The sequence below is a fragment of the Arthrobacter sp. Soil782 genome, from assembly GCF_001428435.1.
GTDB lineage: Bacteria > Actinomycetota > Actinomycetes > Actinomycetales > Micrococcaceae > Arthrobacter_D > Arthrobacter_D parietis.
On sequence record NZ_LMSO01000001.1, the window covers coordinates 1 to 57671 of the forward strand.

The following is a 57671-nucleotide window of genomic DNA, read 5'->3' on the forward strand; positions in this document are numbered from 1 at the left end:
TGGATACCCGGTGTACGGCGTTGCGGATGATGGTGGCGGCACGGCTGCTCACCGCTCCGGCACTGGCCGCTTCAGCCAGAACAGCCAGGGCCGGTACGACGGATGCTCCTGGCCCGGGAACCTCGGGCAGGACGTCGTGTCCGAGGCGTAACCGGCGGTTAGCTTCGGTACGGCTGATACCGATTTTCGCCCGCAAATAGTCGCCAGTGTTCTTGTACGGGTCCCGGGCGTCAGCGGTAGCGAGCTGGTGGTCCTCAGCGGCACGGGCAGCCACGGTCTGCAAGTGATCAACCAGGTTGGAGAGCCGCTCAACCTCGACCAGCGTTGCTGCTGCCTCCTGCGGGCTCAGCGTCAGGTATGTCGATTCCAGCTGCTGCGCAAAGACCTGTAGGTCCGAACGCATTCCACCCAGGACGGAAGCATCTTCCTGGTGGGGTTCGAGCAGTGCGACGGCCATACCAAAATTTTATCGAATACGTGTACTAGCCGCGACCGAAAACCACCAATGTGCAGGACAAGTCAAACAAACTTATCCACAGGCCTGCAAGAAGTGGCCTAGGTGAGATGGCGGGTGCGCTCGTAGCGGTGGATGGCCCGCTGCGTGGTGCGGTTGGTTAGCACGCGGATAGTGGTGCTGACCGAACCCGAGATCACGGCGAACGCCAGCGCCGACCGGAGGCTGTTCTCCAGACCCTCTTTGTCCTTCGGTGGCTCGTTCCCGGTGGCACGCTTCCAGATGAAGTCCACCAGTTGCGTGCCCACGAGGCCCGCTCCGATGCCCAGTCCAACGCCCATCAGTTTGAAAATCGTGTTCATGGTGCCTCTTTCAGTCGGCTTGGCTTTGGTCCCAGCCTAGCGTTATAGCGGTGATCCATGGAGGGCCCGTGGGTCACCCAGGGACAACCATAATTACGACGACGGCGTTGGCACGGCCCCCGGTGTAGAGTTGGTATCGCTCAAACAACGACAGGGGAGCGCAACCACGTATGTGGTGGGCGCTGAGAGTGCGGATCACCGCAGACCCTCGAACCTGATCCGGTTAGTACCGGCGAAGGGAGTCGAGTTCTCGAGGCTTCACGGCGTCCTGCCGGAAAGCCTTCCCCTCCTGTACCCAGGAGGATCAACAATCATGACTGCAACACAAAGCATTACCCCGTCCCAATCCCGGCGCCGCTACGAGTGGCGTGTCGTCGATATTGTGGTCGCCTCAGTCATCGCGGTGGCCGTGGGCGTCATCTTCTTCGCCTGGTCCGCCGGCTACAGCGGCATTGCCGCGGTAACAGCTGCCTTTCCGCCTCTCGCCGGGCTGTACTCAGGCGGCTGGCTCATTGCCGGGGTGCTGGGCGGACTCATCATTCGCAAGCCAGGCGCTGCCATCTACTGCGAGGTACTTGCGGCGGCCGTGTCTGCGCTGATCGGAACGCAGTTCGGCATGGCGGTCCTTCTCTCCGGGCTGGTCCAGGGCATTGGCGCGGAACTGATTTTCGCACTGTTCCTCTACAAACGCTGGAACCTCGGCGTAGCTCTGCTCGCAGGACTGGGCGCCGGACTTGCCCTCGCCATCAGCGAAAACATCATGTACAACGTCGAGTGGACCTTGGACTACAAGCTGATGTACGGAGTCTTCGCCGCCATTTCCGGTGTTGTGCTCGCCGGTCTGCTGCCGTGGCTTGCCACGCGCGGCCTTGCAAAGACCGGTGCCCTGTCCGCGTTTGCCGCAGGCCGCACGGCAGACGTCTAGCATGACCGCCACCGCGGAGCCCGTCCCGGCGTCGATCACAGCGAACGGCTGGGGCTGGCGCCACCCCGGACGAACACGCTGGGCCGTCCGAAACATCGACCTGACGATCGAGCCGGGTCAGCGTGTCCTCCTCCTCGGCGCTTCCGGCGCGGGAAAGTCCACACTGCTGCATGGACTCGCCGGCGTCCTGGGAGATCAGGACGAGGGCGAGCAGGCCGGCGAACTCACTATCGACGGCGTCAGCCCGGCTGACTCACGAGGCCGCTCCGGGCTGGTGCTCCAGGACCCGGACAGCCAACTGGTGCTCGCCCGGATCGGCGACGAAGTGGCGTTCGGTGCCGAAAACCTGGCCGTGCCGCGGAACGAAATCTGGCCACGCGTACGCCAATCGCTGGACGACGTCGGTCTCAACGTCCCGCTGAACCACTCCACCACCGCGCTGTCCGGCGGCCAGAAGCAGCGGCTGGCGCTTGCAGCAGTCCTCGCGATGCAACCCGGGTTGCTGCTCCTTGACGAGCCGACCGCCAACCTGGATCCTGCCGGAGTACTGGAAGTGCGTGATGCCGTTCTCCGCGTACTCAACCGAACCTCGGCGACGCTCGTTGTGGTGGAGCACCGAGTTGAGATCTGGGCTGACGTCGTCGATCGGGTGGTGGTGCTCGAGTCCGACGGCGGCATTCTCGCCGATGGTGCTCCGGCTACAGTGCTCCGGCACGAATCCACGCGGGCCAGGCTTATTGAGGCAGGCGTCTGGGTGCCGGGTTACCGGCCGGAGACACCAACAGTTCGTACCGGCTCCGGAACGGACCTGCTGCAGGCGTCCGGGCTGTCCGTTGCGCGCACCAAGCGTGGACCGGCAGTTCTCAGCGGCGTTGACCTCACTCTGCGACGGCAGGAAGCAGTCAGCGTGTTGGGGCCCAACGGTGCCGGGAAATCGACGCTCGCGCTCACTCTCGCCGGGCTGCTCCGCCCCCGGGGAGGCGGACTGACAGCTTTGGAGCCGCTCGCCCGCGGCGCCGGCGCGACACCATATGAGTGGAAGTCCGCCGACCTGGTCAACCGGATCGGCACGGTTTTCCAGGAGCCCGAACACCAGTTCCTCACCAACACAGTGCGTGAGGAACTGGAGTTCGGCCCGCGCAGGGTGGCCCGGCTCACCGAGGAGGAGGTACGACGGCGGATTGACCCCATCGCCGAGCGGCTCCGGCTCACGGGGCTGCTGAAAGCGAATCCGTTCACGCTGTCCGGTGGTGAAAAGCGACGGCTGTCCGCGGCCACGATGCTCGCAACCAGCCCGGACATCCTCATCCTTGACGAGCCGACCTTCGGTCAGGACGCCAACACCTGGGCCGAGCTGGTAACCCTGCTGGTTGAACTCATCCACGGGGGGACCTGCGTGGTTTCAGTGACGCATGACCGCGAGTACACGGCAGCGCTCGGAAGCCGTATTGCGGCCGTTGACGGTACGTCCGCAACGCTGGAGGCGGCGTGAGCATGAACGTGGTGAATCCCACCATCACCGGAACGGTGCTTCCGCGGGCCAATCCGCTCTCGAAGCTCTTCGCGGCTGTGGTGATCACCGTCGTCGTGATGCTGAGCGTGGACTGGGTGAGTGCCGGCGTTGTCCTTGGCAGTGAACTGCTGCTACTCCCGCTGCTGGGCATCAGCGTGCGGAAGCTGTTCCTGAGGACGTGGCCGTTTGTTATCGCGGCGGTGGTCGCCGCGTACGGCACCGCGCTACTGGCTGAAAAGACCGGACGCGTTCTTCTCGAGTTCGGGCCCGTTCTATTCACGCAAGATTCAGTTAACGCCGGGCTCGCGATTGGCCTACGTGGGCTCGCAATCGCGCTGCCCGGGCTGTTCCTCCTGACCACGACCGACCCGACGGACCTTGCCGATGCCCTGGCGCAGCGGCTGAAGGCGCCGCACCGGTTTGTGCTGGGAGCACTCGCCGGAATGCGGCTGGTCGGCTTGCTGTTCGACGAATGGCGCACATTGGGCCTCGCCAGGCACGCCCGCGGCGTAGGGCATGAGGGGAACCCGGCAGCGCGGTTCGGGCATTTTCTGGGGCAGGCGTTCGGGCTCATGGTCCAGGCCATCCGCAGGGCCACCCGGCTGGCTGTGGCCATGGAGGCTCGTGGTTTTGGAGCCGGTCCGCGCACCTGGGCCAGGGAAAGCACCTTCAGCCGAGTGGACGTCGTCGTTGTCCTGGTGGGTTTGCTGATCGCAGCGATCGCCGTGACCGCGTCGGTCCTCACCGGCACCTGGAACTTCATTTTCGGCTAACAGGCCCTGTTCCGGATGCGCTCCGGGGGTGCATCATGAAGGCAGCGTTTCGAAAAGCGCAGGCTTTTCCCAACGTTCCATCGTCTCAATGGGTAGGTACTGCGGTGTGATGTCGAACGTGGGGAACGAACATGGCCGATGGACAGGCTGACTGGCTGAGCGTGATCAGGGACAACCACCTGCGCCCGCTGAGGCGCTTCGTCCGTCGTCTGACAGCGGACGCCTTTCTGGCTGACGAGGTGGTCCAGCTCACCCTGTTACGGGCGTGGGAGCATCCGGTGATGCGCGGTCACAGCGAGCTTGAAATCCGTGCCTGGCTCTTTGTCGTTGCCCGGAACATCCTGGTGGACTCGTTCCGCAGCGGTTTCCGCCGCCACGAGTTCGATGTGGACGAGGTTCCGGATACTCCTTCCGATGACGAGGTCGAGCAGTTGCTGACCTCGTGGCTGCTGACGGATGCACTGAATGAGCTGTCGCCTGAACACCGCGACGTGGTACTTCACTTCTACTTCCGCGGCGAGACAGCGGCGGAGATTTCACGGTCCCTGTCCATACCGGAAGGGACCGTGAAATCCCGTCTGCACTACGCTTTGCGCTCCCTCAAGAGTGCCCTGCTTGCCAGGGATGTGGCCTCGAGCGGTTAGCCGCGGCCGTTACCTTACTGGATCATCTCGCCGTCAGGGGCTACGACGTACCACACCTCGTTGACGCCCTGGCCGTTGGTGTCGCCCGGAGCCTCATCTTCGGCGAAGTAGTAGATTGGCATGCCGTTGATCGTGACCTGCAGTTCACCCTCGGGTGTTTCAATGGTGCCCACTTCGCCCGTAACGCCTTCCACTTCGGGTGTCTCGCTGTCGCTGAGCACCGGCGGCCAAGCTTCAAGGCAGCCGCCCTCACAGGCGCTCACCCCGGAGTTCGCCTCGTCATTGGTGAAGTAATAGACCACCATGCCTTCGGAGTCGACGACGATCTCACCCAGGTCGGTCTCGGCGACACCAAGCGGCGTTCCGACGGTTCCGCCGGCCGCTGCTTCACCGGATGGTTCCTCGGAAGCCCCCTCCGTTGTCTCCGCCTCGGTGGGCTCAGCGCTTGTCGGTTCTTCTGCCGGCGTGGTTTCTGCGGCTGGGGGGCTGGTCTCGGTCTCGGTTGAGGTGGAGCCGCCACAGCCGGTCAACGCCAACAGGCAAACGGCGATGACGGCGAACAAGACACGCATTGCTTTACTCATGTTGATTCCTCCCGTAAACACCCCCTGGACACCCGGGGGATGGGAGTGGCCACTCGACCCCTCTGCTGGGAAGACGCACGAACTACCCCGGATGGTTCAATTTGCGGGAGAACTCACAGGTGAATCCCAGCTTCAGGTCGCCGCGCTACCCGACAGGGCTGTCGAAGACCGGGCGTGCGGCGGTGATGGGGTCGTTGGGATCCGGTTCACCCTGCAACAGGCCGACCCTGAACTGCAGCATCATGTCGTGGTCCTCATGGGGGAGGTTATGGCAGTGAACCATGTAGCGGCCTTTCTGGTGTTCGAACCGCATGATCGCCTGGACGGTCTCGTTCTCACCCACGTACATGACGTCCTTCGGGCCCTCCTCATAGCTGAAGGGGCGCTGTCCGTTCCGGCTGAGGATGTGGAAATCAACCAGGTGGATGTGCACGGGATGGAACCAGCCGCCCGACTTGTTTTCGATTTCCCAGATCTCGACGTCGTTGGCACCGGGATTGGCGATGACCTTCTGGAAGTTGCTCGCGATCACATCCGCCCAGCTCATACCGTTGATCTTCCACTCCCCGTTCTGGCGCTCAACCCGTAGCCGGCGGGTGGCCTTGGCCATCGCCCGGGTCAGCTGCATCGGACTGCTGTTAGCGAGGACTGTGGGAAGTGTCAGCGCAGTCGGATCATTGCGGTCGAAGGCGTCGTCAGTGACGTCAAAGGCCATGACCCGGCGGGTATTGCCGAACTCGATGTTGTTGGGGTTGGAAACGTTCTGCAACTCAATCCGCTGACCCGCCCTGTACTTTGAGAAATCGATCAGGACCTCATAGCGTTCCGAGTTGGCATGCCGGTACTGGGCCACCGGGATCGCGCGAGGCATGAGTCCACCGTCGGTCGCCACGACTGTCAGTGGCTCCCCGGTGCTGAGCTTGAACCGGAATGATCTCGAGATGCCGCAGACCAGCACCCGGAAGCGGTAGATCCGGCGCTTGACCTTCATGAGCGGCCAGGGCACTCCGTTGACCAGGTTGATGTCACCCCAGAGGCCACTGTGGTTGTGGTCGTCATAGTTTGCGTTTCCGTCGGCGCGCAGCTGGATGTCGCTCACCATGAGCGGCACGTCGAATTCGCCCTGCGGGAGTAAGGCGCGCTCAGCCGGATCGTGGATCTGATACATGGCGACAAGGCCCGAGTATGCGTTCTGCGCCGTGTAATGGACGCCGTGGTCGTGGTACCAGAGTGTGCGTGCGGGTTGGAAGTTGGGGTAGTGGTAGTCCTTCCGGAACCCGGGCAGCGTGGTGTCGGAGGCGTAGCCGTCGTATTGCGGCAGGGACGCTGAACCGTGCAGGTGGGTCGACGTTGCCATCGGAGTCCCGAAGTCGGGATGGACTTTCGGCAACTGGTTCCGCATCGTCACAACGGCATGCGTGCCCTGATCGATGGAAATGGTGGGACCGGGGAAGATCCCGTTGTAGCCGAGGATGCGTGTCTTCAGTCCCGGAACAAGGGAGGCCGTCGCAGCCTTCTGGGTCACGTTGTAGAAGTTCTGCGGTTTCCCGTCCAACGGATTGATTCCCGTCTTGTACGGCGCCAGGAACGGCGGACGGGTGAACGCAAGCTGATAGGGCTTGAGCTTTGAGCCGTCCAGGACCGGCGCGGACTTCGCGCTGATGGAGGCCAGGGGAGCGGTGAGGGTGGCGGCAGCGAGAGCGCCGAAACCGCCCATCGCAAGGAAATTTCGCCTGCTGACAGACATGGGGGTACATCCCTTCCAAAGGTGTTCATTTGGTGGGACGCGCATCGGGGTGCGTTGAAAACGCCCGCCCAGACTACGTACTCGATGTGTGCCTCAGCAGCAAGATTGCTCCTGCCTTCTTGGGGAAACCTTGGACGATCGTTTGGGTTACGGAGTGAGGCTACCCAGACATCAGGAAGTGAGTGCCTTGCCCAGATCAGTCTGCAGGTCGCGGACGTCTTCAAGGCCCACCGAGAGCCGGATGACGCCGTCGGACAAGCCGATTGCGGCACGCCCTCCAGGGCCCATGGCGCGGTGTGTGGTGGTGGCGGGGTGGGTGATCAGCGTCTTCGAATCGCCGAGGTTATTAGAGATATCGATAACGTTCAGGGCATCGAGCAGCGCAAAGGCGCGCTCCTTCGCTTTTCCCTCGGGTGCATCCAGCTCAAAGGTCACCACAGTGCCGCCCGCTGTCATCTGGGCAGCTGCGAGATCAAATTGCGGGTGCGATTCGAGCAGCGGGTAACGGACCCAGTTCACAGCCGGTTGGGCTTCAAGCCAGCGGGCGAGGGTCAGCGCCGAGGACGAGGAGTGGTTCACCCGCAGGGAAAGGGTTTCCAGGCCCTTGAGGAGGGTCCATGCATTGAATGACGACAGCGCGGGCCCGGTGTGCCGCATGAGTGTCTTCACCGGACCCTCGATGAACTCCCTGCGGCCGAGGATCGCGCCGCCCAGCACCCGCCCCTGCCCGTCGATGTGTTTGGTACCTGAATAGACGACGACGTCGGCACCCAGTTCCGTACACCGCTGCAGCAGCGGTGTGGCAAAGACATTGTCGACGACGACCTGCGCTCCGGCCGCGTGGCCGAGCTCAACGACCGCACGGATATCGACGATCTCCTGCATCGGATTGGACGGCGACTCAAAGAAGACCGCCGTGGTGGGAACGCTCAGTGCTTCCTGCCACTGGCCGAGGTCCCAGCCGTCCACGAAGACAGTCTCCACACCCCAGCGCGGCAGAATCTCGTTGAGGATGACGAAGCACGATCCGAAGAGGCTGCGTGAGGCAACAACGCGGTCGCCTGAGGCCAGAAGGGCACCGAGCGCGGTGAAGACGGCAGACATACCGCTGGCTGTAGCGAAGCACGCCTCTGCACCCTCGAGCAGGCGAAGCCGCTCCTGGAACATGGCGACAGTCGGGTTGCCGTACCGGGAGTACACAAAGCGGTCGACGTCTCCGGTGAAGGCCGCCTCCGCCGCCGCAGCAGAGGAATACACGAAGCCCGAGTTCAGGAAGAGCGCCTCGGACGTCTCCTCGAAGTTGGACCGTGCCAGCCCCCCGCGTACCGCGAGGGTATCGGGTGACCAGGCAGCGCCGTCGTCATCCGGGCGTTGGATCCGGGGGTAGCCGCCGTTCCCGGCGATGGGTTCACGGCTGGCCGCCGGAGAGAACGACGACGGCGCGGGCTCACTTACCGGCGCGGGCTCATTCACGGGTGTCGCCACGGTCCGTTGCCGGCAGGGCAGCGCCGGACCGTCCTGTCGTTGCCGCCGGCTCTTCGGTCGCCGTGTGATCGGAGGCTTCTGTATGCACTGTGGTGGCGAGGCCGCTGGAGCGCCAGCCGCCGTCGGCCTCAAATCCGTGTAGCACGTTGTACGCAGTGTGACCGGCGGCGGTGGCATTCTGCGCAGCTGCCACGGAACGGACACCGGAACGGCACAGGAAAAGCAGCTCGCGGCCCTTGAGCCCGTTCAGCTGGTTGAGGAAGGAGACGTTGCGGCTGCCGTCGGAGCGGGTCCACTCGAGGAAGAGGGGGACGGTCCCGGCGTCGGTGAGGTCGGGGACGCCGACGCTCCGCCACTCCTCGACAGTGCGGACATCCACAAGCACGGCGCCCTTGCTGACGCGTTCCACCGCATCACGTGCGGTGATGTTGCCGGCATAGCCGTTGCCGGGCCGGGAATTCGCCGGGGGATGGGGGTTGGAATGCATTGCCATTGTGTCTCCTCACGCTGTGCACGCTGGTGATCATGGGATGTGATCGTTGTGCCGAGTAGTCACCTGAGGCACCCCGCCGTGAAAGAGGGTTGCCGGCCAGCAAGTCAGGGCTTGGCGCTGGCACTCGTTACTCCGAAATGAACGTAGCACCGGCGGTGGCATGCCTGCCATGCCGGTCCGTAACGTGCGGTAACGCCGGCCGTACTCGGGCCAAAGGCGCCGATGCGTGGCAGGTCCGAGCCAAGAGCGCCGATGCGTGGCAGGCCTGAGCCAAAAGTGCCGGGGCGTGGCAGGTTCGTGGGGATGACCCCACGATCCTGCGAATTCCCGGCACTTCTGCGGTTGAGCCAAGCAACGGACGGCTGAGCAACGGACGGTTGGGCTAGGGGACAGACGCTCGGGTTAGGAGACGGACTCTACGAGACCGCTCAACTCCGCGGTCAATTCGGGTGAAACCGTCACCGGCTTCGTGTCGATGGACTCGACCTCGGCGAGCAGACGCACACTCGAGATCAGCCAGACGCCGTCGGACGCGAACAGGTCTTCCGGCACAAGCGGACCGTAACCCAGTTTCCAGCCCGCCTCGCGCGCCGCCGCAAACAGTGCGCCCTGCGAGGTGCCGGGGAGGATCCCGCTCTCAAGCTGCGGCGTGATGAGGTGCTTGACACCGTCGATGACCCGCGCGATCAGGACCGTTGAGGTCGGGCCTTCGAGGACCTTGCCGTCAGACGAGGTAAAGATGACATCGTCAGCGCCGTGCGAGCGCGCATAGCGGACCGCCGCCATGTTTACCGCGTAGGAGAGGGTCTTCGCTCCCATCAGCAGCCACGGAGCACGCTGGGCAACCGTGCTGTCATAGCCGCGGTCAAGCAGGAGGACCGACAACCGCCGGCCGCGCAACCCGACCGGTACGGCGGACACCTGGACCCACGCGGTGGCTCCCGCCTCCGGTTCGCCCCGGGTGGCGACTAGTTTGACCACGAGTTCGCCGTCGTCGTCGGCTGCCGCCAGCGCGGTGGTGATGGCGCGTTCCCACGCGTCCGACGACGGAATCTTCAGTTCCAGCGCATCGGCGGACGTCGCCAGCCGGGCCAGGTGGGCCTGCAGCTTCCGGGGAGCGCCATTGACCGCGAGCATGGTTTCGAAGATGCCGTCACCCCGGGTGATTCCGGTATCAGTGACCATCAGCTGCGGCTGTGCTGCGTCAGCGATGCGGCCGTCGGGACGGGCGGGGTCGAGGAACACCAGAACAGTCATGCGATCAGCATAATGACCGGGATGTCAGGAGCTCGTGTCGTTGTCCTCGTTCAGCCCGCGCTGGGCGAAATCTGCTTCATCAGAAGCTTCGGCAGGCAGGGGATCGGTGGCATCCGGGACCTGGTCCGGCGCGTAATCGATGAGCCCCGCGTCGACCCGTTCCTGCTCCGTTGCGGCCGCCAGGGCATCGTCATCGAGACGTTCAGGCTGCCCCGCATGGCCCTGATGGATGCGATTGGGGAGGAACTCGTTATCCGGTTCCTGAACGTCGTTCAGGTTGGGGGTGTTTCAGCTGGGGAACCCCGAGCCAAGCGCAGACAGCACCCCGAACGCCTTCGTCCGGACCTCGTCCCACTCCTCGGCGGGGTCGGAATCCGCAGTGATCGCGCCGCCCACTCCGAGCGTGAGGCGGGTGCCGCCGTCGTCGTCCTCCAGCACGAGAGTGCGGATGACGACGGCGAGATCCGCCGCCCCATCGAGGGAAAAGTAGCCGGCGGCGCCGGCGTAGACGCCGCGGGGTGCTTCCTCGAGCCGGTCCAGGATCGCCATGGTGCTGATCTTCGGCGCACCCGTCATTGAGCCCGCCGGAAAAGCGGCGGCAACGGCCTCGGCACGGGAGGAACCGGGCCGGAGCCGGGCGTCGATGGTGCTCACCATCTGGTGAACCGTTGCATAGGTCTCGATGTCGCACAACCGGGTCACCGTCACGGTGCCGGGGACTGCAAGGTGGGAGAGGTCATTGCGGAGCAGATCCACAATCATGATGTTCTCTGCCCGGTCCTTCGTGCTGGTGCGCAGATCCTCCTGGAGGGCGGCATCCTCGGCCGGGTCCGGGGAGCGGCGCCGGGTTCCTTTGATTGGTTCGGCCCGCATTCCGCCGGTGGAGTCCAGCCGCAGGAACCGTTCGGGCGAGGTGCTCGCGACGGCGAACCCCGGGAAGGTGAAGTAGTGCGCAAACGGTGCCGGATTGGCGCCGCGCAGGGCGAGGTAGATGGCGAACGGGTCGACGGGCGCTTCCTCGCGTGAGGTCAGGGCCGTCGTCAGGCACACCTCATACGAGTTGCCGTCCGTGATTTCCGCCTTGGCCGCACGGATTTTCTCCAGGTAGGGCTCGCGAGTGTCCCGCGCAGTGAAGCGGGGTGCACTCACAGGCCTTTCCTCCGCCGCAGTTGCACCCCCGGAAAGCACGACGGCGCGGGCCCGTTCCAGCCACGCATCGGCGTCGGCGTCGCGGGAGCCGTCGCTCAAGGTCAGCAGATAGGTGCGCAGTTCCCGGTGGTCAAGGACGACGGCACGCCCCGCGAAGAGCAGCGAAGCATCCGGAACCGAACTGGAACCGTGCGCAGGAGCGGAACCACCGGTTTCACGCTTCAGCTCGTAGCCAAGGTAGCCCAGCCAGCCGAGTGCGAACGGCCCCGGATAGTCCTCCGGCGACCGGACCGCGCGGCGGCCCCACACGCCGTCGAGCCAGCGGAAAAATGGACCGGCAATCCGGGCAGTAACCGGGCCGCTGCTGACCATAGTGACGCCGGAGGTGTGCTGCGCAACCTGCCCGAACCGGCCGCCGTCGTCAGCCAGGATGGAGAAGCGGCTGCGGCCCTGCGGGTCCTGGGCCGCGGAGCTGTCCAGCCAGGCAGCGGCCTCAGCTCCGCCATACAGGGTGGAGAAAACGCTTGCGGCGTCCGGACACCCTGCGACGCTCTCAACCTGCAGCGTAAGACCCCGCCGTGCGGCACGCTCCATGGACATGAGCGATTCACACTGCGGCAGTCCGGCCAAGGCACGGCGAAGCTGGTCCGGAACGGCGTTGCCGCGATGGCCCTGGACCAGCAGGTCAGCGTGGGGCGCGGGCCGGTCGGTTGCGAGCCACAGCTCTTCCTGCTCAGACCAGCGCTGCCAGAACGGCGCGTACGTGTCGCCGTCGCGGACGAGTGCACTGGTCCGGCGGAGATTCTCGTCGGCGTCGATCCACACCACCACGTCGAGCAGTTCCCGGGCAGCTGCGCAGGCCGCACCCACGCCCTCGACCACCACAATGTCAGCGGGTTGCGTGAGGCGGGTGGCGCCGTCGTCGTTGGTTGTCCAGTCCCACGCTGTCCACCGGGCGGGCAGTCCGGAGGCCAGCGGCGTGAGCACCGTGCGGACGTACCGCGCCATGCCGTCGGCCAGGCCGTCCCAGCCGGGGTAGATGTCCTCGAGGTGGAACAGGCTGACGGTGTGGTGTTCGCGCAGCAGTGCAACAAGTTCCACGGCGAGGGTGGTTTTACCCGCTCCGGACCGGCCGTCCACGGCAATGATGAGCGGAACGACGGCGTTCGCGGACTTGTGAGCCATGCGTCAGGCGAATGCCAGCAGCGCACCCACGGCCACGAACAGGGTGCCGAAGGTGCGGTTGAGGACGCGTTGCCCGCGCGGGCCGCTGGTGAACCGGCTGAAGGAACGTGCAGCGGCGGCGAAGAACAGCCACATCACCAGAACGTCAATAACGACGACGGTTCCCGCCAGCACCCCGTACTGGCCGAAAAGCTCCTGCTCGGGCCGGATGAATTGGGGGACGAACGCGAGGAAAAACACGATCGCCTTGGGATTGAGCAGGTTCACCCAGAGGCCGCGACGGAACATTGACGCAGCGCCCTCGGCGTGGAGCGTGGCCGCCTGCTCGGCTGGCACCAGGGGCTCAAGGAACTTCCTGATGCCCAGGTAAACCAGGTAAGCGGCACCGGCGTAGCGGATGATGCTGAATGCCAGTGGGGACCCGGCGACCAGGAGGCCAACCCCTGCCGCGACGACGCCGATGTGTACGAGCAGTGCCAGCTGCTGGCCGAGGATGCCCCACATGGAGCGGCGAAAGCCGACGGTGAGCGAGTTGCTCATAGTGTTGACGGCTCCGGCACCCGGGGTGAAACTGATGAGCGCCTGGGCGCCGACCAGCGCCAGCCATATCGAAAGGGTCACTGGTTAATCTTAGGGGCCGCACGGAGCCTTCAACGCCGCTGCGAAGCAACTCTGAAAGCCGGATTTCTTGCCTCTTGAACGTTGTACTGGCCCATGTTGACCATGTCTACTTGGTCAACATCGGCCGTATAGGGCTCCGCCGGGGGAGTAGGACTCCAGCCTCGTCAGCACTCAGCGGGCGGCGTGGCCCCGCGCCAGTTCCTCCAGCACGTACTGAACAATCCCGGGAACGGCGTCGTTAACCATTCGCCACGTGGCTTCGAAGTCTGCCTGATCTCCGTACCACGGGTCGTAAATTCCGAGCTCGGAAACCGGTGTCCCGGCAGCGGCTGGATCGAATTCGCGAAGCATGCGCACCCGGCTCCGGCTCTCGGCGTCGGGCGCTTCCAGGCGGAGGTCCTCGTAGTGGTCAACATCGAGCGCGAGAATGAGGTTGCGCTCGCCGTACCACTCCGGGTCGAACTTCCTCGCACGGTGCGTATCGCTGACAAGCCCGAGTTCGGTGAGCTTCGCGGCCGCCCGCTCATCGATTGGGTTACCTGCTTCCCAGCCGGTGGTGCCGGCGGAATCCACCAGGACGTCATCGGCCAGACCAGCCTCCTCAAAGGCGCGGTTCAGCATAATTTCGGCCATGGGGGAACGACAGATATTGCCGGTGCAGACAGTGACGATCCTGTACATGAATCAATCCTAGGTACTGAAGCGGGACGGTCGCAGGGGACGTGCCGAAATCCTCGGCTAATCCTCTTCCAGCAGCGCCATCGCGGCGCTGTAACCACCGAGTCCGCTCACGCCGCCGCCGCGCCGTGACCCCGCTCCGCACAGCAGGACGCGCGGGTGATCCGTTGCGACACCCCACCGGCGAGCGGGCGTGTCCAGGGGTTCGTCGTCGTCCGCAAAGGGCCACGACAGCGGTCCGTGAAAGATGTTCCCGCCCGTCAGGCCCAACGTTTCCTCGAGATCGAGGGTGGTCTTGGTTTCGATGCAGGGCTCACCCGACGGTCCGGCGAGGATGCACTCCTCGATCGGCTCGGCCAGCACAGTGTTCAGCGACGCCAGCACAGCCTGCTGCAGCGCAGTGCGGCGAGCATCGTGGTCCCCTGAAGCGAGCAGCCGGTGAGGGGTCTGCAGGGAAAAGACGGTGAGTGTGTGCGCCCCCGCCTCCCGCAACTCGGGCGACAGGATCGAAGGATCCGCCAGCGAGTGACAGTAGATCTCGATCGGCAACGGGTCGGGTACACGGCCGGCAGCCGCGTCGTCATAGGCCTTCGCCAGCTGCGGGTACGTCTCGTTGATATGGAACGTCCCGCCGAATGCCTGCTCGGGATTCACGTGCGGGTCCCGGAGCTGCGGAAGCCGGGACAGCAGCATGTTCACCTTCACCTGGGCGCCTTCAGCAACCGCGCCTTCAGCAACAGGATGCGACGCCGGTGCGAAGCCTGACGCCTCCGGCCCGCCCATCAGCCGCCCCAGAACGGCAGGCGTGACATTCGCGAGGACAAACTCGCCGCTCACCCGTTGAGGAGCACCGCCTTCGCTGTAATGCACGACGCCGTTCGCTGTGACAGCGGTCACTTCCGCTTCCGTGCGAATCACCACGCCGGCTTCGCGGGCCGCCCGCTCCAGCGCTCCGGAGACGGCACCCATTCCACCGACGGGAACATCCCAGTCCCCGGTGCCTCCGCCGATCACGTGATACAGCAGGCACTTGTTCTGCTGTAGATCCCCGTCGTGCGCCCGGGCGAAAGTGCTGATGAGCCCGTCCGTGAGCAGGAGCCCGCGCACCAGATCGCTGTCCACGCAGCGTTCAATCACCTCGCCGACTGGCCGCTCGATGAAGTCTTCCCACACCGAGTCGTCGCCGACCAACGCGCGCGCCTCAGCCCGGCGCAGCAGCGGCTGCGTCACCGTCGGCCACAACTTTTCGCCGAGTATCGAAGTGCTCCGGTGGAAGGACGCGAATCCGCCGGTGTCGTTTTCAGCACCCATGCGTTCAAAACTTGCGCGGGTCGCCTCGTCATCCGAGTTGTCGATGAGCAGCCCGACGTCAGTGCCTGGCAGCGGCGTGTAGGAGGAGTACCGCCGTCGTACCAGTTGCAGGTCAAGATCGAGGTCCTCGATGATCTGCTGCGGCAGGAGGCTCACCAGGTAGGAGTAGCGGGACAGCCGGGCACCGGTGCCTGGAAACGCTTCGGCCGAGACCGCTGCGCCGCCCACCCGGTCCAGCCGTTCAAGGACCACCACGGACCGGCCGGCACGGGCCAGGTACGCTGCCGCCACCAGGCCGTTGTGGCCGCCACCGACCACCACGACGTCGAAATGCTTAGGATCGGTTGGCAGGGTCCGGCGCATCATCGCCTCACCCTACAACTTCACACGCGAACCGAATCGACAACTGTTTCACACCCGGATGATGAGCTCCCCGCACGGGATGAGGAACCAGCCGTCGGGCGATTCACCCCAGCGCCGCCAACCAGCAGCCATGCGTTCCAGCGCGGCGCTGTCCGCCAGACCGCGCTCAAGCGTCTGCTCCGCGAAGCCGGAGCTCAGCACGCGCTCCGCCCAGGTCTCCGCGTGCCAGCGGCGGCGCTCCTGCGTGGCATACAACCAGTTCGACGACGATGCCTCCACCTCCGTCAGGCCCGCCTCGTGAGCCCAGGCAAGGAGGTGGCGGCCGGCGTCGGGCTCTGCCCTGTTGCTGCGGGCGAGCTGTTGGTAGGTTTCCATCCACTCGTCCAGCTCCGGAGCCGGCGGGTACCAGGCCATAGCGTGGAAGTCGGCATCACGGACGGCGATAATGCCTCCGGGGCGGGTGACGCGCTGCATCTCGCGTAGCGCCGCAACCGGGTCTGTGAGGTGCTGCAGCACCTGATGGGCGTGCACCACTTCAACGGATTCGTCCTCAAGATCGAGGTCATAAACATTGCCCGTGCGAAATGAGAGGTTCTCAATGCCGGCATAGGTGCGCGCCGCCAGAGCCACGACGTCCTCGGCCCGGTCCATGCCGATCACCGCCCCCGGGTCCAGTAGTGCAGCAAAATCGGCGGTGATGCTCCCCGGGCCGCAGCCGATATCGAGCAGGTGCATCCCGGAGGAAAGGTGTTCCAGCAAGTATCCGGCGGAATCCTGCGCCCGGCGCGTTGCATGGGCGCTCGTCACGCTGGCGTGGTGGCCATGGGAGTAGACCTCATCATTCATGACCGACAGGTTACTCCGGCGCGTCCTCCGACGCCTGACGGCGCGCGTTCACGGTGGCGTCCGTGACCTTGCGCATCATGGTGCTGAACAACTCGAGTTCTTCGGGGGCGAACCCGGAGAGGGCCTGTTCCACTTCACGCGCCAGGGGGATGAATAGCCGGGACCCGGTTTCGAGTGCCTTCTCCGTCATCTCGAGGTGTACCTGCCGCCGATCCACTGAACTCCGGGAGCGGCGGACGTGACCCGCTTCATCGAGCCGGTCTATCAGCGCCGTGGTTGCCGGTGAACTCAGGTTCAGGGCGTGGCGGAGCATCCCGGGTGTCACGGTGGCGCCGGCGCGCGCAGCACCCATCATGATCCCCAGTGCGTTCAGATCCGTGCGGTGCAGGGAATCGCGGACGCTGACCGTATCCACGTAGCGGTCAGTCTCAACGGTGAACTGCTGAAGCAAAGCCAATAGTTCTCGTGATGCGGCGGCCATCTTCCTCCTGTTCATCTCCAAGATTAGAATACTGCAAATTATCTCGATGATGGATATAGTAGGCAGCAGAGATACTCCAGAAAGGTTGCGCATGTTCAACAAGAAGTGGGTCCGGGTGTTCTTCCCGGCATTCATCGTGGTGCTGTGGTTCATCGGTGCCGGCTTCGGCGGTCCCACTTTCGGCAAGCTGGAGGAGGTTTCCAGTAACGATCAGGCGTCCTTCCTCCCGGCCAGCGCCGAATCGACGGAGGCGGGCGAGCTGCAGGCAGCGTTCACGGAATCCACCGCGGTGCCCGCGGTGATCGTGGTTGAGTCGGAGACCGAGATCCTTCCCCAGGAACTCCCGCTCTATGAGGAGCTGGCTGGTCAGCTGACTGAGGTGCCCGGCCTTGAGCCTGCCGCCGAGGGGCAGCCGGCTGTCATCGGTCCTATCCCCTCGGAGGATGGCCTTGCCATCCAGTACATCGCCTCAGTGTCCGACGGCGCCGAGCTGGGTGAGGTGGTCATCGAACTCCGCGAGGTGCTTGAGGCGGAGCTTCCCGCGGGTACCGAGGGCTATGTCACCGGGCCGGCGGGCTTTACCGCTGACCTCGTCAGTGCATTCGGCGGAATTGACGGGATCCTCCTGGCTGTTGCCCTGGCAGCGGTGTTCGTGATCCTCCTGGCCGTGTACCGTGCGCTCCTCCTGCCGTTCCTGGTGTTGTTCACCTCCGTCTTCGCGTTGGCAACCTCGATTCTGCTCGTCTACGCCTTCGCCCTGTGGGGCTGGATCGAGCTGAGCGGGCAGAGCCAGGGGATCCTGTCGATCCTGGTGATCGGCGCGGCAACGGACTACGCGCTGCTGCTGGTTGCCCGCTACCGTGAAGCACTCACCGAGTTCAGCTCGAAGTGGGATGCCATGAAAGTTGCTTACCGGGCCTCGGTCGAGCCGATCATCGCCTCCGGTGCCACGGTGATCCTCGCCCTGCTGTGCCTTCTCTTTTCCGATCTCAACTCGAACCGCAGCCTTGGTCCCATTGCCGCGATCGGCATTGTCTTCTCCCTGCTGGCTGCGCTGACCCTCCTGCCCGCCTTCCTCCTGCTTTTCGGGCGAAGCGCTTTCTGGCCGCTACGGCCGAAGGCCGGCACCCATCCGACCGGTGTCCACGGCCGCAACGTCACCGGTCTGGAAGGACTGCGCGGCGTCTGGAAGCGGGTCGGCGGACTCATCTCACGGTCTTCCCGGCCTGTCTGGATCGTTTCCCTGCTGGTCCTCGTGGCAGGATCCCTCGGGCTGCTTCAACTTCAGGCTTCGGGTGTCCCGCAGTCCTCGCTGATCCTGTCTCCGTCGAATGCGGTGGATGGTCAGGATGCACTGGCCCGCCACTTCAACGCCGGCGCCGGCAGCCCGGTGACCATCATCGCTCCCGAAGGGCAGGAAGACGGCGTGCTCGATGTCCTCGAAGCGCAGGAGGGCGTCGCTGAGGCGACCGTTGCCGCTGACCAGGCGGGCGACGTCGTCGTACGCGATGGAAATGTGCTGGTCAGGGCCACGCTTGACTACCAGGCTGACTCGGCTGAGGCCGAAGAGCTGGTCAAGCAGCTGCGCACCGACCTTGACGCCGTGAGTCCCGAGGTGCTGGTGGGCGGAGTGACCGCAGTGGCCCTGGATACCAACGAGACCGCCCAGGCAGACCTGACGAAGATCATCCCCATCGTCCTGGTGGTGATCCTCGTGGTCCTCATGCTGCTGCTGCGGTCCGTCCTGGCGCCGCTGCTGCTCATTGGCTCGGTGGTGTTGTCCTATGCCACAGCGCTCGGTGTCTCAGCGCTGGTCTTCAACAACCTGCTCGGGTTCGACGGCGCGGACGCCTCGGTTCCGCTCTTCGGCTTCGTTTTCCTGGTGGCGCTCGGCGTTGACTACAACATCTTCCTGATGACCCGCGTCCGGGAGGAGTCGCTGCGCATCGGAACGAGGCCCGGAATCCTTCGCGGACTCGGTGTCACCGGCGGGGTCATCACCTCCGCGGGCGTAGTGCTGGCTGCAACCTTTGCGGCCCTGGGCGTCATCCCGATCCTGTTCCTCGCGCAAATCGCCTTCATCGTGGCGTTTGGCGTGCTGCTCGACACGGTGATTGTGCGCTCGCTGCTGGTTCCGGCGCTGGCGTATGACATTGGGCCGAAAATCTGGTGGCCTTCCAAGCTGGCACAGCACGACGGCGGCGCCCACCCAGACCGGCAGTCCGAAACTGAGCAGGAAGGGCGGAAAGAGCCGGCTCACCGGGCGTAGCTGCGGCGGTTGGCGGGCGCACCCTGCACAAATTCTCATTGGTATTGCGGTTGCTACCGGCGAGTAGCTAGCGTCTGTGCGATGCCCGCTCCCGCCCGGGGAGCGTCGATGATACGAAGAGGTTTCACCATGCCGCACCGCCTGTCGACAATCTTTGCCACCGCCGCCCTGCTAGGCGGAAGCCTCGCCGGGGCAGCTCCCGCCGCTGCCGACACCGAGGACATTTCGCCGCCCGGTGCCAACAACTGGTCCTGCACGCCGAGCGAGGAGCACCCTCATCCCGTCATCCTGGTGCCGGGAACTTTCGAGAGCATGGTGAAGAACTGGTCCACGCTCTCCCCGGTGCTGGCCGGACAGGGGTACTGCGTATTCGCCCTTAACTACGGGACCACGAACGGTATTGACGCCACGGGCCCCGTGGCCGATTCCGCAGCGGAACTTGGCTCGTTCGTCGACGCCGTTCTCGCCGCCACCGGAGCCCGGAAAGTTGACCTGGTGGGACACAGCCAGGGCGGCATGATGCCGCGCTATTACATCGGCTTCCTGGGCGGGGCGAAGAAGGTCAACCACCTGGTGGGAATTGCGCCCTCGAACCATGGCACCGAGGGAGTCCTGGTGCCGGCAGGCGAGGACGCGCCCCTCACTACGTCGGATACCAGCTTTCTCTGCCAGGCCTGCGCAGATCAGGAGGCAGGTTCGCCGTTCCTCACCGAACTCAATTCGATTGGCGACACGGTCAGTGGGCCGTCCTATACGGTCATCAGCACCAGATATGACGAGGTCGTGACGCCCTACACGAGCCAATTCCTGGCGGGACCTGCACGGCAGGTCACGAACATCACCATTCAGGACAAGTGCGCCCTTGACCTGATCGAGCACGACCAGGCACCGAACGATCCGGTAGTGCACAGGCTCGTGACACATGCCCTCGCCCAGGACGGCCCGGCGGACGCCAAGTTCCAGCCACGCTGCCTCTGACCGTTTGCAGCTGGCTGTAGATGCCCGAGACTGCAGTGCAGGATGCTAGTTGAGTGTTCCTGACTCAACTTCAAATTGACATCCGTGGCGAGCGGAGTACAGTTGAGTGCAGAACGCTCAATCTGGGCGGAATCCCGAATTTCTGGTTGATGGCCACAAGGCCGCCGACTCGCTGAAAGGAAATACGCATGTCACGTGCAGTAGGTATTGACCTCGGAACCACCAACTCCGTCGTTTCCGTGCTCGAAGGTGGCGAGCCCACCGTCATCGCCAACGCAGAAGGCGCCCGCACCACTCCGTCCATCGTCGCTTTCTCCAAGAGTGGAGAGGTCCTGGTCGGCGAGATCGCCAAGCGCCAGGCAGTCAACAACATCGACCGCACCATCGCCTCCGTCAAGCGCCACATGGGAACGGACTGGACCAAGCAGGTTGATGACAAGACTTACACTCCGCAGGAAATCTCCGCGCGCATTCTGCAGAAGCTGAAGACTGACGCCGAGAGCTACCTGGGCGAGAAGGTGACCGACGCCGTCGTCACCGTTCCGGCCTACTTCAATGACGCTGAGCGTCAGGCCACCAAGGAGGCCGGGGAGATCGCGGGCCTGAACGTCCTGCGCATCGTGAACGAGCCCACGGCTGCCGCGCTCGCCTACGGCCTGGACAAGGGCAAGGAAGATGAGCTCATCCTGGTCTTCGACCTCGGTGGCGGAACGTTCGACGTGTCCCTCCTCGAAGTCGGCAAGGACGAGGATGAGTTCTCGACCATCCAGGTGCGCGCAACTTCCGGTGACAACCGCCTCGGCGGCGATGACTGGGATCAGCGCGTCGTCGACTTCCTGCTTGCGCAGGCAAAGGCAAAGGGTGCAGACCTGTCCAAGGACAAGATCGCGCTGCAGCGCCTCAAGGAAGCCGCTGAGCAGGCCAAGAAGGAACTGTCATCCGCCAGCTCGACCAACATCTCCCTCCAGTACCTGTCCGTCACCCCTGACGGCCCGGTTCACCTGGACGAACACCTGAGCCGTGCCAAGTTCCAGGACCTCACCAAGGACCTGCTCGATCGCACCAAGAAGCCGTTCAACGACGTCATCAAGGAAGCCGGCATCAAGGTAGCCGACATCGATCACATCGTGCTTGTCGGTGGCTCCACCCGTATGCCTGCCGTTTCTGAACTGGTCAAGGAGCTTGCCGGAGGCAAGGAGCCCAACAAGGGCGTCAACCCGGACGAGGTCGTCGCAGTCGGCGCAGCACTGCAGGCAGGTGTGCTGAAGGGCGAGCGCAAGGACGTACTCCTTATTGACGTCACCCCGTTGTCCCTCGGCATCGAGACCAAGGGCGGCGTGATGACCCACCTGATTGAGCGCAACACGGCCATCCCCACCAAGCGAAGCGAGACCTTCACCACCGCGGATGACAACCAGCCGTCCGTGGCCATCCAGGTCTTCCAGGGCGAGCGCGAGTTCACCCGCGACAACAAGCCGCTGGGTACCTTCGAGCTCACCGGCATTGCCCCTGCGCCGCGCGGCGTACCGCAGGTCGAGGTGACCTTCGACATCGATGCCAACGGCATTGTGCACGTATCCGCCAAGGACAAGGGCACCGGCACTGAGCAGTCGATGACCATCACCGGTGGTTCCTCGCTCTCCAAGGAAGACATCGACCGCATGGTCCGTGACGCCGAGGAGCACGCTGCCGAAGACAAGCAGCGCCGTGCGGCAGCTGATACCCGTAACGGTGCCGAGCAGCTGGCCTACTCGACCGACAAGCTCATTGCCGATAACTCGGACAAGCTGCCGGAAGAGGTCAAGACGGAGGTTCAGGCTGACGTCGACGCCCTCAAGAAGGCCCTGGAAACCCAGGACAATGATGATGAGGTGAAGGCCGCCTTCGAGAAGCTCCAGGCATCGCAGAGCAAGCTGGGCGAAGCCATCTACGCCCAGGCACAGCAGGAAGGCGCCACCGGTCCCGGTGCTGCCCCAAGCGGTGAGCCGGGCGAAGACGGCACCAAGGCTGACGATGAGGACATCGTAGACGCCGAGGTTGTTGACGAAGACGAGAAGAAGTAGCCATGCCTCACCACGGAAACGAAGAAGAGCATCAGGAGCCGGTCAGCTTCCGGGACAACCGGAAGATCGACCCGGAAACCGGCCAGGTCCGTGGGCAGCAGGATGCCGGCGGGACCGCCGGCTCGGATGACACTGGTTCGGCGCCCTCAGCGGGTGCCGGTCAGGAGTCCGAAGCCCCGACCGACGGCCCTGCAGACGGCCAGGACGCATTGGCCCAGGCGGAAGTCATCCTCAACGAGGCCGGTGGCGGCGAAGAGGTTCCGGCTGCTTCCACCGATGTTGAGGCCGAGCTCCGGAACGACTTCCTGCGGCTGCAGGCGGAGTACGTCAACTACCGCAAGCGCGTGGAGCGTGACCGGGATGTTGCACGGGACATGGCGGTGATCGGCGTGTTGAATTCGCTGATGCCGGTTCTCGATGACATCGACGCCGCCCGGCAGCACGGTGACCTCGCGGACGGGCCCTTCGCAGCAATCTCCACCAAACTGGAGAACGCGCTGAAAACCTATGGTCTGTCCCGCATCGATGAGACCGGTGTGGAGTTCGATCCGAACATTCACGAAGCCCTCATCCAGCAGCCCAGTGCGGAGGTCCAGTTCGACAGCGTCAGCCAGATCCTCCGCGTTGGCTACAAAAAGAATGACCGCGTTCTGCGCGCCGCCCAAGTGATCGTCGCAGTTCCGGAGTAAGGCAGATGGATAGAGGGAGTCCCCGAGGGAGGCGGCTTTAATATTCCGAAGCGAGCTCTGCGAGTCTCGGAATTTCGTTGCCGCCGTTCGGGGACTCCCTCCGTCCACCACCGAAGACGTGAAGAACTAAGAGAGGAGGGGTCAGATGGCCAGTCAGGATTGGGTCGACAAGGACTTCTACAAGATTCTTGGTGTGCCCAAGGACGCCTCCGACGCCGACATCAAGAAGGCCTACCGGAAGCTCGCGCGGAAACACCACCCGGACCAAAACCAGAGCACCGGCGGCTCGGACAAGATGTTCAAGGACATTTCCGAGGCCTACTCGGTGCTGTCCGATGCCGAGGAACGTCAGCAGTATGACGCGATCCGGGCGATGGGGAGCGGCGCCCGATTCACCGCAGGCGGCCCTGGCGGCCCCGCGGGCGGCGCAGGCTTCGATGACGTCTTCGGGAACCTCTTCGGCCAGTCGGCGGGACGTCAACGCACTGGCGGTTTCGGCGGCGGCAGTAACCTGCCACCGGAGTTCGCTGACCTGTTCGGGGGCGCAGGCGGCTACTCGTCCGGCGGCGGTTTCCCGGGCTACCAGGCACCGCCCCGCAAAGGCGCGGACCGCACGGCCAGCACCAGTATCTCCTTCGCAGGTTCAATCCGCGGGACCACCATCGGCCTGCGTGAACCCTCGGGCGAAGTCATCGACGTGCGCATTCCGGCAGGCATCCGCGACGGACAGAAAGTGCGTGTGCGCGGCAAGGGCCAGCCGGGAGCCGCAGGTAACGGTGACCTCATGGTCACCGTGAGGGTGAAACCGCACTCGTTCTTCCAGCGCGACGGCGACAATATCCGCGTGCACGTGCCGGTCACCTTCCCGGAAGCGACCCTCGGAGCGCAGGTGGAGGTTCCCACCCTGGACGGCGAGAAAGTTACCGTGAAAGTCCCGGCAGGCACTCCCTCGGGAAGGACCCTGCGCGTCAAGGGCCGCGGCGTGAAGACGTCGAAGGCAACCGGGGACCTCCTGGTGACAATCGACATCGTTGTTCCGCAGAATCTGAACAAGGACGCCGCAGCCGCCGTGGAGGCCTTCTCGAACGCCACGAAGGATGCGGATCCACGGGTCAACCTTGCCGAAAAAGCGCGGCTCTGAGGTGTGGGAGATCTAGCCAGCGAAAGGGGAGCGACACATGTCTGTTGACGTCAATATGCCCATCTATGTCATCTCCGTTGCGGCGGAGCTGGCGGACATGCATCCCCAGACGCTGCGTCAATACGACAGGTTGGGCCTCGTGATTCCCAGCAGGGCGCCGGGGCGTGCCCGGCGCTACTCACAGCGTGACGTCAATGTCCTGCGTGAGGTGCAGCGGCTCTCCCAGGAAGGCGTTTCGCTCGAGGGCATCAGGCGCATCCTGGAGTTGGAGAACCAGGTCCTGGCACTTCAGCACCGGGTGAGTGAACTCACGGACGAACTCGCCCAGCGCCGGAAGTCCGAGGCCACCCGTGTTTTCGCTGCCGGTCTCGCGGGCGACGTCGTTACCCTCGCCCGCGGGCAGCGTCCCCGCCCGCGCAGCCAGGCACTGATGATCTGGCGCGGCGAGCCAACTCGCTGACCCCTTCGGTGCTTCCCACGTGGCGCAACCTGCAATTCCACGGCACACTTATATACATGCCTGAATCAGAGTTCGCTGACGCCGCGGAATTCCTGCTGGAGGGTGTTCTCCAGCTTCTCCTCTTCGGGGGTGCCGTCCTGGGAATCCTCGCGATTGGCGCTGCAACCGGAACCTGGCTGATTGTGCGCCGTATCCGTCGCTCAGGAATTCTCCGTCGCCGGATCGAGCGCGGCTCCAGCCGGCTGCGGTCCTTTTCCACGGATGCTTCGGCGCGGGAGCTCGCAAGGCTCCGGCTCCAGCTGGAGCGTTCCACTGGCGCCACGCGCCGTTCAGTTGCCGCCGCCATCGCGCAAGGGTCGCCGACGGGTGATCTGGCAGCTACGGCGGATGACCTCACGCGCGCCGAGGCAGTACTCTGCGAACGCATAGTACTTGCTGAGCGTGAACCTAACCGCGCGCTGCGCGTGGACCTCGCGGTAAGCATCGGAGAGCAGGTCAACTCCCTGTGCGAACTGTCGGCCCAGCTGCGCCGTACCTTGCTGGAGGTGCACCAGGAAACCGGCAGCAGGCAGCTGGAGCGGGCCACCTCCCGCCTCACCATGGAGATCGGCGCGCTGAAGACCTGGAACGCCGCCTACGGCACCGGCACCCGGCGGGCCTAGCGCCAGTGTCCGTCCGACGCCGCATCTCACGCATCATCGCCTCACGCCGAAACGCCGTTGAACCGGGCGATCCCATAAGCGCCCTCGGCGAATCGCAGCGCCGACAGGAAGAGAACCTCGACCGCGCGCGCCGCAGCGTCGCTGACCTCGCCGCAGTCCGCCATCGCGTGGATACCCTTGCCCGGCAAGCAGCTGCAGATCTCGAGGCGTGCAACCGGGAAGCGGAACGGGCGGTCGCGAACAACAATGACGACGCCGCCCGGTCAGCCCTGCGCCGCGCCCTGGAAATCCAGAAGAGACTCGAGACACTGACCCGCCAGCGCGACGACGTCGATCAGCAGTTCCGCTCGCTGGAGTCAGACCTGTACCGGCTTGAAACCTCCCTGCAGGAAAATGCGGTTCGCTACGAATCCCTCAGGGCGCAGCACGGTGCAACCCAGGCAGCGCTCGACGTGCGGGGAGCGGTCTCGTCCTCAGCAGGCAACAGCATGGAAACCGCCCGCGCTGCCCGCGAGGCGGAGCAGGAAGCCCGGCGGCTGAGGCACCTGCAGGCTGCGCAGGACGAACTCGCCTGGTCAGACCCAACTTCCGGGAAGCTCGAAGAGGCCTTCGGTGAGCTGGAAGCACGCGAAGCTGCCGAGCAGGAACTCCGCCAGTTGAAGGGTCGGGTGCAGGGCAACCGTCCAGGTTCCGCCTGACAGCCCGGGCACTTCAGGGGGGAACCGTCAGGGCCGGTTGTTAGGCTCAGGCAATGGATGATCTCAATGGCAACGGAATCAGCGGCAAACAGTTCCTGGTGGTCGGCGCAACGGGTGAGCTCGGCTCGCGCATCGCAGCGGAGCTGAGCTCCAGGGGAGCTGAACTGACGCTCAGCGGCAGGGACCAGGAGAAACTCGGTGTGCTCGCTGGCCGGCTTGGCGCGCAGTGCATCGCCGCTGACCTCACGCTGCCGGGCGGTCCGGCCGGCATCGTCGATGCGCTTGACGACCAACCGCTGGACGGCGTGGTGTACGCCGCCGGTGTGGTTGCGTTCGGCGCCTTGGCGGAGCTCGACGACGACACCCTGGATGAGCTGCTCCTCACCAACTTCGTAGGCTATGCCCGGCTTCTGCGGGCAGTGCTTCCGCGCCTGGAGAAGGGCGGGCAGGTGGTTCAGATCAGCGCCGTCGTCGCCGAAAGTCCCACCGCAGGAATGGCGGCGTACTCGGCCAGCAAAGCGGCCCTGAGTGCCTTCGGGAAGGCAGCCGCTCTCGAACTGCGCCGCAGCGGTGTCCGTTTGCTGGACGTGCGGCCACCCCATACCGAGACTGGCCTCGCTACCCGTCCCATCGATGGCCAGGCACCCCGCCTGCCGCAGGGCAAGGACCCGGACGCGGTTGCGCGGCGGATTGTCGATGCGATGGCTGCGGGGGAGCGGGACCTGCCGTCGTCGTCGTTCGACTGAGCGGAGGGCAGGAACGCGAAGGGGTCAGCGGAAGCGGCGGCCCTGATCGCGCCGCGCAGCCCAGAGCGCTGCCGCTCCCAGTACCAGCAGCCACGCCAGCAGGCAGAGGACGGTGGCCGGGTGCAGCCCCTCACCGGTGAGCGCGAAGACGGACAGGTCCCGTGCGGCACGCGAGGGGAGGAACAGCGAAAGCGTGTTGAGCCACTCAGGGAACATCAGCGGTGGGAGCATCATGCCGCCCGCGAAGGCCAGCGGAAAGAACACCACCTGCGTCACTGCAACGGCTACCTTCGAGGTGCACAGGTGCCCGATGAACAGCCCAAGCGCCAGGAACGGCAGCCCGCACAGCAGCCACACCGCTACAGCGAAGGGAACGCGCCACCAGGGCAGGTCGCCGCTGGTGAAGGCATCCGGTGCGGAGGTGAGCAAGGCGCCCAGAATCAGGACCGGCAGCAGCGACATGAACGCAAACAGCATTCCGGTCACCGCCCTCCCCAGGATTCCAGGCAGCGCTCCCACCGGGAGTGAGCGGACATAGCTGCTCCACGGGTTGGCGCGGTCCTCCGCCACTCCGACTCCGTAGTTGAACAGGAACGCGCTCATCACGCCGAACACGCCAAGCTGCGCTATCGATTCCAGCGAGGCCATCGGATCGGCAGTCACCGCCGGCTGCGGCACCACGAAAAACATCAGCACCAGTGCCGGAAATACCACCGAAGAGATCACCGCGACCGGAATCCGCAGCTGCTCAAGGAGCTGCGCTTTCGTATGCGTGCGGATCAGTGAAGGTTGGGACGGCGCAGTGTGTGCCGTCGCGGTGTTGTGACGTGCTGCGGCGTCAGGTCCTGTGATGATGCTCATTGCTGCTCCTTGGCGGTGAGGGAAAGGAAGGCTTCTTCGAGGGTGGCGCCATGGACCTCAAGCTGTGAGAACGGCAACCCGTCCTGAACCAGCTGCCGGACTGCGGCGTCGGCGTCCTGGGTTACCACCGTGGTGCGTCCGGTGTCAGAGACCGTGACGTCCACCGTGCCCGTGAGGCACAGGAACGACGGCGCCGGCAGGTCCGTTAGGAAGGACACCTTGCTGACTGCCACGCGGCTGCGGATGTCATCCACCGTTCCGTCAGCAATGACCGTGCCCCGGTCGATCACCACTACCCGGCTGGAGAGAGCCTGAATCTCCTCGAGGTAATGGCTGGTGATGAGCAGCGTGCCGCCGGAACTGCGGTAGGTGCGCAGTTGGCTCCACAGCGTTTCGCGTGCGTCCACGTCCAGACCGGTGGTTGGTTCATCGAGAATGACCAGTTCCGGCCTTCCCACAAGTGCCAGCGCTACCAGCAGGCGCCGCTGCTGGCCGCCGGAGAGGCCGCCGCACTGCTTCCGTTCCGCCTCCACCAGCCCAAAATCCTTCAGCAGCTGTGCGGACGGAATGGGGTCCGGGTAATGTCCCGCGACAAACTGCACGGCTTCATGGACTGTCAGGTTCTGCGGAACCGCGGTGGCCTGCGGAGTGATGCCGAGCCGTAAGCGCGTGCGGGGATGGGAAGGGTTCTCTCCGAATAGCCGGACGGTTCCCGAGTCAGGACGCCGGAGCCCTGACAGCAGCCCGATCAGGGTTGACTTGCCGGCACCGTTCGGGCCAAGTAGCCCCACAGATTCGCCAGGGTGGATCTGCAGACTCACTCCGGTGAGCGCAGCGGTCTTTCCGAAGGATTTGGTGACTGCCTCCGCAGAGGCGAGCGGCGCCGTCGTACCTTGCTGGCGCTTCGCCAGGGTTGCTGGTGAGGTCATGGCTTCTCCGTAAGTTCGGTGGTGAGGAGTTGATGTAGTGCCAGGCGGTAGGCGGCGTAGGCGGCGGTCCCCGCCGGGGTGATGGCCACATAGGTTGCCGGGGTGCGGCCCTCGATGGTCTTGGAAACGGTGATATAGCCGGCGTCTTCGAGCTTGCGCAGATGGGTTGAGAGATTGCCGGCCGTCATGTCGAGGATCTTCTGCAGCTTGGTGAAGGCGATGCGGTTGCGCTCGCCGACTTCGTTCAGCGTGGTGATGGCCCGCAACCGCGACTCGGCATGGATCACGGGGTCGAGCTCAGGCATGCGTGGGCCTCCGGCGCTGACGGAGCGCCTGTACTGCGGCCCCCACAAAGAAGCCGCCGGAACCGAAAATGAAGAACACGGTGAGGAAATGTTCCGGTCCGGCGATGATCGACGCGATATCCACCACGAGGAACCAGACGCCCATGACCACCTGCACGACGTCGTTGAAGGTGGTGCCACCCGTGATGTACAGCAGGCCGACAATCAGGATGGCGATGCCATTGATGAGCATCCCCCGGAGCCAGAAGTCGTCCACTGCCATCCCGATCGTGCCACTCAATGCCCCCATGACCATGAACCCCAAAATCCAGGCGAGCGCATAGAAGCCTCCCGTGAAGCGTGAGTGCCCGCGGATACCCCGGCCTTGACGGCCGAAAATCACGATGGTCACCGCTACACCGGCGGCAACGAGCAAGCCGAAGAGCGTGAGCGCGGTTTCGGGTTCGAGAGGAATCCAGCCGTTGCGGGAGCCATGCAGGGTGCCGAACCCGCTGAGCCAGGTGAGGGCCCAAAGGAGATACACCCACGCACCGTTGCCGCGCAGTTCCCGTCGTGCACGCGTTTCTGCGGCCTCAACTACGTTAAGCGCGGCGTTCAGGTCCAGGGGGCGGTCGTCGTCGGCCTGGTGTGCGCCGTTCCTGAGCTTCTTTTGCGGGTCCATGCAAACTACTTTGCAGCACAAACCTGTTTGTCGCAAGAGGTAAGGTGCAATTCACCGTCACAGGATGCAGGTGAAGGGGTAGGTCTGGATACGCTTCCTCCTATGGCGATTGAACCGGATACCAAAGACTGGACCTGGGTGCTCGAGCGTCCCTGCCTCCCATGTGGCTTCGATGCGGCGGCTTATCCGTCCGGAAGCATCGCGCGACAACACAGGCTGGACCTGCCGCGCTGGCGGAAGGCACTTGGCAGGCCTGAGGTGCGGGACCGTCCGGATGAGTGCACCTGGTCAACGCTTGAGCATGCTGCGCACGTCCGGGACGTTTACGTGCTGTTCACCGACCGCACGGAGCTGATGCTGGCGCAGAAGGATCCAATTTTCAACGATTGGGACCAGGACCGGACGGCTCAGGAGAAGAACTACGCGGCGGAGGATCCGGGCCGCGTAGCCGACGAGCTGGCGGCAGCCGGGGAAACCTATGCGGCGCTGCTCGATTCGGTCGGGGACTGGAGCCGGGTGGGGCGCCGCAGCAACGGTTCGCGGTTCACCGTGGAGACTCTCGCCCAGTACGGGCTGCACGACGTCGTCCATCACCTTTACGACGTTCACGCCTGACGGTTCGGACTAAACCCGGCGGTATGCGAGGTCGAAGATCGAGCGGCCGGCGTCGTGGGCCTTGTTCTCGAAGCTCGTCAGGATGCGGCCATCGAACCGAGGCGCCCAGCCGCCGATCGAGTCTTCGCCTTCCTGGGCGGAAGCCGTCCCGGCTGGTTCGCGCCCCTCGCGGCGGGGCGTTCCGCCGACCTCGTGCTCCACACCGCTGGCCCAGATCTGGGTGAGCGGGCTGTCGGAGCCGGCGCGTTCGCCGTCGTGCAGGTTCTCGAAAAGCGGTGAGTCATCGGCGGCTGCGCGCATCTGCACTGCGTAGTCGGACCAGTCGGTTGCGAGGCGCAGAATGCCGCCCGGTGACAGCACACGCCCGGCGAGCGCAACAAAGGAGTCTTTCACCAGCCGGCGCTTGTGATGGCGGGTCTTGTGCCAGGGGTCCGGGAAAAACACCCACAGTTCAGCAACCGAGGCCGGGCGGATCATGGTGGCCAGAGCCTCTGCCGCGTTCACCTGCGCAACGCGGACGTTGGTGAGCCCGCCCTGATCGATGCGCAGCAGGGTCTGGGCGAGCCCCGGCTTGTAAACCTCAAGCGCTAGAAAGTTGCGGTCGGGATCGGCCGTCGCGGCGGCCGCCACCGCTTCTCCGAGTCCTGACCCGACCTCCACCACCAGCGGGGCGTCGCGGCCAAAGGAGGCAGCGGCGTCGTACTCCCAGGTAGGGTCCACGGACGTGTCCGCTGCAGTGTTCCGGGGCACATCCACCACCAGGCCCTCGGACAGTTCAGCCCAGGCATCACGACGGCGGCCCTGCAGGCGGGAGCCTCGGCGGACGAAGGAGACGGGTTGGGTGGAGAAGGGCTGGGGTTCAGGGCGCGTGCTCATCGGTACAAGCGTAACGAGGCGTGCAAAGCGGGCGGTGCCGCTGGATCAGGAGCCGGACAACTCGGCGATCCTCGCCATCGCCAGCTGCGCATAGAGTGCGGTGCCGTCAGCCAGGATGCTGTCATCGAAGGCCGCGTAGGGAGAGTGATTGAAGGCGGTACCCGCCGGGTCCGCACCGGGTTGAACCGCGGACAGGAAAACGAAGCTTCCCGGCACGGCGGCGAGCACCCGGGAGAAATCCTCGGAGCCGCTGAGCGGGTTCACCATCTGCGTGTACCGTTCGTCGCCGAAGAGGTCGCTCACGTGCTTCTCGATGTTCGAGGTCTCGCCGGCGTCCGTCACGGTCAGCGGATACTCCGTTTCATACTCGACGGTCGCGTGAAGCCCGTGCGCCTCGGCGATGCCGTTCACCAGCCGGGGGATGGCGGTGCGCATCAGCTCCCGGTTCTGCTCGGAGAACGTCCGGATCGTCGCTTCGATGCGCGCGGATTCGGGGATGACGTTGCGCTTGGTTCCGGCGTGCAGCAGCCCAACGGTCAGTACCGCGGGGTCGAACATGTCGAACTGGCGGGTGATCATCGTCTGGAGGCTGGTCACGATCTCCGCCGCAACGGTGACCGGATCCTTCGCGCGGTGGGGCGCTGACCCATGACCGCCGGCGCCGTGGACGGTCACATACAGCCCATCCGATGCTGACATCAACGTTCCAGGCCTGCTGGCAAAGAGGCCGTTGGGCAGCAGTGAGGACACCACATGGATGCCGTACGCAGCATCGGGCCGCCGCCCGGCTGCCTCAAGCACACCCTCGCGGATCATCACCCCTGCACCGTCGAAACCCTCTTCGCCCGGCTGGAACATCAGGACGACGTCGCCGGCCAGTTGGTCACGCCGGTCGGCAAGGATCCGCGCGGCTCCGGCGAGCATTGCGGTATGCAGGTCATGCCCGCAAGCATGCATTGCACCATCGATGCGCGACGCGTACGGCGCACCGGTCTGCTCCTGGACCGGAAGCGCGTCCATGTCACCGCGCAGCAATACCACCGGCTTCCGGGAGGCCGACGACGGCGCCGTTCCGCGCAGGACAGCCGTCACCGACGTCGTATCCTTGCCCATGCTTACCTCGTAGGGCAGTCCATCGAGCGCTTCCAGCACCTTTTCCTGCGTCCGCGGGAGGTGCAGTCCGATCTCCGGCTCCTGATGCAGCCGATGGCGTAGCTCCGTCACTTCCCCGGACAAATCTGCAGCATGTGAGCGAATAGCGGCGGCGGTGGACATGTTTCCTCCTGCGTGGGTGACGAGGTGTGTCGGTGGGCAGGCATGGTGGGCTTGCTCACACAGACCCCATCTTCACGAACCATCGTCGGGAGCGCAACCGCACCACTGATAGACTTGTTCCACTTGCTTGCGGCATCCGGAGCTTGTTCCTGGAGAATTCCGGGTTCCTTCAGCCGCAGCCTGCGTCGATGAACGCATTCTTTTGTCCCGCGCTATCTCCCAAGATCGTGAGAGCGGTTGACACTGTCTGACTTTCCTTCGGCGGACTCTGGGCACCAACCGGTGCGCAGGGAAGATGAGAAGAAAGTTCGTGTACTTTACATGACTACCTTTGCTGCGCTTGGCGTGCCCACAGCGCTGGTCCGTTCCCTCACCGAGCAGGGAATCACCGAACCATTCCCCATTCAGGTCAAGACCCTCCCCGACACCCTCGCGGGGCGGGATGTTCTCGGCCGCGGCCGCACCGGCTCGGGCAAGACCCTGGCGTTCGCGCTGCCGATGGTGTCCCGGCTGGCCGAACGCGAGGCGGCCTACCGCCGCAAGCCCGGGCGCCCGCTGGCGCTGATCCTGGCCCCCACCCGCGAACTCGCCACCCAGATCAATGCCACCGTTGAGCCGCTTGCCGGTGAGCTGGGCCTGAACACCACCGTCATCTATGGCGGCGTGTCACAGGCTCGCCAGGAGAAGGCGCTGCGCGCCGGCGTCGATATTGTCATTGCGTGCCCCGGCCGGCTTGAAGACCTGATGCGCCAAAAGCTGGTCACGCTCGAATCGGTCGAAATCACCGTGCTGGACGAGGCCGACCACATGGCTGACCTCGGCTTCCTCCCCGTGGTCAAGCGGATCCTCGACACCACGCCCACCGAGGGCCAGCGCATGCTGTTCTCGGCCACGCTGGACAACGGCGTGGACAAGATCGTGCAGCGCTACCTCTCCAACCCGCTGACCCACTCGGTGGACACCACGCAGGCTTCGGTCACCACCATGGAGCACCACGTGCTGCTGATCGGCGATCAGACCCAGAAGAAGCAGCTCATTGTGCAGCTCGCTTCCGGCAAGGGCAAGCGCGTGCTCTTCATGCGTACCAAGCACCACGCACGCAAGCTTGCCAAGACCCTGACCGACGCCGGCATCCCCGCTGTCGATCTGCACGGCAACCTGTCCCAGAATGCCCGTGACCGCAACCTGGCTGAGTTCTCCACCGGAGACGTCCGGGTTCTCGTTGCCACCGATGTCGCAGCCCGCGGTGTCCACGTGGATGACGTCGAGCTCGTGGTCCATGTTGATCCGCCCACGGAGCACAAGGCGTACCTGCACCGCTCCGGCCGTACTGCACGCGCCGGTTCCGACGGCACCGTTGTAACCATCACCCTGCCCGAGCAGAAGGGTGAGGTGCAGAAACTCATGAAGGCGGCCGGCGTGAGCGTCGGGTTCGAGAACGTCTCCGCAACGTCCCCGCTGGTGGGCAAGCTCATCGGCGATGTCGCAGAGAAGGTCGACCCGCGCACCCGGGCGGCGCTTCTTGCCCAGCGCGAAACTCCGCGCGGCTCAGGTTCCTCGACCGGAGCGAACGCCGAGCGCAAGCGAAACCGGCGTGCAGCCCCCGCCGCAGGCGGACGTGGCGGCCGCGGTGGACGCGGTCGCGTCGCAGCGGACCCGCAGGGCAACCGCGCAGAAGGCAACCGTGCAGAGCGCCGCAAGGACCAGCCGCAGGCAGCGCGTTTCGGTACCGACGGCGAGCGTCGTCGTACCGGTGAGGGCGCAGCAGCCGGCGGCAACCGCACCCGCCGCGCCCGCCCGGCAGGTTCCGGTGACGTTGCTGCTTACAGCACCTCGAGCACACGCGGCGCGCAGGGCAAGGGCCAGCCCGGCTCGGGTCAGCGCAACCACGCGCCGTCGTCGTCTGGCCGTCCCGCCGGTACCCGCGGGTCCGGCCCACGCAGGGCAGGCGCCCCGGCTTCGAACGAGCGCCGCGGCCGCTAAGCAACACGCTTGATACGACTCTGCTCACTATCGGTCGTCGGTATGGATGACTTCCTCATAGCGGGGGCTGCGCGGATCCATCACGGAATGCTTCCGGCTGTAGCCGAAATAGATCACCAGTCCGATCAGGAGCCAGACGCCGAACCGAAGCCAGGTTTCCGGCTCCAGCTGAAGGATCAGGAACAGCGACGCGAGGACGCCGAAGGCCGGAATCCACGGCATCAGCGGCAGAGAAAAGGTGCGGGGCTGTTCGGGCCGCTTGTAACGCAAAACGATCACGGCTATACAGACCACCACAAACGCCGCGAGGATGCCGATGTTCGTCAGGTCAGCGATGAGGCGGATGGGGAAGACACCGGCGAGGAAGGCCGATGCAATCCCGGCAATCCAGGTGACGCGCTGCGGGGTGCCGCGCCGGTCGGTCGCGGAGAACCAACGGGGGAGCAGTCCGTCGCGGCTCATCGAGAACCACACGCGGGTGACACCGAGCAGGAACGTCAGCATCACCGTGAGAATCGACAGAACCGCGAAGGCTGAGATGATCGTCGCGATCACCGGCAGGCCCACGGACTGGAAGGCGACGGCGAACGCGGCGTTGGTGTCCAGCTCTTCCCAGTTCTGCATGCCCGTGAGGACCAGGGTTGCCAGCACGTAGAGTGTCATGGCGATGACCAGAGACAGCAGGATCGCTTTGGGCATGTGCTTTTTGCCGTCCTCGGCTTCTTCGGCGGCTGTGCTCATGGCGTCATAGCCGAAGACTGCGAAGAACACCACGGCCGCGCCGGTGAACACTGCACCGAATCCGTTGGGCATGAACGGTGTGTAGTTGTCCCCGCTGACGTAGAAGAAGCCAAGCCCGATAATGAACAGGATCAGCAGGATTTTGACTGCCACGGCGACGAGCTCGAACCGCCCGAAGGTCTTGGTCCCACGGCTCAGGATAAAGGTGATGAACAGGCACACGACGATCGCCGGGAGGTTGACCAGTCCGCCCTCGACGACGTCCGCCGTACCCTGCATCCAGACGGGGATCTCGATGCCGATGCCGGCCATGAATTCGGTGAAGTATCCCGAGATGCCGATGGCCACGACGGCGACGATTGCGATGTACTCGAGGAGCAGGTCCCAGCCGATGAACCAGCCGATGATCTCGCCCAGCGCGACGTAGCCGTACGTATACGCCGAACCGGCACGCGGGATCATTCCGGCGAATTCGGCGTAGGACAGCGCGGCGGCAGCACTTGCCAGACCTGCGATGAGGAAGGAGATCACGACGGCGGGCCCCGCGCCTTCACCACCTTCCTGCCCGCTGGCTACGAGGCCGGCCAGCGTGAAGATGCCGATGCCGATGATGCCGCCAACACCGATGGCCGTGAGCTGCCACAGCCCGAGACTCTTGAACAGTCCGCTTTTTTCGGCCTCATCGTCCATCTGGGCAATGGATTTCCGGCGCATGATCGAATGTTCGTTCTGCGAGGCCATGGCCGCCGCCCTCTCTCCGATTTCCCGCACCGTTGCGGTTCCAGTCAGGGAAGCCCCTCATGGCCAATCGATGCCGCTGATGGGAAGAATAAACCCATGAAGGCACTTTTGAACATCATCTGGCTACTTTTCGGCGGATACTGATCTGGCCGGCGTGCCTACTGACCGGCCCCGCGAAGGAATTCCTCCATCAGCGGGCCGCCGGAGATGGAGCCGCGTTCTCCCTCCTCAACGAAAACGGCAACCGCAAGATCCCCCTGCAGGGCCACCACCCAGGCGTGCGTGCGCGGCGGATCCTCCGTCCCGAATTCGGCTGTACCGGTCTTGGCGAGGACCGGCTCGCCCGGGATATCCGCGAGCAGTTGTGCGCCTCCCACTGTGACGACGGCCCCCATCATCTCCCGAAGATCCGCCGCCTCAGCAGCGGTCAGGCTGCTTGGCGTTGGAGCCGGCTGTGTCTCGGCTTCTGCTGTTTGGTCAGTTGCGGGCTCAGTTGAAGCCGACGACGACGGCGCCTCCTCCGGCGCTGCGGTCCCTGCCAGGAGCGTGGGTGCCACCCGTTCCCCGGCGCTGACCGAGGCGGCCATGATGGCCAGGGACAGTGGGGAGACCAGGACCTCGCCCTGCCCAATCATGGATGCTGCATGAGCAGTGCCGTCCGCCTCCGTCGGAACCGAGCCGAAGAAAGCCGGGGTTCCAATGGGAACGTCGATTCCAATGCCCAGGTCCGCGGCAGCCGAGGCCAGCGCTTCCTGGGAAACGACGTCGCGCTGGGAGATGAATCCGGTGTTGCAGGATTGCGCAACTGCCTGCAGGAGCGGAATTTCCCCGGTGAACTGCGCCGGATACCCCGGCACGTTGTTGAACGCGCGCCCCTCGACCACCAGCTCCTCGGGGCAGCTGGTGGGGCTCTGCGGGGTGAAGCCGTTCTTGAGCAGGGCAAGTGATGTGGCCACCTTGAAGGTGGATCCGGGCGGATACTGGCCAAGCAGTGCGGTCTGCAAACCCTCGCTGCCGGGGCCGTTCGCGACCGTCAGGATCTCTCCAGTTGATGGCCGGATAGCCACGATCGAGGATGCCGAGGGTTCTTCTGCGAGCACGTTCTCTGCCAGTGTCTGCAGCGCCGGATCAAGGGTGAGTTCCAGCGGCTCTCCGGGAACCGGCGCCTTATCGAAGAGCACTTCGCTGGTGCGTGCTTCTCCCTCCCCGGTCACGGCTTCGATGACCATCCCCGGGGTGCCGCCCAGCTGCTCGTCATACTGCAACTGAAGGCCCGATAAGCCCGCAACATCACCCGGTTCGAGGCGACCAGCAGACTGCTCCACCAGCTCAGCCGTCACCGGCCCAACGGACCCCAGCAGCTCCCGGGCAAAGGTGCGGGTGGGAGCAAGGGACATGGTGTCCGGGATGCCGGATGCTCCCGGGATGGCGTCAATCTCTTCGTCCGAGACGGGACGGTCCTCGTTGTCACGCAGGACGATCGCCTCGACGAAGGCCTGCTCGCCGGCGCTCAGCACCTGTTCTGTGTAGGCGGCAGGATCGATGCCGACTAGATCGGCCAGCGCGGCGGACGACGATTCAAGCCCGGAAGCCTCGATCCGCGTCTTGTCGATGCCCACCCTGATGACCGGGCGGTCTGTCACCAGGACCTCGCCGCCGGCGCCCAGGACTTCCGCGCGTTCGGCCGGTGTGCGGGAGACCGCAAGCGAAGCTTCGGCACTGAGGCCGTCAACGGCGACGGAGGGATCCCAGCCCGCCTGCCATTGGTCATCGACCAGCGTCAGCTCGGCGGTGGTGGTGTAGGCCCAATCCTTGTCGCTGTCATCAAGATCCCACACATGATTCAGCTGGGCCGTTGCGGTGTCTTCTCCCGTCGATTCCACGCCCGCAACGGAGACCTTCGGTGAAACCGCGTCAAGGGCAGCGGTGATTTCTTCGAGCTGCGCTGTGGCATCCTCACCGGAGACGGCGGCAAAAGCAACGCTGCTCAGGTCCCCGCTGGCCAAGCCCTCGGCGAGGCGTGTGGCTGCATCCTCGGCCGTAGGACCATCCTGTGAGCAGGAGGTCAGCGTCAACGCCAACGCGGCAACGGTCAGGACGGACGTGATGTTGGTTTTCCCCATGGGTTCATTATTGCCGACGTGCTTCCCGGATGGTCCCGCTTGTCCACATACGCCGCGCAGGTCTGTCGGGCGGCCTGTCAGCGGAATACCATCTAGGGCATGACCCTCATCCGGACTGAACTGGCAACCGGCCTCACCGTGAGCGCCCAGGGATTCGGCGGCATGGCGCTCACCGATGTCTACGGCGGGCTCGATCAGGAACAGGCACTGAAAACGCTCCACCATGCTGTCGACACCGGCGTGACGTTCATCGACACGGCTGACGTGTACGGTGCGGGCAGCAACGAAGAACTCGTTGGCCGGCTGCTTGCGGCGCGGCGGGACGAGGTGGAAGTTGCCACCAAGTTCGGAATCGAGGGGAGCCCGGCCTCAGGTTACACGGGCGTCCGCGGAGATGCTGCCTATGTGCAAAGCGCAGCAGAAGCCAGCCTGCGGCGGCTGGGAACGGGCGTCATCGACCTCTATTACATGCACCGGCGTGATACTTCCGTACCGATCGAAGAGACAGTCAACGCGATGGCGGAACTGGTTGCAGCGGGAAAGGTGCGCCACCTGGGACTGTCAGAGGTGACTGCGGATGAGCTGTCGGCCGCCCATGCCGTGCACCCGATCGCCGCCGTACAGAGCGAATGGTCCATTTGGAGCCGGGACGTCGAACGTCAGGTTGTGCCCGCAGCTGCACGGCTCGGGGTTGGGTTTGTGCCTTATTCGCCGCTCGGTAGGGGTTTCCTCACCGGGACGGTCCAGGCCCGGTCACTCTCTGCCGGCGACTTCCGGCATCGCGTGCCGAGGTTCAGCGCGGACGCGATGGATGCCAATGCCGCCGTGGTGGAAGCCGTCCAAGCGGTGGCCGTCAATGCCGGAGCCACGCCCGCGCAGGTCGCCCTTGCCTGGCTCGGGGCGCAGGGCTCCAAGTTTGGGCTTCCGGTAGTTCCGATTCCCGGCACCCGCAAACCGGAGCGCATCGACGAGAACGCAGGCGCGCTTTCGGTGACGCTTTCCGACGCGGATCTGGATGTGCTGGATGCGGCTGCGGACCTCGTGGTGGGCGAGCGCAGTGCCAACCCCGGCTGGGTGTCGAAGGGCAGGGAGGCCTGAGGCGGCTCTGTGCATCGGCAGCGGTTCGCCTGAAGTGAAAACGCCCTCCGAGCACTGCGGGCGTGAAGTTGAGCGTAGTACACTCAACTTAGTAGTTGCGCTAATGCAGGAGGGCCAGCATGGACACCAAGTTCACCACCAAGAGCCAGGAAGCACTGTCTGCTTCCGCTATGAATGCCTCCACCGCAGGAAACCCCCAGGTGGAGCCCGCACACGTACTCAAGGCGTTGATGGATCAGCGGGACGGTGTGGCTGTCGCGCTGCTCTCGGCTGCCGGTGTGGTCGCTGACAGTGTCAGCGTAAAGGCGAGCGCCGCGATCAAGGCGATGCCGTCGTCGTCGGGTTCATCCGTTGCCCAGGCACAGTTTTCACAGCCCATGCTGCGGGTCATCACCGCTGCGCAGCAGGAGGCGGAATCGCTGGGGGACTCCTTCGTCTCCACCGAACACCTCCTCCTCGGGATCGCCGCTGACTCCGGGCCTGCAGGCCGAATTCTGCGCGAGGAAGGAGCCTCCCGTGATGCGCTGATTGCGGCGCTCCCGGGCGTGCGTGGGGACCGGCGCGTCACCAGCCCTGATCCGGAGAATACGTTCCAGGCGCTCGAGAAGTTCGGTGTGGACCTGACGGCGATCGCGCGCTCGGGCAAGCTGGACCCGGTCATTGGCCGTGATACCGAGATTCGCCGCGTGGTGCAGGTGCTCTCTCGCCGTACCAAGAACAATCCCGTGCTGATCGGTGAGCCGGGGGTCGGCAAGACGGCCGTCGTGGAAGGCCTGGCGCAGCGCATGGTCGCGGGGGACGTTCCTGAGTCACTGAGGGGCAAGACGCTCATCAGCCTCGATCTGGGTTCGATGATCGCCGGTGCAAAGTACCGCGGGGAGTTCGAGGAACGCCTCAAGGCGGTCCTTGAGGAAATCAAAGCCTCGAACGGACAGGTGGTCACCTTCATCGATGAGCTGCATACAGTTGTCGGAGCGGGTGCGTCGGAAGGGTCCATGGACGCCGGCAACATGCTCAAGCCCATGCTCGCCCGCGGCGAGCTGCGCCTGATCGGCGCCACCACCCTGGACGAGTACCGGGAGAACATCGAGAAAGACGCGGCGCTCGAACGCCGGTTCCAGCAGGTCTACGTCGGTGAGCCAAGCGTTCAGGACACCGTGGGCATCCTGCGCGGGCTCAAGGAACGCTATGAAGCCCACCACAAGGTGTCCATTGCGGACTCGGCGCTGGTGGCGGCCGCAACACTGTCCAACCGGTACATCAGCGGCCGCCAGCTTCCGGACAAGGCCATCGACCTGGTGGATGAAGCGGCGTCCCGGCTGCGGATGGAGATCGATTCCGCACCGGAGGAAATCGACCAGCTGCGCCGCGCCGTCGACCGCCTCACCATGGAGGAACTTGCGCTCGAGGGCGAGTCCGATGAAGCTTCCGTTGAGCGTCTGGAGGCCCTTCGCGCGGACATGGCGGACCGCAAGGAGCAGCTCGCTGCGCTGAACGCCCGCTGGGAGGCGGAAAAGGCCGGGCTGAACCGCATCGGCGATCTCAAGGCGAAGCTGGATGAACTGCGCTCACAGCAGGAACGCACCCAGCGCGAGGGTGATTTCGAGACTGCCTCCCGTATTCTCTACGGCGAGATACCGCAGGTCCAGCGGGAACTTGATGCCGCGCAGGCCGAGGAGGAGCGGTCCGCGGATTCGCCGGAGCTGATGGTCGCGGAGGAGGTCACGGCGTCGGACATTGCGGAGGTGATCTCTGCGTGGACCGGTATTCCGGCGGGCCGCATGCTGCAGGGTGAAAGCCACAAGCTGCTCCATATGGAGGAGAACCTTGGTGAGCGCCTGATCGGCCAGAAGAAGGCCGTTGCGTCGGTTTCCGATGCAGTGCGCCGCGCCCGTGCCGGGATTTCGGACCCGGACCGGCCCACCGGATCTTTCCTCTTCCTCGGGCCTACCGGTGTAGGTAAAACTGAACTCGCCAAGGCCCTCGCGGACTTCCTGTTCGACGATGAGCGTGCAATGATCCGCATCGACATGTCCGAGTACTCGGAGAAGCATGCGGTTGCGCGGCTGGTCGGCGCGCCTCCCGGGTACGTGGGGTATGAGGAGGGCGGGCAGCTCACCGAAGCGGTCCGGCGCAGGCCCTACAGCGTCGTGCTGCTCGACGAGGTGGAAAAAGCTCATCCCGAAGCGTTTGACATCCTCCTTCAAGTGCTCGACGACGGCCGGCTCACCGATGGTCAGGGCCGCACGGTGGACTTCCGCAACGTGATCCTGGTGATGACATCCAACCTGGGTTCCCAGTTCCTGGTGGACCCCACCGTGGATGAGGCCGCGCGCCGGGATGCGGTCATGTCGGTGGTGAACTCAAGCTTCAAGCCGGAGTTCCTCAACCGGCTTGATGACATCATCATGTTCGACGCCCTCAGCATTGAGGAGCTCTCGCAGATTGTAGATCTGCAGGTGGCTGCGCTCGCGGCCCGGCTTCAGCACCGCCGGCTCACACTCGATGTCACCGACGCCGCGCGGGAATGGCTGGCACTCACCGGGTTTGACCCCGCGTACGGTGCCCGGCCGCTTCGCCGCCTGGTGCAGCGTGAGATCGGCGACCGCCTCGCGCGGGGCTTGTTGTCAGGAGAAATCAGCGACGGCGACAAGGTACGGGTTGACCGAGCAGCGGACGGGGCAGCAGGGCTGAGCGTCGGCAGCGTTACGGCCTAAAACTGGCAGAACCCCGTGCCGACGGCGCCGGTACGGGGATCCAGGCACTTCTTCCGGTCACCCGGCAAGCAGGGAGTCTGTGATGACGTTGCCCTCATCGGAGACTACGAAGCAGTCGATGCGCCGGTCGCCGTCCGCCCAGGTACCCGACGTCGGGGTGACCTGGGTCAGTGTGAGGTCCGCGTACTCTGCGGCCGCGTTCTCATCAATCGCCACCGAGTTGCACAGATCGTCTCCGCTGGCATTCAGTGCAGCTTCCCCGGGGAACTCTGAGTCCTCGGGGAAGGATGTGGTGGCCAGTAGCTGGGCATTGTGCGGCGTGGTGCACGTAACGGTGGTGACGTCAGCGCTGAGGTCAGTGGAATCGAAGCCGAGGATACAGTCTCCGGCGACGAGTTCGAGGGGCGAGATGCCTTCCGCAATGATTCCGTCCGCACCCGGAGTGGTACTGGCAGGGGACGCGGCATCGGAAGTGTCCGCACGCAGCGCATTGACGATGCTCGCGATCGCGAAGATCAACAGGGCGAGCACCACCAGTCCCGCAACACCCAGAATGATCAGCTTTTTCCGGCTTCCGCCGTGGGACGAGCGGCCGGCGGAACGGGCTCGGATGCGCGTAGGGGCAGGGTCATCCCCTCCCGCCGGTGGAAGGCCATAGGGCCCGCCAACAGGCGGAACAGGGCTCCCGGGAGCCTGCGGCTGCCCGCTCGCGAATGGTTGGGCCCAGGGCGCTTTGGGAGCGGCGGAATCTGCGGATGCGCTGGTTGCTTCCGGTTCTTCAGTTCCGGTTTCAGCTGCGACTTCAGTCCCGGTTCCAGTTCCGGTGGGGTCGGTTGGTTGCGGGTCCCCGGCGGCGGTTGTACCCTCATCGGCCTTCAAGGCGGCGGCGGATGCGTTAGCTTGGCCGGCGTCGAACAACGCGTCCCAGCGGGCCTCATCGCTGCCCGGGCCCGTCCAGGCCGGCTCGGTGCCTGATGCCGCGAAACTCGTCAATCCGCCTGGCGCTGCATCCCCTGCTGCGCCGCCGGCAGGCGCAGTGCCCGCCGGCACGGCAGCCTCAGCCGGGTCCTCGGTGGGACGGGGGCCGGCTACCAGTGTGCCGACGTCCTCTGCTTCTTTCGCTACCTGCGCGGCCTCTGCAGCCGCATCATCCAAAGAGGCGGCTTCGGCTGCGTCCCCGCTGATTTCCGCCGCTCCAAGGGACGGTTCAATGAGCCGGACATCCTCGGCCGAGGTGTTGAGGGTAGGTTCCACCGCATCCCCGGAGACATCCGGATCCGCAAGGTAAACGTCCTCGGCCTTGAGGATCTCGGGCTCCGGAACGGAAGCGTCTGCCGATGCCGATTTGTCATCCTCCGGCGTGTCCGGCTGATCGCTCATAGTGAACTGCCCCCTCATGCGCCTGCCGGAACGGCGGGCTGGCTATGGTCATGATTACCCCACGACTCTAGCTAACAAAGGGCTTTTCCCCCATGGAGGCAGACCTTCGGTGGGTCTCCGGCTCCATCCGGCGGTGGGGCCCGCACGTCCGGCCCGAGAAACCATGTAACCTATACATACGACACATTAACCGGATACTCCGGGGCCTCGCTACGCCGTTATTTTGTTGGCCATGGCGACCACCTCCGGATCGACGCAAAAAGGGGGTCACGCCATGGGGCGCGGCCGTCAGAAGGCGAAAGCCACCAAGCAGGCACGGGACATGAAGTATTTCAGCCCGTCCACGGACTACTCGGCGCTGCAACGCGAGCTCAAGGCAACCGGTAGTCGTGCCTCCCGCCATGATGATCCGGTTGAGCCGGATTATTCGGCGTATGAGGATAAATACGCGGAGCAGTTTGATGATGAAGAGGACGACGGCGGCACCCGCCGCATCGGATAACCTCCTCTTCTGAGCAGAACGCTCGCATAAGACGTTGAGAACCAGCGGCCAGGACGATCACGTCAGGCCGCTGGTTCTTGTTGTGCCCAAGAATTGTGATGCGGCTCGGTAGCCGCTGCCCGATGGGACATTTTCGGGGCCTCCGCCCGGACCAGTGCCCGAGCGGGGCTCCCGAAGAAGATCAGGCGTAGGAACCGACCAGCCGCACGGAGCCGCCGTCCACACCCTTTGCACCCTGCACATAATCAGGTCCGTCGGTGCTCTCGCGGGAAGCACGTGCCACCTGGCCCATGACCCACGCGGGAACGCCGCGATCGTTCAGCCGTGCAACAGCGCTGTCGGCTCCTGCCGCGGAAACCACCGCCACCATGCCGACACCGAGGTTCAGCGTGCGCTCCAGATCCGGCAGCGGTACGCTTCCCAGCTCGGACACCAGGCTGAAAACCGGCGGAAGCGACCAGGTGGAGCGATCCACGGTTGCTTCAAGTCCACGCGGCAGAACGCGCGCGAGATTGGCGGCAAGACCGCCGCCGGTGACATGGCTGAAACCGTGGACGGCGCCGTCGGAATCAAGGGGGAAGCGCCGGGCGAGGTCCAGGCAGTCGGCCGCGTATACGCGCGTGGGCTCGAGGAGTTCCTCACCGAGCGTGCGCCCGAGTTCCGAGACCTGCCGGTCCAGGGCCCAGCCGGCCTGGTTGATGACTCTGCGGACCAGCGAGTAGCCGTTGGAGTGCAGGCCGGAGGACGCCATGCCGATAATGACGTCGCCCTCGCGCACCCGCTCAGGGCCAAGCAGTGCGTCCGCTTCCACCACGCCGGTGGCGGCGCCCGCGACGTCATATTCATGCTCACCCAGGAGGCCGGGATGCTCGGCGGTCTCGCCTCCCACGAGGGCCGTTCCCGCGACGGAACAAGCGGAGGCGATTCCGCGCACAATAGCTGCGATGCGGTCAGGGACCACCTTGCCGCAGGCGATGTAGTCGGTCATGTAGAGGGGCTCCGCACCAACCACCACGATGTCATCCACGACCATGCCCACGAGATCGAACCCGATGGTGTCATGGATATCCATGGCCTGCGCGATGGCAACCTTGGTTCCCACACCGTCAGTTGAGGTGGCGAGCAGCGGCTTGCGGTACGTCAGCAGCTTCGAGACATCGTAGAGACCCGCGAAACCGCCGACGCCGCCGACAACATTGGTTGTGTGGGTGGCCTTGATGGCGTCCTTCATGAGCTCCACCGCCCGATCGCCGGCTTCGACGTCTACTCCGGCGCTTGCATAGGTGATGGGGTCAGGTGAGCTCATACCCGCTCTTTCTTGTCTGCTTCGGTCAGGAGGGTCTCAAGTTCGCTGCCCGGCCCGGGATCGCAGCCGGTGGCGCCCGGCTTTTCGGCCGGATCAGCCCGCTCAAGGAGGTTTTTGCCGCGGCGGTCTTCCTCGGGAAGCTTGATCGGGTAGTTCCCGGTGAAGCACGCCGTGCAGAGCCGCTCCCGCGGCTGCTTGGTGGCTTCGATCATGCCGTCCTCGGAAATGTAGGCCAGGCTGTCTGCGCCGATCGACGCGGCGATCTCATCCACTGCCGCGCCGTTGGCGATCAGCTCCGCGCGTGAGGCAAAGTCGATGCCGTAGAAGCACGGCCAGCGCACCGGCGGGGAGGAGATCTTGATGTGAACTTCGGCGGCGCCGGCCTCGCGCAGCATCCGCACCACGGCCCGCTGGGTGTTGCCGCGGACGATGGAGTCATCAACTACGATGATCCGCTTCCCCTTGATGACGGACTCCAGCGCGTTGAGCTTCAGCCGGATGCCCAGTTGGCGGAGCGTCTGGCTGGGCTGGATGAAGGTGCGCCCCACGTACGCGTTCTTCACGAATCCGTGGGCAAACGGAATCCCGGACTGCTCAGCGAAACCAACTGCGGCGGGTGTGCCGGATTCCGGAACCGGAATGACGACGTCGGCTTCCGCCTTGTTCTCCCGGGCCAGCTGCCGGCCCATTTCGACGCGCGAATCATAGACCGAGCGGCCGGCGATCGAGGCGTCGGGCCGGGCAAGGTACACATACTCGAAAACGCAACCGGCCGGCGTGGTCGGTGCAAAGCGGCGGGAACGGACGCCGCCCTCGTCGATCGCTATGAACTCGCCGGGCTCAATCTCACGGATGATGCTGGCGCCCACGGTGGCGAGCGCAGCCTGCTCCGACGCGACAACCCAGCCGCGCTCCAGCCGGCCAAGCACCAGCGGACGGACACCGTGGGGGTCGCGTGCGGCGTACAGGGTGCCCTCATCCATGAACACGAAGCAGAACGCGCCCTCAATGGTTGGCAGGAGGTCCATGGCGGTGTCTTCGAGGGAGCGGCCGTCATCCCCGGCCAGCAGGGTGGTGACCAGGGCTGTATCCGAGGTGTTGCCCTGCGCCATCTCTCCGGAGCGCGGCTTACCATGACGGTTGAGGACGGTCTGGTAGAGATCGGCCGAGTTGGTGAGGTTGCCGTTATGAGCCAGGGCAACGGTGCCTACGGCGGTGGCGCCGAGGGTGGGCTGCGCGTTGGCCCAGTTGGAGGACCCGGTGGTGGAGTAGCGGCAGTGGCCCACCGCAATGTGGCCGGTGAGGGTGTTCAGCGTGGCCTCGTCGAAGACCTGGGACACCAGACCCATGTCTTTGTAGACGTTGATCCGGGTGCCGTCACTGGTGGCGATGCCCGCTGACTCCTGGCCGCGGTGCTGCAGCGCATACAACCCGTAGTAGGTCAGTTTGGCGACTTCCTCGCCGGGGGCCCAGACGCCGAAGACGCCGCAGGCATCCTGGGGGCCTTTTTCGCCGGGAAGTAGATCATGGGAAAGCTGTCCGTCACCGCGCACCATTACCCCATTCTCTCACGGCGTAATGAGGCTGGATTGCCGGGCTATTCGTCGTCGGTGCGCTCCGCCGTCGCCTGCTTCATCCGGCGTACGCTGATCCGGTCGAGCAGCAGCGCCAGGAGACCACCGACCAGCACTCCGGGGATCGCGAAAACCACCGTGAAGAAGCCCAGGACGGACTCGCGGGTCAGCGTGGGGTCAGCGGGGCCGGTGTAGGCCACGATCAGCGCGGCGATGAATCCGATCAACGCACCGAGGCCCATGAACGGACCGAATTTCGGCGCCCGTCGAATGGTGACCTGCCGGCGCTCTGGAGGCTGCTGCGAACTCATGGTTCAAGGCTACCGGGATCAGGTCTCCCGCTTGACCAGCTGGTACCCGGCCTCATCGAAGACCAAGGTGTAATCCTCGCCCGGATAGGTTTCCTCAACGTGCTGTTCCGCGCTGGCCGGGCGGGTGGGCCCCCAGCTCCAGTCCTCGGCGTCGACCACCAGGTAGTCAGGCGCCGGGTTCTCATTGCCGATCCAGTACACCTCGGCCTCCGGCACCAGGTACGGCATCAGCAACACGCCGGACTCAACCGTTGCGTCGGATGGAATCTTGTCCATCATCCGGTGCGCCGCATCCCAGCGCGGCGACTGCTGAAACGTCTCCGGCTTCGCAAGCGCAGCCAGTGGCTGCCCGGGCAGCAGCATGAGAGCCACCACACTGACCACTGGTACGACGGCGGCGCTATAGGAGCGCAGCCAGCCGTGCCTGCTCTCGCGGGCGCGAAGAATCGCATGAATGAGCGCGGCGAACAGGATGGGCATGAGGACGGCGTTGTAGTGCCAGTCCGGCCCCCAGTAGGACTCATTCCCCGCAGCGAAACGCCACATCAGGGTAGGAAGCAACACCGCGGCCAGCGGCGAGCGGAGGAACAGGAACCCGCCGGCAAGGAGCAGCAGCCACAGCGTCTGGTACTTCTCCACGACCGTCATCATGGTGATCATGGTGCCCACGGGGTTGGCCAGGAGCGCGGCCACGTCAATGCGGTCGGAGTAGTCGTAGGTGCCGCCGGTGTTCAGCGCCGGCAGGACGACCCCGACCGACAGGACTACCCAGGCGAGCCCCCAGACTGCCAGCCCCAGACCGGCCTGGTAGCGGCGTCGGAAGCGCCAGGCCAGCACCAGCCCGAACGCGAAGACAGTCAGCCCCATATCCTCCTTCACGAACACCAGCAGTGCGCCCGCGACGACGGCGGTGCGCAGCCGGCCCTCGATATACGCCTCCAACGCCAGCGCCAGCAGGGGCAGTGCCAGCGCCACCTCATGAAACTGCACAGCGACGGCGGCCTGGATGCCCCAGGACAGGCCGTAGGCGGCTCCAAGGAAGAGCCCCGGGACGCGCCCAACATGCCGCACGGCCAGGCGAGTGAGAATCAGGACCGACCAGCCCACCAGCAGGTTCTGGAGGACCAGCAGGGTCAATCCGGACGGGAAGAGCGCATACACGGGTCCCAGGATGACGAGCAGGGGGTGGAAATGGTCGCCGAGGAGGTTGAACCCGTCCCCTTTGATCGGCACGATGGGCGCGTCGAACCCCGCATAGGCCTTGGCGAGCTGGGTGAAGATGCCGAGGTCCCAGGACGGGGTGTCGAACCGGTTCCACTGAGCGACCGAGAAGATCGTGTACAGGGCGGTGACAACACCGGCAACCACCCAGGCTTCCACGGGCTGCCGGCGAAGGGCAGTGAGCGCGCCACGCAATCCCCGGACAAGGAGGTTCGGCTGCGTGGCATGGTGGCGCTCGAGGATCATGCCGGGCCTGTCGCGGGCCTGCGCGGTGCCTGGGGAAACAGTGGCAGGAGCGCGGAGAGGTCCGCCCGCTGACCGGATGCCGCGACTGCGCCGGAGGTGAGGGCTTCGGCCCAGGTCAGGGTCCCCAGGACGAGGGCGAGCCAGGTGTCAGCATCGGTTTCAATGACGTTGGGCGGGGTTCCGCGGGTATGGCGGGGACCCTCGACGCACTGCGTCACGCCCAGTGGCGGGACGCGCACTTCCACGCTGTTGCCGGGTGCGCGGAAGGCGAGCTCCTCCAGGGAATAGCGAACCGCCGTCGTGCGTTCTGTGCGGTCAGTGCTGCCGGCGGCCACCGCGCGGACTGCAGCGTTGCCGTCCGCGGGTGGGATACGCCGTCTCGCCATGGTCAGTCCAGCAGCGCCATGACCGGAGCGGCGAGGCGCAGTTGGCCGACGGGCTCGCCGCCGCCCAGCACGGGCTGCACAACCTTCTCCAGTACCGGTGCTACAGCCTCCGCCTCGAGGGCACCTGAGGCGGCCAGAAGAGTGAGCCCTACCAGTGTGGTGGCGCGGATATTGCCGTCCAGGATCTTGAGCGCCATGGACACGCCGGTGGGTGTAGCCATGACGAGGACGCCCTCGGCTCCGTTCTTCGCCAGGATCCCGAGGTCTTCCATCACTACCGAATTCTCGCGTCCGTGGCCGTGGACCGCCCACGGATAATCCAGCATGGCGGTTGCGATGGTGGCCGCGCGGGCATCGGCGTTTTTGTCACTGGGGGCCTTGGCGATCTTGCCGATTCCCCGCGCGAGACCGGTGAGTGAAACGGCGCCGAGCGGAGCGCCGCAGCCGTCCACTGCCCAGTGCTCCACTTTCTCTTCGGTGTATTCCTCGATGATGGCGGCGATGCGCTGCTGCAGCGGGTGGCCGCGATCCAGGTAGGTCTTGTGGTCCCACGAGTTTTCGGTGCAGGCCCAGAGAAAAGCGGCGTGCTTGCCGGAGCAGTTGAAGGCTACCCGCTGGCGGCCCTTGTCGCTGCGGATGAGCGAGTGTCGGGCTTCCTCGTCCTGCGGCCAGTCAGCCGGGCACTGCAGGTCCTCCTCGGTGACTCCGGCGGCGCTCAGCATGGACTTCACGACGTCCATGTGTTCGAAACTGCCGACATGGCTGGCAGCTGCCAACGCAACCTGGGCTCCGCGGAGCGGGACGCCGGCCTGCATGGCAGCCAGTGCCTGGAACGGCTTCAGGGTGGAGCGGGGGAAGATCGGCGCGTTGACGTCACCGAGTTCCGTGACGGTGGTGCCGTCCGCTGCGAGGACCACGGCTGAGCCGATGTGGCGGGACTCAATGAAGCCGTTGCGCTCCAGGACCGCGAGGTCAACCGCGCTGGAGGAGGTAAAAGTGGAGGGCATGGTTCCAGTATTACGCATCGTCGAGGCGGATGTAGCTTGTGCCCACCGGAGGGAACGGGTCATCCGATGGGCACAAGGATAGGGGCGGTCCTACTCTGCTGAGAACTGGACCGTGTGCCAGCCCGATGCGCCGTCGGGAACGGTATCGGCACGCTCTTCGGTCTGGACGCCGTCGGGATCATAAGCCCGTGAGCGGATCCGGTGGGAACCGGGCTCGAGCTGCACTTCGTGGGTCCACTGCCGCCAGGTGTCCACGGTGTATTCGGCCGCGAGAGTGGCTTCCTCCCAGGGCCCGTTGTCAATCTGGACTTCCACCTTGTCGATGCCGCGGTTCTGCGCCCAGGCAGTGCCGCCCACCCGGAAGGTACCGGCAGCCACGTTGCCGAACGGCCGCGGAACCTCAATACGAGACTGCGTCTTGATCGGGCCCTTCTCAGCCCAGCCGCGGTCCGTCCAGTAAGCCGTGGCGTCCGCGAAACGGGTCACTTCAAGGTCCACCACCCATTTGGTGGCTGACACGTACCCGTACAGCCCAGGGACCACCATGCGCACCGGATAGCCGTGCTCGAGGGGCAGCGGCTCGTCATTCATGGCTACTGCGAGGATGGCGTCCCGCTCATCCTGCAGGATGGGCAGGGGAGTGGAGGCGCTGAAGCCGTCGGTGCTGGTGGAGAGGACCATGTCAGCGCCTTCGGTGGGACGGGCGCGTGCAAGGAGCTCGCGGATGGGGTAACCGAGCCACTTGGCGTTGCCGATCAGCTCCCCGCCTACCGGGTTGGAGACACAGGTCAGCGTGATGTGCCGTTCGATCAGTTCGGAATTTAGCAGGTCCTGGAAGTTGATGCGGATCTCTTCCTCCACCATGCCGTGCACGCGCAACTCCCAGGTGTCCACATCGATGGTGGGGACCTGCAGGGCCGTGTCGATCCGGTAGAACTCCGGATTGGGGGTCAGCCACGGCTCAACCCCGTCCAGGTCCACGTCCACACCCGGTGGGACCGGCATCGCAGGGCTGGCGGGTGCCGGGAAGCTCAGGCGCTCGCGGGCAACATTGACGGTGTTGCGGATTCCACTGACGACGGCGCCTCCCGCTGCCGTCGCGGCTGCGACGACGGCGGTGACCCCCGCTGCCGCGAAGAACCCGCGCCTGCTGACGGAAGCCTTTGTCCCGCCCGGGCGGGAACCGCCAGCGTTGAAGGCGCCGTCGTCGTCGTTGGTTGTGGTCTCGGTCTGTGGCTGCGCCGAATGCAGTTTCCGGATCATCCAGCGGAGCGCGGCCAGGCCGGCCAGTGTGCCGATCACCGAAGGGATCGCGTCACTTACGGATGCACCGGCACGGGAGACGACGGCGGCAACCATCACGGCGCCCATGAGGAGGACACCGGCCACGCCAAGGATCCAGCGCCGCCATGCCAGGTAGCCGAGGATCGCGGCGAGGATGATGATGGTGACGGCCATGCCGACGAAGAGCGCGAGCTTGTCGTTGGTGCCGAAGGTGTCGATCGCGAAGTCCTTCAACCAGGCCGGCGTGAAGTCGATGAACGTGGAGCCGAGTGCAATCAGCGGGGCCGACCGGGTGGAGAAGAAGGCACCGATCAGCTCGGCCACACCGAGGACCAGCCCGGCAGCGAGTATGCCCGCAAGCATGGCTAGTGTCGTGGCGGCGCGGCTGGAGGTGCGAACGGCTTTCATACTGGGTGTTCGGAGAGACAGACCCGGTGTATTGGTATTCCGGACGTGCCGGCTGACTTCACAGTTTCTGCGGCCAGTAGTTGGGTGGGGGAGGACCCAGTACCCTGAACTACTGTGAAGGTTCTCGTTATTGGCCCTGGAGGCCGCGAACACGCCCTTGTCCGAGCGCTCCTTGCCGATCCATTCGTAAGCGAGGTGCATGCGGCTCCCGGGAACGCCGGAATGGCGCAGGATGTCCCCGTGCACAGCATCGATGCGAATGACCCGACTGCTGTGACGGAACTGGCTGGGCGGCTCGGTTCCGACCTCGTGGTTGTGGGCCCTGAGGCTCCGTTGGCTGCCGGTGTGTCGGACGCGCTGATCGCCGCCGGCATCCCCGTCTTCGGACCCACGAAAGCTGCGGCGCAAATCGAGGCCTCGAAGGCGTTCGCCAAGCAGATCATGGCCGCCGCCGGTGTTCCCACCGCCATGGCGAAGGTCGCGTCAACTGCAGCCGAAGCCGAAGAGGCGCTGGACTCCTTCGGCGCACCGTATGTGGTCAAGGATGACGGCCTGGCTGCGGGCAAGGGCGTGGTGGTCACGTCGGACCGGGCTGCCGCCCTTGAACACGCCGAGGTGTGCTTTGGCGCCGGCGGCTCGGTGGTGATCGAGGAATACCTTGACGGCCCCGAGGTGTCCCTGTTTGTCCTCTCGGACGGCACCAGCGTGGTGCCACTTGCCCCGGCACAGGACTTCAAGCGCATCTTCGACGATGACGAAGGACCGAATACCGGCGGCATGGGTGCCTACTCGCCGCTGGAATGGGTGCCGTCCGGTCTGGTGGATGAGGTGATTGAGCGCGTTGCGCTGCCCACCATCGAGGAGATGGCACGCCGCGGCACTCCGTTCACGGGGGTCCTGTACTGCGGGCTCGCGCTCACTTCGCGCGGGCTGCGCGTGATCGAGTTCAACGCCCGCTTCGGGGATCCCGAGACACAGGCCGTGCTGGCCCGGCTCAAGACGCCTCTGGGTGGCGTCCTGCTCGCTGCTGCAAAGGGGGAGCTGGACACGGTCGACAACCTGAACTGGTCATCGGAGGCCGCGGTCGCCGTGGTCCTCGCGTCAGCAAACTACCCCGATTCACCGCGCACCGGCGATGAAATCCGTGGTCTCGCGGACGCGGCTGCCCTGGATGGCGTGTCCGTGCTGCACGCGGGCACTGCGCTGAGTGAAGACGGTTCGGTGGTCTCCGCCGGTGGGCGGGTGCTTGCCGTCGTCGGGCTGGGGGAGGACCTGGCGGAAGCGCGGAGCAAAGCGTACGACGGCGTGCGCCGCCTTGACCTGGACGGCGGCCAGTACCGCACGGATATTGCTGCGAAGGCCGCGCGGGGCGAGGTTGTTGTTTCGCAGCCGGTTTCCCAGCCAGCTTCAGCGGCGGGTTCAGAGACGGGCGGGGCATAGGGATGGCACAGGAACTTGCGGGTTGGCGGCACATCTACTCCGGGAAGGTTCGGGACCTGTATGAACCCGTGACGGGAGAGGACGACCGCGTGCTGGTGGTCGCCAGTGACCGGATCAGCGCCTACGACTTTGTGCTGTCCTCCGAGATCCCGGACAAGGGACGCGTTCTGACCCAGCTGAGCCTGTGGTGGTTCGAGCAACTGGCCGGCATCCCCAACCACGTCCTGTCCACCGACGTTCCCGCCGAGGTTGAGGGCCGGGCCATGATCTGTCAGCGGTTGGACATGTACCCCGTCGAGTGCATAGCGCGTGGATACCTGACCGGTTCCGGGCTCCTCGAGTACAACGAGTCAAGGACGGTGTGTGAGCTGCCGCTGCCGGAAGGCCTGGTGGACGGCTCCCGTTTGCGCGAGCCCCTGTTCACGCCGTCGGCCAAGGCTGAGGTGGGGGAGCACGACGAGAACATTACCTATGACGCCGTCGTCATGATGCTGGGGGATGATCTCGCCGCGAAGCTGCGCTCGCTGACGCTCGATATCTACTCCCGCGCGGAGTCGATTGCGCTGGATCGCGGGATCATCCTTGCGGACACCAAGGTGGAGTTCGGAATGTCCCGCTCCGGTGAAGTGACCCTCGGCGACGAGGTGCTGACGCCGGATTCGTCGCGGTTTTGGGACGCGGCCCTGTACTCGCCGGGGAAGTCACAGCCCTCCTTCGACAAGCAGTTTGTCCGCGACTGGCTCACGTCCGACGACGCCGGTTGGGACCGTGTGTCAGAACCGCCTGCACTGCCCGCGGAGGTTATCGCGAAGACACGCGCCCGGTACATCGAAGCCTACGAGCGGCTGACCGGCCGGACGTTCGTCTGACCTCGCTTCGTGTGACGCTTCACCGCGTCTGACACAGAAACGAAAAGGTGCCCGCAGTGTGAACTGCGGGCACCTTTTCTTCAGTGGTCGGGGTGACAGGATTTGAACCTGCGGCCTCGTCGTCCCGAACGACGCGCGCTACCAAGCTGCGCCACACCCCGATTGAGCTGTTCCGGGAAGCCCCGAAAGCAACCTCTCAAGGATAACGGACAACGGCGTCCCTGACGAACCAGCGCGCCATGGACAGCAGCTCGGTGACCGGCACTAGACCAGCGAGTCCTGCCACGCTGCGTGCAGGGTGGCGAACCGGCCGTTGCCGCTGATCAAGTCAGCCGGCGTTCCGTCCTCGACCACTGCGCCGTCGTGAACCACCAGCACGCGATCCGCGATCTCCACCGTGGAGAGCCGGTGCGCAATAATCAACGCGGTCCGGTTGCCGAGCAGTTTCTGCAGGCCCTGCTGGACCAGCCGTTCGCTGGGGATGTCCAGCGAGGACGTTGCCTCGTCCAGGATCAGGACTGCCGGATCGGCGAGGAACGCCCGTGCAAAGCTGATGAGCTGCCGTTGCCCCGAGGAGACCCGGCCACCGCGTTTGTTGACGTCGGTGTCATAGCCCTCGGGCAGCGACGTGATGAAGTCGTGGGCTCCCACAGCCCTGGCCGCCTGCTCGATTTCTTCCCGGCTCGCCTCAGGCTTGCCCAGGGCGATGTTGTCAGCCACGCTCCCGCTGAACAGGAACGCCTCCTGCGTGACCATCACGACGGCGCGGCGCAGGTCCTGCGGCGACAGCTGACGGAGGTCCACCCCGTCGAGGGTGATGCTGCCTTCGGAGACGTCGTAGAACCGGGCGATGACCTTGGCAAGAGTGGACTTGCCGGCGCCCGTCTGGCCAACGAGGGCAATCGTCTGCCCGGCCGGGATCGTGAGGTCCATGCGCGGCAGGATGACGGGACCATCCCCGTAACGGAACTCAACGCCGTCGAACTCTATTAGGCCCTGCGCGTCCTTCAACGGCACGGGGTTCTTCGGCGGGCGCACCGTCGGTACTTCCTCCAGGAGCCCGGACACCTTCTCGAGCGCCGCCGCTGCTGACTGGAACGAGTTGTAGAACATGGCCATCTGGTCAACCGGTTGGAAGAACCGCTTGCTGTACAGCAGCAGTGCCAGCAGCGCGCCGACCTCGAGCGATCCGCCAAGCACCCGGAAGCCTCCGAACAGGAGCACCGCGGCCACCGTCACGTTGCCGATCAGGACCAGGCCCGGCTGGAAGACGCCGTTGAGGTTGATCGAGCGCACCGTCACCTTGCGGTAGTCCTCGGCGAGCTCGTCGTAGCGGTCTGCGTTGACCTTCTCGCGCCGGAACGCCTTGACCGCACGGATGCCGGTCATCGTCTCGATGAAGTGGACGATCAGCTTCGCCGACACCACCCGCGATGACCGGTAGGCGATCTGCGAGTGCTTCTGGTACCAGCGCGCCAGGAACGTCATGGGGATAGCCGCGACCAGAAGGAGTAATCCCGTGGGCCAGTCGAGCACGAAGATGGTGACGGCGGTGAAGATCATGTACATCAGGCCGGACGCCAGGGAACTGACCCCGGAGTCGAGCAGCTCGCGCAGCGCTTCCAGGTCAGAGGTCTGGCGGGAGATGATGCGCCCGGAGGTGTACTTCTCGTGGAACTCGAGGCTGAGCCGCTGGGTGTGCCGGAAGACGCGCAGGCGGAGATCCAGCAGCATTTCCTGGCTCAGCCGGGCTGCTGCGAGGACGTAGCCGGCTGTGAGGGTCGCTGCCAGTACGGCCGCGATGAGGTAGGTGATGCCCGCAGCCCAGAGCAGCGCGGAGTCGCCCTGCAGCAGCGAGGGGAGAGCGTGGTCGATACCGAAGGCGATGATCGCCGGCCCGGCCACCCGTGCGATCTGGGAGAAGACCACGAGGAATGCGGTCCAGATGAATTGCCTGCGGTTGGGGCGGATCAGCGAGCCGAGCAGTTTGAAGGACCGTGTCCGCACCGATTTGTTCTGTGCCCGGTCCAGCATCACCTCGTCCTCGTTGGAGACTCCTGAGGAAATGATCGACGGCGGCTGGCCCGCGCGGGTGCGCCTGTTCGGCTTTTCCTGTTTCTCCTGTTTCGGTGCTGCACTCATGCGCGGGCCTCCTGGTCGTTGTGCTCCAGCTCTTCCAGCTCGCTGTCGAGGTCCACGGGTTCCTCGGTGAGGCTCGCAATGACGTAGCGGTAGTGGTCGCTGCGGGCCAGCAGTTCGGTGTGGGTACCGACCTCGGAGATGCGTCCGTTCTCCATGAGCGCGACGCGGTCGGCGAGCGCCACTGTGGAGGGGCGGTGGGCCACAATCAGTGTGGTGGTATCCGCGAGGACCTCGCGCAGGCGCTCCTCCACAAGTTCCTCCGTGCGCACATCGAGCGCGGACAGCGGGTCGTCGAGGACCAGCACCCGCGGCTTGGCCGCGATGGCCCGGGCGAGCGCCAGCCGCTGGCGCTGCCCGCCGGAGAGGCTGAGTCCCTCTTCACCGATGAGCGTATCCACGCCCTCGGGAAGCGAATACACGAAGTGCGCCTGCGCAACGTCCAGCGCCTCGGTGAGGATGGCGTCGTCGTCGTCCTGGGCGTCCACACCCATCAGGACGTTTTCGCGGACCGAGTTGGAAAACAGTGTCGTGTCTTCGAAAGCCACCGCTACGTGGCGGCGCAGCTCCTCCAGAGAGAACTCGCGGAGGTCGATCCCGTCGATGCGGATAGCTCCGCCGGTGACATCGTAGAGGCGGGGGACCAGTTGGAGCAGGGTGCTCTTGCCGCAGCCGGTCACTCCCACCAGAGCCATGGTTTCGCCGGCCCTCAGCGTGAGGTTGACTCCGTCTATGACCGAAGTGGACGTGTCCTTCGCATCGGGATAACGGAAGGAGACGTCGTCGAACGTTACTTCGCCGTGCGGATCGGGAAGCGTGCGGGGATCAGGCGGTCCGGTGATCGTGTTCTCAGACTCCATGACCTCGTAGTGGCGGTCGATTGCCGTTTTGGCTGTGAACGTCATGGCGAGCAGCGGGCCGATGAACTCGACGCGCCCCGCCACCACTCCGGCGGTTGCGAAGAACGCGACCAGTCCGCCGATGGTGACATCACCGTTGACAGCGAGGAGGATGCCGGTGACCAGCGAAGCGCCCAGGGCGAGTTCGGGGAGCAGCGTCACGATCAGTGAGAACGTGGCCAGGCTTTTGGCTTTGTGGATTTCCGTTTCACGCAGTTCCTCGGCCTGGTCACTGAAGGCGTCCAGGGCTTCCCGGCTCCGCCCGAAGGCCTTCAGGACGCGGATTCCGTGGACCGATTCCTCGACGGTGGTGGCGAGGTCACCCGCCTGGTCCTGGCTCTTGCGCGAGACCCTGCTGTAGGAAGTCCGGAAGCGGAATCCGTAGATCATCACGGGTACCGCTGCAGTCAGGAAGATCAGGGCCAAGGGCCAGCTCATGAAGAACATGATGGCCACGCCCGCGGTCAGCGTGATTGCGTCCACCACGAGCATGATGGCGCCGAATGCCATCCACCGCCGCATGAGGTTGAGGTCTGACATGGCACGCGACAGCAGCTGGCCGCTGCCCCAACGGTCATGGAAGGCTACCGCGAGGTTCTGCAGATGACGGTAGAAAGACGTGCGCAGGTTGGTTTCTACCGTGGTTGCAGGATTGATGACGAAGAACCGTCGCAGGGCAACGAAGACGGCCTCGAGCACTCCGAGCACCAGAACAATCCCGGATGCGATCCACACGGTGGAACTCGCCTGACCTTCCGCCAGGGCGTCATTGACGAGGACCCGGAAGACCTGCGGGATGGCAAGCACCATGACGCTCGCACCGAGCGCGGCAAAAAGCCCCAGAACCAGTCGCGGAATGATCGGCTTGAGGTGCGGGTACAGGCGCCTGAGAGACTCCCACAGCGTTGTTTGCGTCGGCATGTACTTCTCTCGAAAGTTGAAGATTCGAGGGAGCCGAAATTTTCGTGTCCCCCAGCAACAATCCTATGTCAGACCGTGCGCGACGCGCTCGTCAGGGAACCGACACCGCGGACCCGTTGCTCAGCGGGACGTGAGCGTCAGTAATACTGCTTCGGGGCGGCAGGCGAAACGGACTGGCGCAAACCGCGAGGTTCCGATTCCTGCGGACACATTCAGCGGGGCTGTCCGGCCGTTGTGTTCCCACTGGGTCAGACCACGGGCACGCCAGGTGGGCAG

At 65.0% G+C, this 57671-nt stretch carries 51 protein-coding genes, 1 tRNA gene, 1 pseudogene and 2 riboswitches (1 of these 55 running past the window's edge); of the genes and pseudogenes, 20 read left to right on the forward strand and 33 right to left on the reverse strand.

The genetic code is table 11. The features are described 5' to 3' along the window. Positions 1-457, reverse strand: a pseudogene (locus ASH00_RS00005) (DUF222 domain-containing protein); the annotation flags it as partial. Between the two features lie 98 nt (positions 458-555). After that, positions 556-816: a DUF4235 domain-containing protein gene (locus ASH00_RS00010; protein ID WP_056543288.1), complete on the reverse strand. Its 261-nt coding sequence runs from the start codon at positions 814-816 to the stop codon at positions 556-558. Positions 817-958: 142 nt separating this feature from the next. After that, positions 959-1074: riboswitch (TPP riboswitch) on the forward strand. 55 nt (positions 1075-1129) lie between these two features. Between ASH00_RS00010 and ASH00_RS00015 the strand changes: the two genes are divergently transcribed. From ASH00_RS00015 to ASH00_RS00030, 4 genes are all read left to right on the forward strand, one after another. Then, the gene (locus ASH00_RS00015; protein WP_056543290.1) at positions 1130-1741 is read left to right on the forward strand and encodes an ECF transporter S component; all 612 of its coding nucleotides are present in this window, start codon (positions 1130-1132) and stop codon (positions 1739-1741) included. Between the two features lies 1 nt (position 1742). After that, complete coding sequence (locus ASH00_RS00020; RefSeq protein WP_082565799.1) at positions 1743-3233, forward strand: ABC transporter ATP-binding protein; 1491 nt, start codon at positions 1743-1745, stop codon at positions 3231-3233. A gap of 2 nt (positions 3234-3235) precedes the next feature. Continuing rightward, complete coding sequence (locus ASH00_RS00025; RefSeq protein ID WP_056543297.1) at positions 3236-4027, forward strand: energy-coupling factor transporter transmembrane component T family protein; 792 nt, start codon at positions 3236-3238, stop codon at positions 4025-4027. Between the two features lie 131 nt (positions 4028-4158). After that, positions 4159-4671: a sigma-70 family RNA polymerase sigma factor gene (locus ASH00_RS00030; RefSeq protein WP_056543299.1), complete on the forward strand. Its 513-nt coding sequence runs from the start codon at positions 4159-4161 to the stop codon at positions 4669-4671. Between the two features lie 14 nt (positions 4672-4685). Here the strand turns inward: ASH00_RS00030 and ASH00_RS00035 are convergent, their stop codons facing one another. The 11 genes from ASH00_RS00035 to ASH00_RS00085 all read right to left on the reverse strand — a co-directional run bounded on the left by ASH00_RS00035 (position 4686) and on the right by ASH00_RS00085 (position 16871). After that, on the reverse strand, positions 4686-5255 hold the full coding sequence (locus ASH00_RS00035; protein ID WP_082565800.1) for a COG4315 family predicted lipoprotein: 570 nt from the start codon (positions 5253-5255) through the stop codon (positions 4686-4688). Between the two features lie 145 nt (positions 5256-5400). Beyond that, the gene (locus tag ASH00_RS00040) at positions 5401-7002 is read right to left on the reverse strand and encodes a multicopper oxidase family protein (protein WP_056543302.1); all 1602 of its coding nucleotides are present in this window, start codon (positions 7000-7002) and stop codon (positions 5401-5403) included. A gap of 171 nt (positions 7003-7173) precedes the next feature. Beyond that, positions 7174-8379 carry an O-succinylhomoserine sulfhydrylase gene (locus tag ASH00_RS00045; RefSeq protein WP_157359024.1) on the reverse strand — a complete coding sequence of 402 codons (1206 nt, stop codon included), beginning with the start codon at positions 8377-8379 and terminating at the stop codon, positions 7174-7176. Positions 8380-8467: 88 nt separating this feature from the next. Beyond that, positions 8468-8980 (reverse strand): rhodanese-like domain-containing protein, encoded by a 513-nt coding sequence (locus ASH00_RS00050; protein ID WP_056543305.1) that lies wholly within the window; start codon positions 8978-8980, stop codon positions 8468-8470. Positions 8981-8986: 6 nt separating this feature from the next. Beyond that, a riboswitch (SAM riboswitch) is annotated at positions 8987-9112 on the reverse strand. A gap of 270 nt (positions 9113-9382) precedes the next feature. After that, positions 9383-10237 (reverse strand): aminodeoxychorismate lyase, encoded by an 855-nt coding sequence (locus tag ASH00_RS00055; protein ID WP_056543308.1) that lies wholly within the window; start codon positions 10235-10237, stop codon positions 9383-9385. A gap of 288 nt (positions 10238-10525) precedes the next feature. After that, positions 10526-12571, reverse strand: coding sequence for an aminodeoxychorismate synthase component I (gene pabB, locus ASH00_RS00060; protein ID WP_056543309.1), 2046 nt, complete (start codon positions 12569-12571; stop codon positions 10526-10528). 3 nt (positions 12572-12574) lie between these two features. After that, entirely contained in the window at positions 12575-13192 is a 618-nt protein-coding gene (locus tag ASH00_RS00065) for a LysE family transporter (RefSeq protein WP_056543312.1), read from the reverse strand. Between the two features lie 171 nt (positions 13193-13363). Continuing rightward, positions 13364-13873: a low molecular weight protein-tyrosine-phosphatase gene (locus tag ASH00_RS00070; protein ID WP_056543314.1), complete on the reverse strand. Its 510-nt coding sequence runs from the start codon at positions 13871-13873 to the stop codon at positions 13364-13366. A 57-nt stretch (positions 13874-13930) separates the two neighbouring features. Continuing rightward, on the reverse strand, positions 13931-15547 hold the full coding sequence (locus ASH00_RS00075; protein WP_056543318.1) for a phytoene desaturase family protein: 1617 nt from the start codon (positions 15545-15547) through the stop codon (positions 13931-13933). A gap of 45 nt (positions 15548-15592) precedes the next feature. Next, positions 15593-16390 carry a methyltransferase domain-containing protein gene (locus tag ASH00_RS00080; RefSeq protein WP_056543321.1) on the reverse strand — a complete coding sequence of 266 codons (798 nt, stop codon included), beginning with the start codon at positions 16388-16390 and terminating at the stop codon, positions 15593-15595. Between the two features lie 10 nt (positions 16391-16400). Then, positions 16401-16871, reverse strand: a complete 471-nt coding sequence (locus tag ASH00_RS00085) for a MarR family transcriptional regulator (protein ID WP_082565801.1) — start codon at positions 16869-16871, stop codon at positions 16401-16403. Positions 16872-16962: 91 nt separating this feature from the next. Here ASH00_RS00085 and ASH00_RS00090 point away from each other — a divergent pair, with 91 nt between their 5' ends. From ASH00_RS00090 to ASH00_RS00130, 9 genes are all read left to right on the forward strand, one after another. Continuing rightward, positions 16963-19140 carry an MMPL family transporter gene (locus tag ASH00_RS00090; protein ID WP_082565802.1) on the forward strand — a complete coding sequence of 726 codons (2178 nt, stop codon included), beginning with the start codon at positions 16963-16965 and terminating at the stop codon, positions 19138-19140. A 129-nt stretch (positions 19141-19269) separates the two neighbouring features. Beyond that, positions 19270-20118 carry an alpha/beta fold hydrolase gene (locus ASH00_RS00095; protein ID WP_056543327.1) on the forward strand — a complete coding sequence of 283 codons (849 nt, stop codon included), beginning with the start codon at positions 19270-19272 and terminating at the stop codon, positions 20116-20118. 188 nt (positions 20119-20306) lie between these two features. Next, positions 20307-22181 (forward strand): molecular chaperone DnaK, encoded by a 1875-nt coding sequence (gene dnaK / locus ASH00_RS00100; protein WP_056543330.1) that lies wholly within the window; start codon positions 20307-20309, stop codon positions 22179-22181. Between the two features lie 2 nt (positions 22182-22183). After that, a complete protein-coding gene (locus ASH00_RS00105) occupies positions 22184-22870 on the forward strand; it encodes a nucleotide exchange factor GrpE (RefSeq protein WP_056543333.1) in 687 nt (228 codons plus the stop codon). A gap of 145 nt (positions 22871-23015) precedes the next feature. Continuing rightward, positions 23016-24011, forward strand: coding sequence for a DnaJ C-terminal domain-containing protein (locus tag ASH00_RS00110; protein ID WP_056543336.1), 996 nt, complete (start codon positions 23016-23018; stop codon positions 24009-24011). Positions 24012-24048: 37 nt separating this feature from the next. Then, positions 24049-24471, forward strand: coding sequence for a heat shock protein transcriptional repressor HspR (locus tag ASH00_RS00115; RefSeq protein ID WP_056543339.1), 423 nt, complete (start codon positions 24049-24051; stop codon positions 24469-24471). A 56-nt stretch (positions 24472-24527) separates the two neighbouring features. Continuing rightward, positions 24528-25133, forward strand: coding sequence for a hypothetical protein (locus ASH00_RS00120; protein ID WP_157358935.1), 606 nt, complete (start codon positions 24528-24530; stop codon positions 25131-25133). A gap of 5 nt (positions 25134-25138) precedes the next feature. After that, a complete protein-coding gene (locus tag ASH00_RS00125) occupies positions 25139-25831 on the forward strand; it encodes a PspA/IM30 family protein (protein ID WP_056543345.1) in 693 nt (230 codons plus the stop codon). 53 nt (positions 25832-25884) lie between these two features. Then, a complete protein-coding gene (locus ASH00_RS00130; RefSeq protein ID WP_056543348.1) occupies positions 25885-26577 on the forward strand; it encodes an SDR family NAD(P)-dependent oxidoreductase in 693 nt (230 codons plus the stop codon). 24 nt (positions 26578-26601) lie between these two features. Here the strand turns inward: ASH00_RS00130 and ASH00_RS00135 are convergent, their stop codons facing one another. Genes ASH00_RS00135 through ASH00_RS00150 form a run of 4 tightly spaced genes read right to left on the reverse strand, consistent with a single transcriptional unit; the run spans position 26602 to position 29333 of the window. Further along, entirely contained in the window at positions 26602-27438 is an 837-nt protein-coding gene (locus tag ASH00_RS00135) for an ABC transporter permease (RefSeq protein WP_056543351.1), read from the reverse strand. Beyond that, positions 27435-28367 (reverse strand): ABC transporter ATP-binding protein, encoded by a 933-nt coding sequence (locus ASH00_RS00140; protein ID WP_056543353.1) that lies wholly within the window; start codon positions 28365-28367, stop codon positions 27435-27437. The genes ASH00_RS00135 and ASH00_RS00140 overlap by 4 nt, the downstream gene beginning before the upstream one ends. Next, entirely contained in the window at positions 28364-28672 is a 309-nt protein-coding gene (locus tag ASH00_RS00145) for a transcriptional regulator (protein ID WP_056543355.1), read from the reverse strand. The genes ASH00_RS00140 and ASH00_RS00145 overlap by 4 nt, the downstream gene beginning before the upstream one ends. Next, complete coding sequence (locus tag ASH00_RS00150) at positions 28665-29333, reverse strand: hypothetical protein (protein WP_056543358.1); 669 nt, start codon at positions 29331-29333, stop codon at positions 28665-28667. Before ASH00_RS00150 ends, ASH00_RS00145 begins: the two co-directional genes overlap by 8 nt. A 102-nt stretch (positions 29334-29435) precedes the next feature. Here ASH00_RS00150 and ASH00_RS00155 point away from each other — a divergent pair, with 102 nt between their 5' ends. Then, entirely contained in the window at positions 29436-29948 is a 513-nt protein-coding gene (locus tag ASH00_RS00155) for a DinB family protein (RefSeq protein ID WP_056543361.1), read from the forward strand. A 9-nt stretch (positions 29949-29957) separates the two neighbouring features. Here the strand turns inward: ASH00_RS00155 and trmB are convergent, their stop codons facing one another. After that, the gene (trmB, locus tag ASH00_RS00160; protein WP_056543364.1) at positions 29958-30824 is read right to left on the reverse strand and encodes a tRNA (guanosine(46)-N7)-methyltransferase TrmB; all 867 of its coding nucleotides are present in this window, start codon (positions 30822-30824) and stop codon (positions 29958-29960) included. Positions 30825-30869: 45 nt separating this feature from the next. Beyond that, positions 30870-32099 (reverse strand): M20 metallopeptidase family protein, encoded by a 1230-nt coding sequence (locus tag ASH00_RS00165; RefSeq protein ID WP_056543367.1) that lies wholly within the window; start codon positions 32097-32099, stop codon positions 30870-30872. A 321-nt stretch (positions 32100-32420) separates the two neighbouring features. Between ASH00_RS00165 and ASH00_RS00170 the strand changes: the two genes are divergently transcribed. Next, positions 32421-34082, forward strand: coding sequence for a DEAD/DEAH box helicase (locus ASH00_RS00170; protein ID WP_082565803.1), 1662 nt, complete (start codon positions 32421-32423; stop codon positions 34080-34082). 27 nt (positions 34083-34109) lie between these two features. On the opposite strand, the gene ASH00_RS00175 is transcribed toward ASH00_RS00170, so the two are convergent. After that, complete coding sequence (locus ASH00_RS00175; RefSeq protein WP_056546415.1) at positions 34110-35564, reverse strand: amino acid permease; 1455 nt, start codon at positions 35562-35564, stop codon at positions 34110-34112. A gap of 158 nt (positions 35565-35722) precedes the next feature. Then, positions 35723-37687, reverse strand: coding sequence for a penicillin-binding transpeptidase domain-containing protein (locus ASH00_RS00180; RefSeq protein WP_056543370.1), 1965 nt, complete (start codon positions 37685-37687; stop codon positions 35723-35725). Positions 37688-37786: 99 nt separating this feature from the next. Here ASH00_RS00180 and ASH00_RS00185 point away from each other — a divergent pair, with 99 nt between their 5' ends. After that, positions 37787-38785 (forward strand): aldo/keto reductase, encoded by a 999-nt coding sequence (locus ASH00_RS00185; protein ID WP_056543373.1) that lies wholly within the window; start codon positions 37787-37789, stop codon positions 38783-38785. Positions 38786-38904: 119 nt separating this feature from the next. Further along, positions 38905-41502, forward strand: a complete 2598-nt coding sequence (gene clpB / locus ASH00_RS00190; RefSeq protein ID WP_056543377.1) for an ATP-dependent chaperone ClpB — start codon at positions 38905-38907, stop codon at positions 41500-41502. A 57-nt stretch (positions 41503-41559) separates the two neighbouring features. Here the strand turns inward: clpB and ASH00_RS00195 are convergent, their stop codons facing one another. Beyond that, entirely contained in the window at positions 41560-42882 is a 1323-nt protein-coding gene (locus ASH00_RS00195; protein WP_056543380.1) for a septum formation family protein, read from the reverse strand. Between the two features lie 274 nt (positions 42883-43156). On the opposite strand from ASH00_RS00195, the gene ASH00_RS00200 reads away from it, so the two are divergent. Beyond that, positions 43157-43384 (forward strand): DUF3073 domain-containing protein, encoded by a 228-nt coding sequence (locus ASH00_RS00200; RefSeq protein WP_056543382.1) that lies wholly within the window; start codon positions 43157-43159, stop codon positions 43382-43384. 181 nt (positions 43385-43565) lie between these two features. Here ASH00_RS00200 and purM read toward each other — a convergent pair whose 3' ends face one another. The 7 genes from purM to ASH00_RS00235 form a co-directional block, all read right to left on the reverse strand. Continuing rightward, on the reverse strand, positions 43566-44690 hold the full coding sequence (gene purM, locus ASH00_RS00205; protein ID WP_056543387.1) for a phosphoribosylformylglycinamidine cyclo-ligase: 1125 nt from the start codon (positions 44688-44690) through the stop codon (positions 43566-43568). Then, the gene (gene purF, locus ASH00_RS00210; RefSeq protein ID WP_056543390.1) at positions 44687-46246 is read right to left on the reverse strand and encodes an amidophosphoribosyltransferase; all 1560 of its coding nucleotides are present in this window, start codon (positions 46244-46246) and stop codon (positions 44687-44689) included. Before purF ends, purM begins: the two co-directional genes overlap by 4 nt. Before the next feature lie 41 nt (positions 46247-46287). Then, positions 46288-46575: a hypothetical protein gene (locus ASH00_RS00215; RefSeq protein ID WP_056543393.1), complete on the reverse strand. Its 288-nt coding sequence runs from the start codon at positions 46573-46575 to the stop codon at positions 46288-46290. A gap of 18 nt (positions 46576-46593) precedes the next feature. Then, positions 46594-48042: a DUF2079 domain-containing protein gene (locus ASH00_RS00220; protein ID WP_056543396.1), complete on the reverse strand. Its 1449-nt coding sequence runs from the start codon at positions 48040-48042 to the stop codon at positions 46594-46596. Further along, entirely contained in the window at positions 48039-48428 is a 390-nt protein-coding gene (locus ASH00_RS00225) for a sterol carrier family protein (protein WP_056543399.1), read from the reverse strand. Before ASH00_RS00225 ends, ASH00_RS00220 begins: the two co-directional genes overlap by 4 nt. Before the next feature lie 2 nt (positions 48429-48430). Then, positions 48431-49435, reverse strand: a complete 1005-nt coding sequence (locus ASH00_RS00230) for an asparaginase (RefSeq protein ID WP_056543402.1) — start codon at positions 49433-49435, stop codon at positions 48431-48433. A gap of 90 nt (positions 49436-49525) precedes the next feature. Further along, complete coding sequence (locus ASH00_RS00235) at positions 49526-51082, reverse strand: molybdopterin-dependent oxidoreductase (RefSeq protein WP_235563097.1); 1557 nt, start codon at positions 51080-51082, stop codon at positions 49526-49528. 159 nt (positions 51083-51241) lie between these two features. On the opposite strand from ASH00_RS00235, the gene purD reads away from it, so the two are divergent. Continuing rightward, entirely contained in the window at positions 51242-52567 is a 1326-nt protein-coding gene (gene purD, locus ASH00_RS00240) for a phosphoribosylamine--glycine ligase (RefSeq protein WP_056543407.1), read from the forward strand. Positions 52568-52569: 2 nt separating this feature from the next. Beyond that, positions 52570-53436 carry a phosphoribosylaminoimidazolesuccinocarboxamide synthase gene (locus tag ASH00_RS00245; protein WP_056543409.1) on the forward strand — a complete coding sequence of 289 codons (867 nt, stop codon included), beginning with the start codon at positions 52570-52572 and terminating at the stop codon, positions 53434-53436. Positions 53437-53520: 84 nt separating this feature from the next. Here the strand turns inward: ASH00_RS00245 and ASH00_RS00250 are convergent. The 4 genes from ASH00_RS00250 to ASH00_RS00265 all read right to left on the reverse strand — a co-directional run. Continuing rightward, positions 53521-53597 (reverse strand) — tRNA-Pro (locus ASH00_RS00250). Between the two features lie 103 nt (positions 53598-53700). Beyond that, entirely contained in the window at positions 53701-55470 is a 1770-nt protein-coding gene (locus ASH00_RS00255; protein WP_056546416.1) for an ABC transporter ATP-binding protein, read from the reverse strand. 104 nt (positions 55471-55574) lie between these two features. Beyond that, positions 55575-57395, reverse strand: coding sequence for an ABC transporter ATP-binding protein (locus tag ASH00_RS00260; protein WP_056543412.1), 1821 nt, complete (start codon positions 57393-57395; stop codon positions 55575-55577). Positions 57396-57515: 120 nt separating this feature from the next. Beyond that, positions 57516-57671, reverse strand: the end of a protein-coding gene (locus tag ASH00_RS00265; protein WP_235563098.1) for a metallophosphoesterase. It continues 780 nt past the right edge of the window; 156 of the gene's 936 nt are visible here — the last part of the coding sequence; the start codon falls outside the window, past its right edge; the stop codon is at positions 57516-57518.

Coding starts and splice junctions, on each gene's coding strand:
- ASH00_RS00010 (WP_056543288.1), bottom strand. CDS start 816: ATGAACACGATTTTCAAACTGATGGGCGTTGGACTGGGCATCGGAGCG.
- ASH00_RS00015 (WP_056543290.1), top strand. CDS start 1,130: ATGACTGCAACACAAAGCATTACCCCGTCCCAATCCCGGCGCCGCTAC.
- ASH00_RS00020 (WP_082565799.1), top strand. CDS start 1,743: ATGACCGCCACCGCGGAGCCCGTCCCGGCGTCGATCACAGCGAACGGC.
- ASH00_RS00025 (WP_056543297.1), top strand. CDS start 3,236: ATGAACGTGGTGAATCCCACCATCACCGGAACGGTGCTTCCGCGGGCC.
- ASH00_RS00030 (WP_056543299.1), top strand. CDS start 4,159: ATGGCCGATGGACAGGCTGACTGGCTGAGCGTGATCAGGGACAACCAC.
- ASH00_RS00035 (WP_082565800.1), bottom strand. CDS start 5,255: ATGAGTAAAGCAATGCGTGTCTTGTTCGCCGTCATCGCCGTTTGCCTG.
- ASH00_RS00040 (WP_056543302.1), bottom strand. CDS start 7,002: ATGTCTGTCAGCAGGCGAAATTTCCTTGCGATGGGCGGTTTCGGCGCT.
- ASH00_RS00050 (WP_056543305.1), bottom strand. CDS start 8,980: ATGGCAATGCATTCCAACCCCCATCCCCCGGCGAATTCCCGGCCCGGC.
- ASH00_RS00055 (WP_056543308.1), bottom strand. CDS start 10,237: ATGACTGTTCTGGTGTTCCTCGACCCCGCCCGTCCCGACGGCCGCATC.
- pabB (WP_056543309.1), bottom strand. CDS start 12,571: ATGGCTCACAAGTCCGCGAACGCCGTCGTTCCGCTCATCATTGCCGTG.
- ASH00_RS00070 (WP_056543314.1), bottom strand. CDS start 13,873: ATGTACAGGATCGTCACTGTCTGCACCGGCAATATCTGTCGTTCCCCC.
- ASH00_RS00075 (WP_056543318.1), bottom strand. CDS start 15,547: ATGATGCGCCGGACCCTGCCAACCGATCCTAAGCATTTCGACGTCGTG.
- ASH00_RS00080 (WP_056543321.1), bottom strand. CDS start 16,390: ATGAATGATGAGGTCTACTCCCATGGCCACCACGCCAGCGTGACGAGC.
- ASH00_RS00085 (WP_082565801.1), bottom strand. CDS start 16,871: ATGGCCGCCGCATCACGAGAACTATTGGCTTTGCTTCAGCAGTTCACC.
- ASH00_RS00090 (WP_082565802.1), top strand. CDS start 16,963: ATGTTCAACAAGAAGTGGGTCCGGGTGTTCTTCCCGGCATTCATCGTG.
- ASH00_RS00095 (WP_056543327.1), top strand. CDS start 19,270: ATGCCGCACCGCCTGTCGACAATCTTTGCCACCGCCGCCCTGCTAGGC.
- dnaK (WP_056543330.1), top strand. CDS start 20,307: ATGTCACGTGCAGTAGGTATTGACCTCGGAACCACCAACTCCGTCGTT.
- ASH00_RS00105 (WP_056543333.1), top strand. CDS start 22,184: ATGCCTCACCACGGAAACGAAGAAGAGCATCAGGAGCCGGTCAGCTTC.
- ASH00_RS00110 (WP_056543336.1), top strand. CDS start 23,016: ATGGCCAGTCAGGATTGGGTCGACAAGGACTTCTACAAGATTCTTGGT.
- ASH00_RS00115 (WP_056543339.1), top strand. CDS start 24,049: ATGTCTGTTGACGTCAATATGCCCATCTATGTCATCTCCGTTGCGGCG.
- ASH00_RS00120 (WP_157358935.1), top strand. CDS start 24,528: ATGCCTGAATCAGAGTTCGCTGACGCCGCGGAATTCCTGCTGGAGGGT.
- ASH00_RS00130 (WP_056543348.1), top strand. CDS start 25,885: ATGGATGATCTCAATGGCAACGGAATCAGCGGCAAACAGTTCCTGGTG.
- ASH00_RS00135 (WP_056543351.1), bottom strand. CDS start 27,438: ATGAGCATCATCACAGGACCTGACGCCGCAGCACGTCACAACACCGCG.
- ASH00_RS00140 (WP_056543353.1), bottom strand. CDS start 28,367: ATGACCTCACCAGCAACCCTGGCGAAGCGCCAGCAAGGTACGACGGCG.
- ASH00_RS00145 (WP_056543355.1), bottom strand. CDS start 28,672: ATGCCTGAGCTCGACCCCGTGATCCATGCCGAGTCGCGGTTGCGGGCC.
- ASH00_RS00150 (WP_056543358.1), bottom strand. CDS start 29,333: ATGGACCCGCAAAAGAAGCTCAGGAACGGCGCACACCAGGCCGACGAC.
- ASH00_RS00155 (WP_056543361.1), top strand. CDS start 29,436: ATGGCGATTGAACCGGATACCAAAGACTGGACCTGGGTGCTCGAGCGT.
- trmB (WP_056543364.1), bottom strand. CDS start 30,824: ATGAGCACGCGCCCTGAACCCCAGCCCTTCTCCACCCAACCCGTCTCC.
- ASH00_RS00165 (WP_056543367.1), bottom strand. CDS start 32,099: ATGTCCACCGCCGCCGCTATTCGCTCACATGCTGCAGATTTGTCCGGG.
- ASH00_RS00170 (WP_082565803.1), top strand. CDS start 32,421: ATGACTACCTTTGCTGCGCTTGGCGTGCCCACAGCGCTGGTCCGTTCC.
- ASH00_RS00175 (WP_056546415.1), bottom strand. CDS start 35,564: ATGGCCTCGCAGAACGAACATTCGATCATGCGCCGGAAATCCATTGCC.
- ASH00_RS00180 (WP_056543370.1), bottom strand. CDS start 37,687: ATGGGGAAAACCAACATCACGTCCGTCCTGACCGTTGCCGCGTTGGCG.
- ASH00_RS00185 (WP_056543373.1), top strand. CDS start 37,787: ATGACCCTCATCCGGACTGAACTGGCAACCGGCCTCACCGTGAGCGCC.
- clpB (WP_056543377.1), top strand. CDS start 38,905: ATGGACACCAAGTTCACCACCAAGAGCCAGGAAGCACTGTCTGCTTCC.
- ASH00_RS00195 (WP_056543380.1), bottom strand. CDS start 42,882: ATGAGCGATCAGCCGGACACGCCGGAGGATGACAAATCGGCATCGGCA.
- ASH00_RS00200 (WP_056543382.1), top strand. CDS start 43,157: ATGGGGCGCGGCCGTCAGAAGGCGAAAGCCACCAAGCAGGCACGGGAC.
- purM (WP_056543387.1), bottom strand. CDS start 44,690: ATGAGCTCACCTGACCCCATCACCTATGCAAGCGCCGGAGTAGACGTC.
- purF (WP_056543390.1), bottom strand. CDS start 46,246: ATGGTGCGCGGTGACGGACAGCTTTCCCATGATCTACTTCCCGGCGAA.
- ASH00_RS00215 (WP_056543393.1), bottom strand. CDS start 46,575: ATGAGTTCGCAGCAGCCTCCAGAGCGCCGGCAGGTCACCATTCGACGG.
- ASH00_RS00220 (WP_056543396.1), bottom strand. CDS start 48,042: ATGATCCTCGAGCGCCACCATGCCACGCAGCCGAACCTCCTTGTCCGG.
- ASH00_RS00225 (WP_056543399.1), bottom strand. CDS start 48,428: ATGGCGAGACGGCGTATCCCACCCGCGGACGGCAACGCTGCAGTCCGC.
- ASH00_RS00230 (WP_056543402.1), bottom strand. CDS start 49,435: ATGCCCTCCACTTTTACCTCCTCCAGCGCGGTTGACCTCGCGGTCCTG.
- ASH00_RS00235 (WP_235563097.1), bottom strand. CDS start 51,082: ATGCTTGCGGGCATACTCGCTGCCGGGCTGGTCCTCGGTGTGGCCGAG.
- ASH00_RS00245 (WP_056543409.1), top strand. CDS start 52,570: ATGGCACAGGAACTTGCGGGTTGGCGGCACATCTACTCCGGGAAGGTT.
- ASH00_RS00255 (WP_056546416.1), bottom strand. CDS start 55,470: ATGCTGGACCGGGCACAGAACAAATCGGTGCGGACACGGTCCTTCAAA.
- ASH00_RS00260 (WP_056543412.1), bottom strand. CDS start 57,395: ATGCCGACGCAAACAACGCTGTGGGAGTCTCTCAGGCGCCTGTACCCG.